Below are 41,547 nucleotides of genomic sequence, written 5' to 3' on the forward strand. Positions count from 1 at the left end.
CCTTTGTATCGCGTAATTCTCGTTGCAGACGTGCGATTTCTTTTGCTTCATCACTTGCGTAATTGCCTGAACCACGAGTAGGAACAGTTCCTTCATGTTCCTTTGCTGATTTCATCCAAGTCTTTAGTGCTGATTCACTAATTCCAAGATTTTCAGCACACTTACGAAGCGCAATCTCAGGATGCTCCAACCGATATCTTACTGCATCTTCCTTAAACTCTTGTGAATACCTTGTACCTCTTGCCATAACCATTCTCCTCTCTTGATCTATGACTATCATATAATATTTATTGAAAATGGTCATGTTTATTTTGTACTATTTATATTCTAACATCAATGAGCTGAAAGTTATATTTGAAAAAATTCAGCAGACGATTACTCAGAATATTGATATTGCTGGTGCTGAAATTAAGGATGTGATTGATCCGCGATTTGTAATCGTGAAAGATGGCGAGTCCGTAACCAATGAAATGATAAAAAATGCCGGAGGTTCAATAAATTTAGGAGATGGTGGAGTGGTTTCCGTAGATGAAAGTACCGGAAACCAAGTTGTAAAATGGACGAATCAAACTATTCCAAATGCTGAAAAAGGTACATGGAGTAGAACCATTACCGTAAGAGCCAAAGACGAATACATCGGTGGCAACAATGTTCCTACCAATGTTTCACCGGATTCCAAGATTACTACAGGATACGGAGAAGCCGTTTTACCACAGCCAAAGGTTAATGTAAAATCGGATTTGTTTGTTAACAATAAAGAAACAACTATTTTCTATGGTGATACTGTCCCGACGACTGAAGACATTATAAATGCGTTGTTTAATAAAAATGCACCGCAGGGACGTGTAAAACAGTTAGATGGCACAGAAAACTTAGTAACCTATACAATAGGAGCTGATGGAAAACCAATTAATCCAGATGAGTTTGAATTAAAATGGTATGAAGATGAGAACTGTACAACAGAAATCTCGAAAGAAAATATGGCGAAAGTTAAACCTGAGCCAGATTCTAAAACGTATTATCTGAAGGTAACTTATGAAAACGACGGGTTAAAAGAAGTTACAGACGAAAATAAAAATAATACTAATGAAAAGATTTCTGGAAATGGTGATGGTACATTGAAAGCTCATAATTCCCAGGATAATAAGGAACGGGAATATGGAGTTTATACTATTCACATTATCGCCGGACAGATTCAGATTACCAAGGAACTGGAATCTATAGCAAAAGAGGCTGTAACGTTTACCTTTGATGTTAAGAAAGGTAAAGACAAGATCGCAACAGCGACGGCTAGAATTGAAGCGGGTCGAGCTGAGGCAACAATAACATTTGCACTTGAGAAAAATGCAGATGCACAGATTAATACAGATATGCCTGCATTGACGAAGTTAGCAAGAGGTGAATACACTGTCTCTGAGGTATCAAATTCAAGCTACACTCTGAAATCCGCAACTGTTGGTGTGGCGACAAATTGTAAATCTGAAGTTACAAACAGTAATGAAATTAAATTTACAATCGGAACAGACACACATAGTACAGAAGTTCTGAAAAATGGAAATGCGGATACAACAAACGGACAAATTGGAGTAGCTGAGTTTACCAATGAGATATCTGTAGCAAATGTAGAACTTGAAAAAGTTGATAAGGCAGATCATAGTATAACTATAAAAGGTGCTAAATTTGCGTTATATGAAGCAGATGGAAACTGGGGCAAGGTTTCTAAGAATCCTGTTGAGGGATATGAAGGAATCGTTTCCGGAAATAATGGAAAAATCGAAATGAAGAATCTTCCAGTTGGTAATTATCTGTTATATGAAACAGAAGCGGCAACCGGTTATACCTGTCCGACAGAGCCATGGAGAATTATAGTTGGAAGTGGCGGAACAGTAACAGTTCAAGACAGTAACGGAAGTGCTATTGCTAGTAAGAGTGGAAGTGAACCGGCAATCTACCAGCTCGAAAACGCGAAGGTATATTCCTTACCAGAATCCGGTGGACCGGGAACATATGGATTTACAATCAGTGGTGTAGCGATTCTTGCAACTGCACTCCTGTTGTTTATAAATAATAAACGAAGGGAGGAAGAAGCAAAGAGATCGTAACACATTAATTGTAAATGGCCGATGAAGGGCGAAAAAGAAAAATGCAGAGAAAGAAAGGAGCAAACCTTATGAAAAATTTATTTAAAAAGATTGGTGCATTATTAGTGGCAGCGATTATGGTACTGTCTATGTGCACAGCGGTATTTGCAGAGGGATCTACTGCAGAAATTAGAATTAAGAATGCAGGAACGAATGCTAGATTTGATTATTTACAGGTTATAGTACCTGATACTCAGAAAGAGACAGGATGGGCATTTGCAACACCTGCTATCGAAGCAAAATATAAAACAGCTTTTACTGAGCAGGATGATCAGACTATTATCAAGAAAATGATTGTATTAGAGAGTGCTAATACAAAATATGAAGGTAAGGTACCGAAAGCAACGACTTCGCAGATTGAAAATGCATTAGAAGCAGTTCTGGGCGATTCCAGTATCATGGATACTGCAACAAAAGCAGCAGCTGCACCGATTACAGTAACGAGTGCTGGTGTGTATGCAATCAAAGGTACAGAAGATGGATATGCATACAGTGCAATGGCTGCATATATTGCATTTGGAGAGTATAATATTACAACAGGTGCTCCGAGCAAGTTAGAAGATAAAGAGATTGAAGCAAAGAAAACACCTACTAAAATTGAAAAAACATCAGATGATTCTGATAAAGTTGTAGAAATTGGACGTCAGGACAGGAACAGTTCCGTATCTTCCGAGTACTCAGGAGAGATTTTATAAAATTAAGGATACAATTGAAGGTGCTAGCTACAATGTAGAAACAGAGGGTGCGCATAAGAATGAGTTAAAGGTAGCAGTAAAAATTGGTGACACTTCTTATGAGAGATATGTAAGTGTAAGTAAAGATGGTAGTTCTTTTGAATTGGATTTGAGTGAATTTGTGACTACTAATGTTAATGCAAATAAGACAATTACTATTACTTATGGAGCTACTGTTACAGACACTAAAGTAGGAAATACAGTTGTAGCAGGAGATGGAAAAAATTGGAGCAAACCAAATTATGGTTCTAAAACAGAAGAGCTTTTCACAGGTCGTATCAGTATAAACAAAACAGGTGAGAGCAACGAGCCTCTTGAAGGTGCCGGATTTAAGGTTTACAAAGAAGAAACTGAAGGTAATGTAACAGTCAAAAGATATGCTAAATTTAATAATAATAAATTAGCAGGTTGGACAACTAATGAAGCAGATGCAACAGAAATTACGACTGATGCTAATGGAACTGCAACCATCTATGGCTTAGATCTTGGAACTTATAAATTTAAAGAGGTTACAGCGCCAAGTGGATATAGTATTAATACTAATGATGTATTTGGAACGATTGCTCTGCGGACAGGCATAGAAAAAGCAAAATCTGAAGATGATATTGTGCCAGGAAATACTTCTATGAGCGATACAAAACTCAACTCCCTTCCATCCACAGGTGGCATGGGAACATACCTCTTCACTATCATCGGTGTTGTAGTTATGGCTGGCGCTGCTGGTGCTTTCTTCATCAGCCGCAGAAAAGGATCTGAGGAGTAATCGTTTGATTGCCGGATCGATTCAATTCAAAAATTATTTATAAGCAACGACAAAGCAAGTATTAAAATAAAGTAGTAAATCTTTTACCGCCCGGCCCCTTCGGGGGCCGGAATGGTAATACAACAGTATGGAGAAACCTATGAGAAAGAATAAGAAGAAAAATTATATTGGACTTGGTTTGCTGTTTCTGATAGGGTTGTCCATACTGCTGTATCCAATGGTCAGTGATGCCTGGAACCGGTATAGGGACAGCCTGCTGATCAGTAATTATAGCAGCAGTGTTTCTTCGGATGATAATTCGGAGAAGATTGACAGCATGTGGAAGGCAGCGCAGGAGTATAATGAACAGATCAAGCAGGAAAGTGTGCCGGATGCTTTTTCCGTGAGGGATGGACAGACGGACAGTACATATGAGTCTCTTCTGAACCTGAATGGTGATGGAATGATGGGGTATGTGGAGATTCCTGTGATCGATGTGAGCATTCCAATCTATCATTACACGACAGATGAGTCTCTGGAGAAGGGTGCCGGTCATTTGTTTGGCAGCAGTCTTCCGGTTGGCGGCAAGAGTACCCATTGTATTTTGTCGGCACACAGAGGACTTCCAAGTGCGAAACTTTTTACAGATCTGAATCTTGTGGAAGAGGGAGATGTTTTTTACCTGCATGTGCTGGGTAAGACGCTTGCCTACGAGGTGGATCAGATTCTTACCGTTCTTCCGGAGCAGACAGAGTCTCTGGGTATCACGGATGGGGATGATTATGTAACGCTGGTTACGTGTACGCCTTATGCGGTGAATACGCACAGACTTCTGGTGAGGGGACACAGAGTTCCGATGAAGGCTGCGAAGGCGGTTCAGAAAACAGAGAAGAAGGTTACCGGAATCACCAATCCGACGCTTCCGATGCTTGCTCTCTGTGTTGTGATCGGAATTGTGATCGCGGTGATCCTGGTTGCCGGTATCAATTCTGCTCAGAACAAAAAACGACGCAGGAAATAGTTTATGGCTAAAAAGAAAAGAAAGAAAAAGAGTAATGTTGTCCTGAACATCATTATTGCCCTGGTGTTTCTGGCGGGGGCGGGTGTGTTCCTTTATCCTACGATCAGTGATATGTGGAACCAGTATCGAAATGCCCAGTTGGTCAGTAAGTACGAGGAAGCGGTAACGGAGCTTTCGGACAACGACTATGACAGGCTGTGGAAAGAGGCGAAGGAGTATAATGCCGAGCATCCGGTGAATGCCATTGTAGATGCTTTTGAGGAAGAGGATACTTATGAGCTGAGTCATCCTTATGACAGGGTTCTGGATCCGAACGGTGATGGTCTGATGGGGAGTATCGAGATCCCGAAGATCAAAGCCAGACTGGCGATCTATCACGGACTGAGCAAAACGGTTCTGGAAAAGGGTGTCGGTCATGTGGAGGGTACCAGCCTTCCTATCGGAGGCAAGAGCACCCATGCGGTTCTGGCGGCGCATCGAGGTCTTCCTAACGCAAAGCTTTTTACAGATCTGGATCAGATGGAAAAGGGAGATATTTTTATCCTGCACATTCTTGGCAAGCATCTGGCCTACAAGGTGGATCAGATCAAGACGGTGCTTCCGGATGAGACCAGTGACCTGGATATTATCGAGGGTGAAGATCATGTGACTCTGATCACGTGTACCCCTTATGGAGTTAACACCCACAGGCTTCTTGTCCGGGGAGTGCGGACGAAATATGTGGTGGAAGATACAAAGAATGACGAAACGATACCGCAGAAGCTTGCTGTTGTGGATCCGAAGAGGGTTCTGGCCGGCGGCGCTGCAGTGCTTGTTGTTCTGATCCTGCTGATTTATCTGATCGTCCGTCATAGGGACAAAAAACGGAAAAAGAAGCAGCTTTCAGAAAGGAAAGAGGAGGCAGAGAGCGATGAAAAATAGAAGAAAGCAAGGGAAAATATTCCGGAGCCTTCTGGCTGTTCTGATGCTGACGGCTATGCTGGTCACGAGTGTTTTGCAGCCGGTTTTCGCCGGGGATTATGTAGCTGGAACAATGGGTAATCTGACGTTGACAGTTCAGCAGGCGGATGAGGAGGGAAACCAGACTCCGTTGCCGAATGTAGGGCTGACAATCTACAAGGTTGGCAGTGTGAATTTTGATGGCAATGTGCATTTCGTGCTGGATGAGGCACTGGCTGCCGCAGCAATCGATTTTGATTCCATCACGACGGCTGACGGCTGGTATGAAGCGGCAGAGAAGCTGGCGGCTATGATCGTCAGCGGAAGCGTGGATGTGTGGGGTATGTCCAAGTCCTCTGATGCAGAGGGAAATATGACTTTCGCTGATCTGGCTGAGGGTATGTACCTGGTGGTGCAGACAGATGGAAACAGCAGTGTTATGGTTTCACCGATGCTGATCTCCGTTCCTTTTGCAGATCAGGAGCAGGGCTGGATGTACGATGTACAGGCTTATCCGAAGTCTGTAAGTAATCCGCAGAAGCATACACAGATCCAGGTTACGAAGAGAATCTATAATGTTGATGAGAACGACAATGTGATTCCTCTGGAAACGAAAGAGGATGTAACTTATAATGTTGGGCTTTACCTTGATCCGGATGGAAATGCCCCTTACGGAGAAATGCAGAAAATCCATATCCAGAATGCTTCCAGTGGTACGGCTACATGGACGGATGTTCCAGATGGCACCTATTATGTATTTGAGCTGGATGAGGATGGAACGCCTCTTCAGCAGAATACGAAGATCGAGGTGGATGATGAGAATCTTTACTACTACAATGTAACGAAGCCGAATGGTGAGAGTGAAGAGAAGTCCAATCAGGTTGTGATCGGTGGAGATAGTGGTGTTACTGAGGCTGCGGCTTATGTAAATAACTATTATACAAAGATTTCCGATATATTCAGCCGTAACGGATTTATCAACATTAAGAAGAATGTGATGATCGATGGTGTTGCTTCTACTGTGGATGATACGTTCTATGCAGGTGTGTTCTCCACTGAGAGTAACGGTGAGCTGACGCTTGAGAAGGTAGTGACTCTGAAACAGAATGATAGTGTTCAGGTAATGTTGGATCTTCCAAAGGATCAGGAGATCAACAGTGTTACGTATACTGTTCTGGAGACGGATAAGGATGGAAATCCGGTTGATGATGATACCTTTAAGTATACAGTTACCGGTCAGGGTGAGGTTACACTGAATAATGATAACCGATATACTGTAACAAAGGAGATCACCAACAGTCTTTCTTCCGAGCCGACACCGATTCCGACTGCTACACCTGGAGCAAATCATGGTGGAAATGATCGGATCACTCCGATCCCGAATAATGGTACAGCGGGCGGAACTGCTCCGAACGATACCAGTGGTACAGCAAGACGTTCTGTAAAGACCGGCGATGATACACCGATCGGCGTATGGGTTGGAATCCTTGCAGCAGCGATCATTGTTGGCGGTGGTGCAGCTTATGGAGTTAAGAGAAAGAAGAAAAAATAAATAACGGATCATTTTGAAGGATGATCGATGGAAGAACCGGGCGATGTGGATGCCCGGTTCTTTTTTTGGAATATTTACGTATTGGGGATGAAAAAGCAGCGGGTGATATTTTTTCTCGAAAATTGCTCTTGACATTTTGGTATGATAAGTATATTGTATGTGTTGCAGCAAATTTCATAAAAGATAGCCTTTTATTCAGAGTGGTGGAGATACAAAGGATCTGTGAAGCCACGGCAACCCCGGAGAATCCAGGAAGGTGCCAACCTGAGCGAGCAATCGAACAATAAGAGGATTGTTTACAGAACTTAAACAGTCCGGATTGTACGGGCTGTTTTTTATGTATATAACCATTGTTTTATTACAAAAGGAGAAGATCATGGAGAAAATTTTATTTACATCTGAATCTGTAACTGAGGGTCATCCTGACAAGGTCTGCGACTCTATTTCCGATGCGATCCTTGATGCTATGATGGCACAGGATCCGATGAGCCGTGTTGCATGTGAGACTGCTACTACAACAGGTCTTGTACTTGTTATGGGCGAGATCACAACCAAGGCTAATGTTGATATCCAGAAGATCGTTCGCGATACTATCCGTGAGATCGGATATGACAATGCGGATTATGGCTTTGACGCAGATACCTGTGCGGTTATCACATCACTTGACAAGCAGTCCACAGATATCGCTATGGGTGTTGACAAGGCTCTTGAGCAGAAAGAGGACGATATGAATGAGGACGAGCTGGATTCCATCGGTGCCGGTGACCAGGGTCTTCAGTTTGGTTATGCTTCCAATGAGACTGAGGAGTATATGCCATATGCCATCAACATGGCTCACAAGCTTGCTCAGCAGCTGACAAAGGTTCGTAAGGACGGCACTCTGAAATATTTAAGACCGGATGGAAAGACTCAGGTTACTGTTGAGTATGATGAGGCCGGCAAGCCGAAGAGAATCGATGCTGTTGTATGCTCTACACAGCATGATCCGGATGTTACTCAGGAGCAGATCCATGAGGATATTAAGAAGTATGTTTTTGATGCGATCATTCCGGCTGATATGGTTGATGCGGATACGAAGTATTTCATCAATCCGACAGGTCGTTTTGTTATCGGTGGACCTCACGGTGACAGTGGTCTGACAGGTCGTAAGATCATCGTTGATACCTACGGCGGAACAGGACGTCACGGCGGCGGTGCTTTCTCCGGTAAGGACTGCACAAAGGTTGACCGTTCTGCTGCTTATGCTGCACGTTATGTTGCAAAGAACATTGTTGCAGCCGGTCTTGCTGACAAGTGTGAGATCCAGCTTTCCTATGCGATCGGTGTTGCGCATCCGACTTCTGTCAGTGTGAATACCTTCGGAACAGGTAAGCTTTCTGAGACTAAGCTTGTTGAGATCGTTCGTGAGAATTTTGATCTTCGTCCGGCTGGTATCATCAAGATGCTTGACCTTCGCCGTCCGATCTACAAGCAGACTGCTGCTTATGGTCATTTCGGCCGTACAGATGTTGATCTTCCATGGGAGCATCTGGACAAGGTTGAGACTCTGAAGAAGTATCTTTGCAACAGCTACGAATAATCGTTTCAGAAGAACAAAGAGTGAAGCCCCCGGTAGTGCCAGTACCGGGGGCTTCTTGCATGGTGAGATGGGGTTTTTTATAGAAAATTTAGAGATAGGGAATATAGTTTATGTTATAATACGTGTATGTGAATGTGTGAATTTATAAAGGACGGAGATACAGATGAAGTTAAAAACACGTATTATTGTGGGCTTCGTTGCGATCATCCTGCTGCCGCTGCTTCTTTTTTCCGCAAGTCTGTACGGGTTCAGCCAGACGCAGGCGAAGCATGTGCAGGAGAGCAGCAGCCAGGCTTCGGATTCCAGCCAGATGGTCTATGATATTTCGCTGCCGCAGTCTTCCAGCAGCCAGGTGAAGCTGATGGCCAAGGATATGATCCTGACCGCAACGATCATCCTTGTTTTTACTGCTTTGTCCGTGGGGCTGTGGATCTACAGGAGTATTGCGGTTCCGCTGGTGAAGCTTAAGAAGGCTACCAAGAACATCAAGGAGGGGAATCTGGATTTTGTGCTGGAGGTTGAGGGGAATGATGAATTTTCCCAGCTTTGCCAGGATTTTGAGGAGATGCGTAAGCGTCTGAAGGAGTCCACGGAAGAGAAGATCCTGATGGATAAGGAGAATAAGGAGCTGATCAGCAATATTTCCCATGATCTGAAGACGCCGATCACTGCGGTGAAGGGTTATGTGGAGGGGATCATGGATGGTGTGGCGGATACGCCGGAGAAGATGGACCGGTATGTGCGTACCATTTATAATAAGACCAATGAGATGGATCATCTGATCAATGAGCTGACCTTTTATTCCAAGATCGATACCAACCGTATTCCGTATACGTTCAGCAAGCTGAATGTGGAGGATTATTTTTCGGATTGTGCGGAGGAGCTTGGGCTTGAGATGGAGACCAGGGGGATCGAGCTTGTGTATGCCAATTATGTGGAGAAGGGTGTGCAGGTTATTGCGGATGGTGAGCAGATCCGCCGTGTGATCCATAATATCGTGAGTAATGCCATTAAGTATATGGAGAAGCCAAGGGGGATCATCCAGCTTCGGGTGAAGGATGTGGGTGATTTTATCCAGGTGGAGATCGAGGATAACGGCAAGGGGATTGCCGCCAAGGATCTGCCGTATATTTTTGACCGTTTTTACCGTACCGATGTTTCCAGGAATTCTTCCAAGGGAGGAAGCGGTATCGGACTTTCCATCGTAAAGAAGATCATGGAGGATCATGGTGGAAAGGTCTGGGCCACAAGCCGGCTGGGGATCGGAACGATCATGTATTTTGTTCTCAGAAAATATCAGGAGGTACCGATGAATGAGTAGGATTTTGATCATAGAGGATGAGGAAGCGATCGCGGATCTGGAGAAGGATTATCTGGAGCTTTCGGGTTTTGAGGTGGAGATCGAGAACCGTGGTGATACGGGGCTTGTACGTGCCATGAAGGAGGAGTTTGATCTGATCATCCTGGATCTGATGCTTCCGGAGGTGGATGGCTTTGATATCTGCAGGCAGGTCCGTGAGGAGAAGAATACGCCGATCATTATGGTTTCTGCCAAGAAGGATGATATCGATAAGATCCGCGGACTGGGTCTTGGTGCGGATGATTATATGACCAAGCCGTTCAGCCCAAGTGAGCTGGTTGCACGTGTGAAGGCGCATATGGAGCGTTATAACCGGCTGGTTGGTTCTAATGTGCATAAGAATGATGTGATCGAGATCCGCGGTATTAAGATCGATAAGACGGCCAGGCGTGTGTGGGTCAATGGTGAGGAGACGACGTTTACTACCAAGGAGTTTGATCTTTTGACTTTTTTGGCTGAGAATCCGAACAGGGTTTTTACAAAGGAGGAGCTTTTCCGGGAGATCTGGGATATGGAGTCTGTGGGTGATATCGCTACGGTTACGGTGCATATCAAGAAGATCCGTGAAAAGATCGAGTTTAATACGGCCAAGCCTCAGTATATTGAGACGATCTGGGGTGTGGGGTACCGGTTTAAGGTGTGAGCCTGTGGGGAAGGCTTCGGATGGAGCTGCTGCAGGTGTATGAGTGCAGATCGGAATGATGGTGTATGATCTGCCGGGTGCTTTTGAGAGGAGTGGAGATATGCCGCTGTTGAGGGAAAGAATTTATACGATAGAGGATATTTATGCTTTGCCGGAGGGTGAAAGAGCGGAACTGATCGATGGACATATTTATTATATGGCGCCGCCGAATACGATGCATCAGAGGATTTCAAGTATTTTGTCCAGAAAGATAGGTAACTATATAGATTCTAACAAGGGCAAATGTGAGGTGTTTGCCGCACCGTTTGCGGTGTATCTGGATGAGAAGACGAATACTTATGTGGAACCGGATGTTTCTGTTATCTGTGATCCGGATAAGCTGGATGACAGGGGATGTAAGGGGGCTCCGGACTGGATCATCGAGATCGTTTCTCCGGCGAGCAGGCGTATGGATTATTATACCAAGCTGTTTAAATACAGGACTGCCGGTGTGAGAGAGTACTGGATCGTGGATCCTGTGAAGAAGCTGGTAATGGTGTATGATTTTGAAAATGAGGATACGGAGCAGTATACATTTCAGGATTCGATCAAGGTGGGAATCTATGAGGAGCTGAGGATCGATTTTGCTGAGATGTGATAAAAATGGAGGGGAATATCGTCTGGTGATAGCCCCTCCTTGTTTTTGGGCAAAAAAAAATAGAACGCCGTCGCAACGCCGTCCTTACAAAAACACAAAGTGTTTTTTGATTCTGAAATTATTATATGTGCGAGATGATATTTTGTCAACCTGTTTACTGCGAAAATTTACCACGGTATACATCTGACTTAGATGCAAAAATCTGAAATATGGATAATCGTCAGTGACAGAAAAATTCGTTTCAGGTATAATGAAACTAACTATGATATTGATATGGGGAAAGTAACAGAGGTGGATTTTTTGAAAGGACGAACTATGGAAGACAGATTATACAAGAAACTGGAAGCGTACGGTAAGAGTGATTTTTATCCGTTTCATATGCCGGGGCATAAGAGGAATCCGCTGGCTGTGGAGGGGGATTTTCCGGTGGAGAGGGATATTACGGAGATTGACGGGTTTGATAACCTGCATCATGCTGAGGATATTTTGAAAAGGGCGCAGGAGGATGTCGCACGGCTTTATGGTGTGCCGGAGAGTTTTTACAGTATTAATGGAAGCTCCGGGGCGATCCTGGCGGCGGTGTCTGCGGCTGTGGATAAGGGGGGACAGATCCTGGTGGCAAGGAACTGCCATAAGGCGGTTTACCATGCGATTTATCTGCGGGAGCTGAGTGCCACGTATATTTATCCACATGAAGATCCGAAATTGGGGATAAACGGAGGGATTTCACCCGGTCGTGTGGAAATGTATCTGGCGGAAAATCCGGAGATCCAGGCGGTGCTGATCACTTCACCGACTTATGACGGCATCGTGTCGGATGTGGCTAGGATCGCGGAGATCGCGCATCGCTATGGTGTGCCGCTGATCGTGGATGAGGCTCACGGGGCGCATTTTCGGTTTTCGGATTATTTTCCGGTGTCTGCGGCGCAGCTTGGTGCGGATGTGGTGATCAACAGTGTGCATAAGACGCTGCCCTGTCTGACCCAGACGGGGGTGATCCACCTGTGCAGTGATCGTGTGAGCCGGGAAAAACTGAAGCGTTTTCTGGGAATCTATCAGAGCAGCAGTCCTTCTTATATTCTTATGGGCAGCATTGATGCGTGCATGGATAAGCTGGAGCGTGAGGGGGATGAGATGTTCCGTGTGTTTACGGAGAATCTGGAAAAAGCACGCAGGCGTCTTTCCGAGTGTAAGTATATCCGGCTGGTAACGCCGCAGGCCTGTGAGTGCCAGAGAGTTTTTGATTTTGACAGATCCAAGATATTGCTTTCTACTGTGAACAGTTCGCTGAACGGCCGGGAGCTGCACAAGATCCTCCGGAGAGAGTTTCATCTGGAAATGGAGATGGAGGCGGAGAATTATGTGCTGGCGCTGGCGGCTGTGGGTGATACGGCGGAGGGTTTTGAGAGGCTTTGTGATGCTATTGAAGAGATCGACCGCCGTGAATCGTTAAAATACAGAGAAGAGGCTGTGGAGAAGGAGCCTTTGAAAAACGGAAAAATGAAGCAGATTATGCGGATCTCCCAGGCTATGGATGCGGAGAGTGAGCGGTGTCCGCTGGATGAGTGTATCGGACGTACGTCCGGGGAGTTTGCGTATCTTTATCCGCCGGGGATCCCGCTGATCGTTCCGGGGGAACAGATTTCTGGACATTTCGTAAAAAATGTGAGAAGATACCTGGAACAGGGCTTTGAGGTCCAGGGTCTGAGCGACCAGACCAGTGAGACGGTGTGCGTTGTGAGAAATGAGATGTAACAGAGGAGACATATGGGAAAGATTTTTTACATTATGGGAAAAAGCTCTTCCGGTAAGGACAGTATTTACAGACAGCTGGAGGGGAATCAGGAGCTGGGGCTTAAGCGGCTTGTGATCTATACTACCCGTCCGATCCGGGATGGAGAGGAGAACGGAAGAGAATATTTTTTTGCAGATGAGAATAAACTGAAGGAGTTCCGAAGAAACGGGAAGCTGATCGAGGCGCGTACTTATCAGACAGTTTACGGGCCGTGGACATATTTTACTGCGGATGACGGGCAGGTGTCTGTGGGTAATGACAGCTATCTGGGGATCGGTACACTGGAGTCTTTTGTGAGGCTCCGGGAGTATTACGGCAATGAAGTGATGTGGCCGGTTTATATAGAGGTGGAAGACGGAGAGCGTCTGGAGCGTGCGCTTGCCAGGGAGAAGACCCAGGAGGTGCCGAAGTACGAGGAGATGTGCAGGCGTTTTCTTGCAGACCAGAATGATTTTTCCGAGGAAAATATTCTTAAAGCAGGTATATGGAAGCGTTTTGAGAATCATAATCTGGATGAATGTGTGAAGGAGATCGTAAATTATATAAAATCTGTACAATAAGGAAAAATAGTTTTTTTTATACAGAAGATTATGTTATAATTAGTTGAAAGATGTCCGCCGGGTATAACGGAGGGCACAAAAGGCAGAAAGAGGTGATTCTTATGGCAGGATTTCATGACATCATCGGCCATGACGATATAATCAGGCATTTGAAGAATGCGATAGAGACAGGGAAGGTATCCCACTCTTATATTTTTACAGGGGAACCGGGATCCGGCAAGAAGCTTCTTGCGGGGACTTTTGCGGCAGCGCTGCAGTGTGAATCGGGAGAGTCTGAACCGTGTATGACTTGTGATTCCTGTAAGAAGGTGATCGGCAAGAATCATCCGGATATCATTACAGTAACTCATGAGAAGCCTGGAAGCATCAGCATTGACGAGGTGCGTGACCAGGTTGTGCGTGATGTGGATATCAAGCCGTACTGCAGTCCGTATAAGATCTATATCATTCCGGATGCGGAGATGATGACGGTGCAGGCGCAGAATGCCATTTTGAAAACTATCGAGGAACCGCCGGAATATGCGGTGATCATGCTGCTGACAAGCAATATCGACAGTCTTCTTCCTACGATCCGTTCCAGATGTGTGCGTCTGGATCTGAAGGTGGTGGATGACAGTCTTGTGAAGGAATATCTGATGGAGCATCTTCAGGTGCCGGATTATCAGGCTGAGATCGATGCGTCTTATGCGCAGGGCAGTATCGGCAAGGCGAAGGAGGCTGCGACTTCTCAGGAGTTTGCAGATATGACTGCCAATGCCCTGAAGATTTTGAAATATGCCAATTCCATGGAGGTTTATGAGCTGACAGAGGCGATCAAGACTTTGACTGCTGATAAGAATAATATCAATGATTATCTGGATATTTTCCAGTTCTGGTTCCGCGATGTTCTGATGTTTAAGGCAACAAGGGAAATTGACAACCTGGTTTTTAAACAGGAGATTAATTTTATCAGAGAGCAGGCCAGCGAGCGTTCTTATGAGAATATCGAAAAAATCCTTGAGGCACTGGAGAAGACGAAGGTGCGTCTCCGTGCCAATGTTAATCTCGAACTTGCCCTGGAGCTCCTGTTCCTGACAATTAGGGAGAAATAGAATGGAAAAGGTAGTTGGAGTCAGATTTCGTAATGTTGGTAAGATTTATTATTTTAATCCTAAGAATTATAAGGTGAAGGTCGGCGATCATGTGATCGTGGAGACTGCCCGTGGTGTGGAGTATGGCCGTGTTGTCCTGGAGCCGCGCAGCGTGAAGGAGGACGAGGTGGTCCATCCGCTGAAGGAGGTTCTCCGTGTTGCAACGAAGGAGGACGAGGATCATGAGGCTGAGAACCGCCAGAAGGAGAAAGAGGCTTTTAAGATCTGTAAGAAGAAGATCCGTGAGCATGAGCTTGATATGAAGCTGATCGATGCGGAGTATACCTTTGATAATAACAAGGTGCTGTTTTATTTTACAGCGGATGGCCGTATTGATTTCCGGCAGCTGGTTAAGGATCTGGCGTCTGTGTTTAAGACCAGGATCGAGCTTCGTCAGATCGGTGTCCGTGATGAGACGAAGATCCTTGGCGGTATTGGTATCTGTGGAAGGACGCTTTGCTGTCATACGTATCTTTCGGAGTTTGCGCCGGTTTCCATCAAGATGGCGAAGGAGCAGAATCTTTCTCTGAACCAGACGAAGATTTCTGGTGTCTGTGGTCGTCTGATGTGCTGTCTGAAGAATGAGCAGGAGACTTATGAGGAGCTGAACCGGAATCTTCCGGGTATCGGTGATATGGTAACGACGCCGCAGGGTGTTTCGGGTACGGTCCAGAGTGTGAATGTTCTCCGGCAGATGGTTAAGATCGTGGTTGAGGTGAATGACGAGAAGGAGATCCAGGAGTTTCCGGTCCGTGATCTGAGGTTCCGCCCTAAGAGAAAAAAGGGTAAGGGTGGTTCTGCTGACCACGAGGAGAAAGAGGTTAAAAAGGGAGATTCGAAGCCGAATGAGAAGTGATCTGGTTTATTGCGGTGAGCGTGTGGATGATCTTCAGAATGGGTTGTTTGTGATCCAGGATCCGAAGAAGTTTTGCTTTGGGATGGATGCGGTTCTGTTGTCTGGCTTTGCCCGGGTGAAGAGGGGTGAGGTTGCGCTGGATATGGGGACCGGTACGGGGATCATTCCGATCTTGCTTTCGGATCGTACGGATGGGGAGCATTTCACGGGGCTGGAGATCCAGCATGAGTGTGCGGAGATGGCTGACCGTAGTGTGAGGTATAATGGTCTTGAGGACAGGGTTCGGATCGTTGAGGGTGATATCAGGGAGGCTGCCGGGATTTTTGGGGCGGCTTCTTTTGATGTGGTGACGTGTAATCCGCCGTATATGATCGGGCAGCATGGGTTGACGAATCCGCATCTTCCGAAGGCGATCGCGAGGCATGAGATTTTGTGTTCGTTTGATGATGTGGCTTGTCAGGCTGCCCGGGTCCTGAAGGACCGGGGGCGGTTTTTTCTGGTGCACAGGCCGTTTCGGTTGGTGGAGCTGATGGCGACTTTGACGAAGTATAAGCTGGAGCCTAAGAGGATGCAGCTGGTGTATCCTTTTATTGATAAGGAGCCGAATATGGTGTTGATCGAGGCTTGTAAGGGCGGGAATTCCAGGATTCGGGTTGAGCGGCCGCTGGTGGTTTATGAGCGGCCTGGGGTTTATACGGAGGATGTTTTGGAGTTGTATCGGATGGTGTGAATGTTGTGATGTTGTGGCTTAGGGTGGCTGCCTGGTTGGTTGTTTGTTTGGTTGGTTGTGAGAGATTGGGTGGCTGCTCGGGAGGGGTTGGGCCATCGGCGCTGCGCTGGATGGCTGAGTGGTAGTGGTGGCTGTGGTACTTCGGTTGGTGAAGGGACGGCGAGGGGAGGCAGGCTGCTGGTGGTGACACGCTGCGCCCCCTGCTCGGCTGCGGCGCCGGTTTGCTGCCATTCGCGCAAACTCGCTTCGCTCAAACAGTGCGCTCGGTGGCAGCAGCTATCCTCACCTCGCTGACGGGGGCTCCGCTAACGTCACCACCAGCAGCCTGCCTCCCCTCGCCTGAGATTCAAAGCGAGAGATCGCAACGCGTAGCGCACTGAGTATCGAAGAATACAGACACCTTGCCAGAAGTGAATCACTGAGAAAGTGAAGAAATGAAATAATATCGGCATAGCGTAGCACATTGAATATCGAAGCATACGGGCACCTTGCCGGAAGTGAACCACTGAGAAAGTGAAGAAATGAAATAATATCGGCACAGCGTAGCATATTGAATATCGAAGCATACGGGCACTTTGCCAGAAGCGAACCACAGAGAAAGTGAAGAAATAAAACAACATCGGCACAGCGTAGTGCGCTGAATACCGAAGCATACAGACACAAGTCAACAAATAAGAACAACGAATCCCTTGCACTACTTAAAAAAAGCCCAAGGGGTGTGCAGAGGGGGCGCGGCTTTGCGGCCCCTTTGCGGTTTTCAAAGTTCCCAAACTTAAACAAACCCCCGCGGTCAAGCGGAATATCCCCCGCGGTCAAGCGAAACAACTCCCCCACGGCCAAGTGGAAAACAACTCCCCGCGGTCAAGCGAGAAAAGAGGAAAATATGAAACAAAACGGAAAACTATACTTATGCGCCACCCCCATAGGAAACCTCGAAGACATCACCCTTCGAGTACTAAGAACCCTTCGGGAAGTGGACTTAATCGCTGCGGAGGATACCCGCAACAGCATAAAACTTCTGAATCATTTTGATATAAAAACCCCCATGACCAGCTACCACGAATACAATAAGATCGATAAGGGCCATGTCCTCGTGGAAAAGCTGCTGGCGGGTACAAACATTGCGTTGATCACAGATGCAGGTACTCCGGGTATCTCAGACCCCGGGGAGGAGCTTGCCGCCATGTGCTATGAAGCCGGAATTGAAGTGACTTCACTTCCGGGTCCTGCTGCCTGCATCACTGCTCTGACTTTGTCAGGCCTGCATACCAGGCGTTTTGCTTTCGAGGCTTTTCTTCCGGCGGATAAGAAAGAACGAAAAACGATCCTGGAGGAGCTTTCCTGTGAAACCAGGACTATTATCCTGTATGAGGCACCTCACAGGCTTGTACGGACTCTTGGTGAGCTCAGAGAGGCGCTTGGTAACCGCCGGATGACTCTTTGCAGAGAGCTGACCAAGAAGCATGAGACGGCATTCCGGACTACGATCGATGATCTGATGGATTTTTATAAAGATGAGAAGCCGCTGGGTGAGTGTGTTCTTGTGATCGAGGGCAGGAGCCGCAGTGAGATGGAGGCGGAGAAGCGTGCTTCCTGGGAGGAGATTTCCATTGCGGAGCATGTGGCGATGTATGAGCAGCAGGGGAATTCCAGGAAGGATGCCATGAAGCTTGCTGCCAAGGATCGTGGTGTTTCCAAGCGGGATATTTATAAGGCGCTTCTGGATGGAGAAGATTCTGCTGAATGATCAGGTGTAATTGTGGTACGGATCGTAGGTAACGTGATCGTGGATGATTGAATAAGCTGCATACTGTGACCAAGGATTTTTGGGAACGTATGTGGCTTTTTTTTGTGGTAATAAAAAGTACTGTGCGGATTTTGTCGAAATGATTTGCTTGCAGTATAGACCATATTGTGCTGTATTTTGAGATTGCATTTAATAAGATACTTTTTTGCCTGTATTTCCTATGATTTTGCGTGGAAATACAGGCTTTTTTGTGCTATAATAAACTCTGTATTCGTATGTAAAAAATATTTATTTTACAGGTATAAATGACACTTCCGGAGCGGGTTTGAGAATTGCTTTCTGCAAAATGAAAATACAGTATTTCCTGAAATTAAAAGATCAGTTTATCTTGCTCAGGATTTGATGTAATGATTTTTGAAGCTGCTATGGTTCTGCAGAAATGAATTTTCAAACACGTCCGGACGACAAGAACAGGAGGAATGACATGGGCGCAGAGAATACAGAATACGGCGCGGATCAGATCCAGATCCTGGAAGGACTGGAAGCCGTACGTAAGAGGCCTGGAATGTATATCGGAAGTACCTCCAGCCGTGGACTTCATCATCTCGTATATGAGATCGTGGATAACGCAGTCGATGAAGCACTGGCTGGTTTTTGTACAGAGATCCATGTAGATATCAATCCGGATAATTCCATTACAGTTACAGATAATGGTCGTGGTATTCCGGTTGGTATCAATCATAAGGCTGGTATTCCGGCAGTTGAGGTTGTATTTACCATTCTTCACGCAGGCGGTAAGTTCGGCGGTGGAGGATATAAGGTTTCCGGTGGTCTTCACGGTGTTGGTGCATCTGTTGTAAATGCACTTTCCGAATGGCTGGAGGTTACCATCTACCGAGAGGGTAAGGAATACAAACAGAGATATGAGCGTGGCAAAACTATGTACCCGCTGAAGGTGGTAGGTGACTGTGATCCGGGGCTTTCCGGTACGAAGGTTTATTTCCTTCCGGACAAGGAGATCTTTGAGGAGACTGTTTATGATTATGATATCCTGAAACAGAGACTTCGTGAGATGGCTTTCCTGACTAAGGGTCTTCGTATCGTTCTGGAGGATAAGAGAGAGGGTCAGGAGCGCGAGAAGGTATTCCACTATGAGGGTGGTATCCGTGAGTTTGTAAGCTACCTGAACAGAAGCAAGGAGGCTCTTTACCCGGAGATCATTTACTGTGAGGGTGAGAAGGACGGCGTGTCTGTAGAGGTTGCGCTGCAGCATAATGACTCCTATACAGAGAACACCTATGGCTTTGTAAACAATATCAATACACCGGAGGGCGGTACACACATTACCGGTTTCCGTAATGCGATCACCAATACATTTAATGATTATGCACGTAAGAACAAGCTTCTCAAGGACAGTGAGCCGAACTTAAGCGGTGATGATATCCGTGAGGGCCTGACTGCGATCGTCAGTGTTAAGATCGAGAATCCGCAGTTTGAGGGTCAGACCAAACAGAAGCTTGGAAACAGTGAGGCAAGAGGTGCGGTAGACAGTGTTGTAAGTAAACAGCTGGAGATTTTCCTGGAGCAGAATCCTGCAGTTGCCAAGGCTACCGTTGAGAAATCTGTTCTTGCACAGAGAGCCAGAGAGGCAGCCAGAAAGGCCCGTGACCTTACAAGAAGAAAATCCGCACTGGACAGCATGTCGCTTCCGGGAAAGCTTGCAGACTGTTCTGACAAGAATCCGGAGAACTGTGAGATCTATATCGTAGAGGGAGATTCCGCGGGCGGTTCTGCCAAGACAGCGAGAAACCGTGCCACACAGGCGATCCTTCCGCTGCGTGGTAAGATCCTGAATGTTGAGAAGGCACGTCTGGATAAAATTTACGGAAACAAAGAGATCAAGGCAATGATCACTGCCTTCGGAACTGGAATCCATGAGGATTTTGATATTTCCAAGCTTCGTTATCACAAGATCATCATTATGACCGATGCCGATGTTGACGGTGCACATATCGCAACACTGCTTCTGACCTTCCTGTATCGTTTCATGCCGGAGCTGATCAAGCAGGGATATGTATACCTGGCGCAGCCTCCTCTCTATAAAGTGGAGAAGAACAAAAAGGTATGGTATGCATATGACGATGATGAGCTGAACAATATCCTTACCGAGATCGGACGTGACGGAAACAATAAGATCCAGCGTTATAAAGGTCTGGGTGAGATGGATGCCGAGCAGCTCTGGGAGACTACTATGGACCCTGAGAAGAGAATCCTTCTCCGTGTGACCATGGACGAAGCTGCCACATCTGAGATCGATCTGACATTTACCACTCTTATGGGAGACAAGGTAGAGCCAAGACGTGAATTTATCGAAGAAAATGCAAGATTCGTTAAGAATCTTGATATCTAGGAGAATAAAGAAGAATGGAAGATAATATTTTTGACAAAGTCCACGAAGTGGATCTGGAAAAAACGATGAAGGAATCTTACATCGACTATGCCATGAGTGTTATCGCCTCACGAGCTTTGCCTGATGTAAGAGACGGTCTGAAGCCGGTACAGCGCCGAGTTCTGTACTCTATGATCGAGCTGAATAATGGTCCTGACAAGCCACACAGAAAATGTGCGCGTATTGTCGGTGATACCATGGGTAAATATCATCCGCACGGTGACAGCTCCATCTATGGTGCGCTGGTCAATATGGCTCAGGAATGGTCCACAAGATATCCGCTGGTTGACGGACATGGAAACTTTGGTTCCGTGGATGGTGACGGTGCGGCTGCCATGCGATATACAGAGGCACGTCTCAGCAAGATATCCATGGAGATGCTTGCTGACATCAACAAGGATACGGTTGATTTTCAGCCGAACTTTGATGAGACAGAGCGTGAGCCGGTTGTGCTTCCGGCACGTTTTCCGAACCTTTTGGTAAACGGTACTACAGGTATTGCGGTAGGTATGGCAACCAATATTCCGCCGCATAACCTTCGTGAAACTATCAATGCAGTTGTTAAGATCATTGATAACATTGTAGAAGAAGACAGAGAAACAGCTATGGAGGAGCTTCTTGAGATCGTAAAGGGACCGGACTTCCCTACAGGAGCGACCATCCTCGGAACGAGAGGGATCGAGGAAGCTTACCGTACCGGACGTGGCAAGATCCGTGTCCGTGCGGTGACGAATATCGAGACTTTGCCAAACGGTAAATCCCGTATCGTGGTTACCGAGCTCCCGTACCTTGTAAACAAGGCACGTCTGATCGAGAAGATCGCAGAGCTTGTCCGTGACAAAAAGATCGACGGGATCACAGACCTGAACGACCATTCCAGCCGTGAGGGTATGCGAATCTGTATTGATCTTCGTAAGGATGCCAATGCCAACGTGATCCTGAATCTGCTCTACAAGCATACACAGCTGCAGGATACTTTTGGTGTGATCATGCTTTCTCTTGTTCCAAATCATGGAAATATGGAACCGAAGGTTCTGAACCTGAAAGAGATGCTGGAGTACTATCTGGAGCATCAGGAGAATGTAGTTCGCAGAAGAACACAGTATGATCTTAATAAGGCACAGGAGAGAGCCCATATTTTGGAGGGTCTTCTGAAGGCACTTGATAATATTGACGAAGTGATCCGCATCATCCGTGGTTCCCGCAACGTACAGATCGCCAAGCAGGAGCTGATCGACCGTTTTGAGCTGACAGATGTGCAGGCACAGGCGATCGTGGATATGCGTCTCCGTGCATTGACAGGTCTGGAAAGAGAGAAGCTGGAGGCTGAGTATGCAGAGCTTATGGAGAAGATCCGCAAGTTCCAGGCAATCCTTGCTGACCGCAAGCTCCTTCTCCGGGTGATCCGTGAGGAGATCCTTGCCATTGCAGAGAAATACGGCGATGACAGAAAGACTTCCATCGGATACGATGTATATGATATCTCTACAGAGGATCTGATCCCGAGAGAAAATACAGTGATCGCAATGACAAAGCTTGGTTATATCAAGCGTATGACCGTTGACAACTTCCGCAGCCAGAACCGTGGCGGCAGAGGAATCAAGGGTATGCAGACGATTGAGGATGACTATATCGAAGAGCTTCTGATGACGACAACGCACCATTATCTCATGTTCTTTACTAATACAGGACGTGTATACAGACTGAAGGCATATGAGATCCCGGAGGCCGGTCGTACAGCTAGAGGAACTGCGATCATCAATCTTCTGCAGCTTGCACCGGGAGAAAAGATCACAGCTGTGATCCCGCTTCGTAAATATGAAGAGGGTCATTATCTGATGATGGCCACCAAGAAAGGCCTTGTGAAGAAAACTCCGATCAAGGATTACGAGAATGTCCGTAAGACAGGTCTTACAGCAATCGTTCTCCGTGATGATGACGAGCTGATCGAGGTTAAGGCTACTGATAATAACAAAGATATTATTCTTGTGACCAGGGACGGACAGTGTATCCGCTTTAAGGAAACGGATGTCCGCAGCACAGGCCGTGCGTCCATGGGAGTAAGAGGTATGAATCTTACTGACGGTGATGAAGTTGTTGCCATGCAGCTGAACACTCAGGGAGATTATCTGCTTGTAGTTTCCGAGAACGGAATGGGCAAACGTACAGCTATGAGTGAGTTCGTTGTCCAGAACCGTGGCGGTAAGGGTGTGAAGTGCTACAAGATCACCGAGAAGACCGGAAATGTTGTTGGCGCCAAGGCTGTCAACGAAGAGAACGAGATCATGATGATCACTACAGAGGGTATCATTATCCGTCTGCAGTGTGCGGATATCTCTGTTCTTGGAAGGATCACCTCCGGTGTGAAGATGATCAATCTTACAGAGGGTGTAACCGTTGCAAGTATCGCCAAGGTAAGAGATAAAGATCCGGAAGCAGATACAACTACCGAAAAAGCTGACGGAGAAACCGGCGATAACGAAGAAGGCTCTGCAGAGGAAGCTGTCACAGGCAGTGAAGAGGAATAAGGTCGAGGATAAGTCATGACGACGACAAAGAAAAAACGCAGAAAAAAATCAGTAAAGAAGCTGAAATACTCTAATAAAAAACTGAATTTTATCCACATTGCGACACTGGCGGGGATCATTCTGATCCTGCTGGTGATCGTTCTGGCGGCCAGGGGTTGCGGAAAGATCAGCCACAGAACTCCGGAGGGGGTTGTGGAAGGCTACATCAAAGCGGCAGCAGCAGGCAAGAATAAAAAGATGCAGAGCTGTTACAGTGCGGATAAGTTATCGGATGAGGCGAAAACAGAGATTTCCTCCACGATAAAATATTTTCAGGCCCATGGAGTAAAGGATGTAAATATCGACAGCTGTGGCTCCATTTCTGAAAACAAAAATTATTCTTATGTTTATATCCGCTATAATCTTGTTCTGGAGAACGAGCAGGAATATCCATGTATCAGTACCTATCTTGTAAAGGTCCAGGACAAAAAGTATTATCTGTATGCGCCTTCTGAGATTTCAGATAAGATCAGCCAGCAGGCTGCCAAGGATTATCAGAAATTTATGACTACGAAAACCTATACAGATTATACAAAGGCTTATGAGGTTTTTCTGAAAAAGAATCCGGGATACGAGGATAAGATCGCAGGGAAACTGAACGGATAAAGCAGAGGCGGGAGGATGTAAGAATGAAGCGGATTTTGCTGATGGTGCTCAGAAATATAGTCTTTGTTCCTTACTGGTGGATCAAGCTTTGCTGGTATGCAGCGCATACAGATGATTATCCGGAAGAGAAGAAATACGCATTCCTGAGACTGGTAGATGAGCATGCCATTGAAGGCGGAAATATCCATATTGATGTGCATGGAGCTGAAAATATCCCAAAAGAAAAGGGATTTATGTTTTTTCCGAATCACCAGGGACTGTTTGATGTGCTGGCGATCATCCGGGCATGCCCGGTTCCTTTTTCGGTAGTTGCCAAGAAGGAAGTTGGAGAGATTCCTTTTCTGAAGCAGGTTTTTGCCTGTATGAAGGCCTTTATCATTGACAGGGAAGACCTGAAGCAGTCCATGCAGGTCATTGTCAATGTAATACGGGAAGTGAAGGCTGGTCGTAATTATCTGATCTTTCCGGAGGGAACCAGAAGTAAAAACGGAAATCATCCGGGGCCGTTCAAGGGCGGCAGCTTCAAGACTGCCACCAAGACGAAATGCCCGATCGTTCCGGTTGCACTGATCGATTCCTTTAAGGCTTTTGATACCGGTTCTACAGAGAGGATCACCGTACAGGTGCATATCCTTCCTCCGATGTATTATGAGGAATACAAAGATATGCATACCACAGAGCTCGCAGAAGAAGTGAAGAGACGGATCGAAAAGGTGATCGAAGAGAATATTATGTAAAAAAGAAAAGACTTTGATGAAGTTGGAACAAAAACATCATCAAGGTCTTTTTTTTTGTTGTATGTTTTGTATAAAAACGAAACGTTTTATTTGTGAATTGTTGAGCATATACAACCAAAAGGTTTGATGATAACATAGAGGCATCCATACAATATAAATAAAAGATGTAAAGAGGACGAACAGATGAAAAAAGAAGAATACCTTTCTCTGATCGATGAGGTGATCGCACAGGGACCATACACGGATACCTGGGATTCTCTCTGTGAGCATCCTACGCCGAAGTGGTATGCAAGAGATAAATTCGGAATTTTTATCCACTGGGGTGTTTACAGTGTTCCGGCTTTTGGAAACGAATGGTATCCCAGAAATATGTATGTGAAAGGCTCTAAGGAGAACCTGCATCATACAGAGAAATACGGAACTCTGGATAAATTCGGCTACAAGGATTTTATTCCTCAGTTTAAGGCTGAGAAGTTTGATCCGAAGGAATGGGCGGCCTTATTTAAAGAGGCGGGGGCGAAATTCGTAGTTCCGGTAGCGGAGCATCACGATGGATTTCAGATGTATGCCAGTGACCTTTGTCGCTGGAACGCTGCTGAGATGGGACCGAAAAGAGATATTCTCGGAGAGCTGAAGACAGAGGTTGAGAAAGAGGGAATGGTTCTCGGTGCTTCTTCTCACAGAGCAGAGCATTACTGGTTCTTTAACGGAGGTCGTCAGATCCCGGAGGCTGATGTCAATGATCCGGAATATGCGGATCTTTATGGGCCGGCAGCAGGAATCACCAGAGATATGAGTGATATTTATGACAATCCTCCGACAGAGGAGCATATGCAGGACTGGCTTGTCCGCACCTGCGAGATCGTGGATAAATATCAGCCATCCATTGTGTATTTTGACTGGTGGATCCAGCAGTATGCATGGAAACCGTATCTTCGTAAATTTGCAGCATATTATTACAACCGTTCTGCACAGTGGGGAAAAGAAACAGCTATTGATGCCAAATTTGACGCATATGTTTACGGCAGCGCAGTCAATGATCTGGAAAGAGGTCAGTTAGACCATATCACGCCGGATCTGTGGCAGAATGATACGTCTGTAGCTAAGAACTCCTGGGGCTATACCATTGGAAATGATTATAAGAAGCCTTCCGATGTAGTGCTGGATCTGATCGATGTAGTCAGTAAAAATGGTGCACTTCTTCTTAATATCGGACCGAAGCCGGATGGAACAATTCCGGAAGAGGATGCATATATCCTGAGAGAAATGGGAAAATGGCTGAAGGTAAATGGAGAGGCAATATACGGAACCAGATACTGGAAGATATTCGGAGAGGGACCGACGGTAGTTCCGGAGGGACATTTCACGGATACCTATGATAAGCACTTTACTTCTGAGGATATCCGTTTTACAAGTAAGAGCAATCATATTTATGCGACTGTTCTGCACTGGCCGGAGGATGGAGAGATCCATATCAAAGCTCTTGGCAATGATATGAAGCTTTTGAAATCCACGATCCGAGATATTGAGATCCTCGGAACAGATCTGCATCCGGCATTTGCGAGAAATAAAGAACTGGATATTTCCTGCGGAAGAGGGGTTATTGAGGCGGGAGATATGCCGGTGGTATTGAAGATCACAGTAGAATAGCTGTTGGGGGAAGCGAGTAAATTATAATGTCTTTTTGAAAGGACAGAAAGGATAAGGTATTTTAATTATGGGAGATGTAAGATTCACAGGAAACTGGAACTCTGTAAATGCACACACAGTTCCAAAATGGTATGAGGATTGTAAATTTGGAATTTTTATCCACTGGGGAATTTATTCCGTGCCGGCGTTTGCACCGCATACATGGGAGCTGGGAGAGGTTGATTCCAAAGAATGGTTTGCGGATAATCCGTATGCAGAATGGTATTACAACTCTCTGAACATTGGAAAAGGCCCTACATATAAGCATCATATAGAAAAATACGGAAAAGATTTCAAATACGAAGATTTTATTCCTATGTGGAAAGCTGAAAACTGGGATCCGAAGCAGTGGGCAGAGATTTTTAAAGAAGCAGGTGCGGAGTATGTTGTTCTGACAACCAAGCATCATGACGGATTCTGCCTGTTCCCAAGTAAATATACACATTTCAATTCCGTAGAAATGGGACCGAAGAGAAATATCACCGGTGAGCTGACAGAAGCTGTCCGTGACGCAGGAATCCGCATGGGCCTGTATTATTCCGGACTGATCGACTGGCAGTATGCAAACGATCCTATTTTTGAAGATGATGATCTGTTTGGAACAGCCAGCCCAACATTTGCATATGCAGATTATTCCTATAATCAGATGACAGAGCTTGTAGATGATTATGCACCGAGTGTGTTCTGGAATGATATCGGATGGCCGACACAGAGTGAAGAGATGATGCCGTATTTCTTAGCACATTATTACAATAAGGTTCCGGAGGGTGTGGTAAATGACCGTTTCAACGGACGTTATCACGATTTCCTTACTAAGGAATATAAATCCGGTTCTGTAAACAGAAATGAGAAATGGGAGATGTGCCGTGGAATGGGCTTATCCTTCGGTTATAATGCCAATGAAGGTGATGACAAGCTGATCTCCGTTCCGGATCTGATCTCACTTCTTGTCGGAACAGTGGCAAATAACGGAAATCTTCTCCTGAACATCGGCCCGAAGGCAGACGGAACTATCCCGGAGGAGCAGGTAAGAAGACTGAAGATCCTGGGTGCATGGCTGAAGGTCAACCATGATGGTATTTACGGAACACGTTGCAGTGACCGCGAATCTGAGCTGCTTGAGAATGGAATCGAGCTTCATTATACACAGAAAGACGGAAATCTGAATGTGTTTGCAGATCATCTGAAGGAAGGCGCAAATGAGTTCCTGATCAAAGGATACCACGGAGCGCTGAGACCATTTGATCCGGCAGTGAAGGTAGAAACTGAAGATACTGCAGAGGGACTTCTTGTGAAAATCCCGGAATATAAAGAGGATATGTATGTGGTTGGGTTAACCAACAGATTCTAAATGATGAACATGAGGACTGGATGTATGCCGGTCCTTTTGTTGCTGCATGGGAGAAGATCGTGGATATCCGATCGATTCTCAGGGAGGGAGCTTTTATGTTTGGGAAAAAAATCGCAATACTGTTATCAACGGCAATGATCCTGACAGGGTCCTGTGTATCTTCTGTGGCTGTACATGCACAGACCGGTTATGCGGCTGAATATGCACAGGAAGCATCGGCAGCAGGCGTGCAGAGCACTGCAAAGCTTGTTGCGAAGGGTTCCTGCGGAAGCAAAGCTGTTTACCGGTTGTACTCCAATGGAAACCTGCAGATACAGGGAAAAGGGGAGGTTAAGGTTACCGATAATTTTTCATACAGATCAGCAATGATAAAAACAGTAACCGTTGCATCTGGGATCACGGGAATCGGTGACAGAACCTTTTCAGGCTGCAGAAATATGAAGAGGATTTCGTTGCCGGGAACTCTGCGGAGTATTGGGGTAAGAGCATTTGGAGATACTGCGATCACCAGGATCAAGCTTCCTGATGGACTGAAAAGCATTGGTGCATATGCTTTTTACCAGAGTAAGCTTACGAGCCTGGATGTACCGAAAACTGTAACAAAAATTGATGAATATGCTTTCAGTTACTGTAACAGTCTGGAATCTGTCAGCATTCCGGGAAGTGTGAAAATATTACCGGAATCGTTATTTGAGGCGGATATGAAGCTGAAAAAGGTTACGCTTGGACAGGGCGTTTCCAGGATAGAAAGAGCGGCCTTTCGGCATTGCGGTTTGACAGGAGTAAGTTTTCCGGACAGTGTCACGGTTATTGGTGAAGGTGCGTTTTCTTTTTGTGCAGATCTCAGAAAGGTGTCGTTGCCGAAGAAGCTTACAGAGATCGGGAACGGTGCATTTAATAATTGTCGAAAACTGGGGAATATTACAGTACCTGCCAGTGTGAAAAAGATCAGAAGCCATGCTTTTTATGATTGTCTGGCTATGAAAAAGATTACGATCCTCAACAGTAAAACAGTGATAGAAAAAGAAGCGATCGGCTATAATTTCAATAGTGGAAAAAATAAAACTTTTGTCATTGCCGGAAAAAAGAGTTCTACTGCTCAGACTTACGCAAAGAAAAATGGATTCCGTTTTTTGAACAATACTGCCGCAGTAAGGACCGCAAAGATGACCGGCGTGCCCAAAACAAAAACCATACTTCGTGGAAAAACATATACGATCCAGGCAGTGACCGTGCCGTATTACAGCGACGAAAAGATTCTTTTCCGTTCCTCGAATCGCAGGATCGCTACGGTAAATTCCAAAGGTGTTGTAAAGGGAATCCGAAAAGGGGCGGCCGTGATCACCGTGCAGAGCGGAGCGAAAAAACTGAACTGTAAGATAACGGTGAAGTAACGATGAAGCAGGCGTACGTAAAATCGCCATAACAGTGAAAGAATACAAAAGAAAATAAAAACAGAAGCCCGGCAGATGAAACATGGAGAGTTTTCACATGTGCAGCTGCCGGGTTTTTTATAAATATAGAAAACCCTTAAAATAAGGAATAAAATAGCTTGTTATACCCTTAAAATAAGGGTATATTAATAAAAAAGGGGGAATCTAAAATGACAGGATATGCTGTGAAACATTCGATACGGGCAGAAGATATACGAATTTTAAGGAAGAAATTGAAGCTTACACAAAAAGATTTTGCAAAGTTAGTAAATGTATCTCAGAAAACAATAGAAAGATGGGAAAGTGAAAATCGGGATATTACAGGACCGGTTACGACATTAGTTCATATTTTAAACGAGTATCCTCAGATTGAGGAAAACCTCCGCGTGCCGGAAAAAGAATATCCGATACGCTTATGGTACATGTTTAAGAGTGAAATATGTACGATTATTGATGTGGATGAGAGAGGCAGAAAAGTAAAAATATATAATTATACAAACAATTTTATTAAAAAAGCATTTGGCCGAAATGAAAAACCAACCTTTGAAGAATACGAGGAATTTCTGGAATCTCGTTGTTTCCCGAGACAACGAGACAAAATAAAATTGGTATTAGAAGATTTGAATCTGCCATTTTATGATCCGTTTATGATCATAGAAAAGACCGAAGGAAGAATGGCAGAGGATGATTTCTGGATCAGGATTGAGAGGTAAAGATGGTACAGCTTTTTGAACAGGATATCAAAACAAATGACAGACAATCGTCAAAAGGAAACCAATTGAAATGGTGCAGGAACAATGTATGGTATAAAGCTGATTATATGGGATATGAGGGATTGGTGGAATATGTTGTTTCACGTTTGTTGGAAAAATCTTCACTGAAACAGGAAGAGTATGTTTTATATAAAACAGAAGAGATTAGTTATAAGAGAAGAAAATATCTGGGATGTAAAAGTGAAAATTTTTTGCCTGAGGGATGGCAGCTTATTACATTAGAAAGACTTTTTTATGGATTTTATAATGAAAGTCTTTATAAAAAATTATTCACGATTCCAGAACATTCGGAAAGACTGGAATTTATAGTAGATCAGACGGAACGCATTACGGGAATTAGCGATTTTGGAAAGTATATGAGTAAGATCCTGGCAATTGATACATTTTTTATGAATGAAGATCGGCATATGCATAATATTGGAGTCTTAATGGACGCAGAAGAAAAATATCATTTATGTCCAATATTTGATAATGGTGCAGGACTGCTATCAGATATACAGATGGATTATCCGATGGAAGAAAACATAAATAATCTGATAGAGGAGGTACGATCAAAAACTCTGTGTGAAGATTTTGATGAGCAAATCGAGATTGCGGAAGAATTGTATGGTCAGCAGATAAGTCTGGAATTTACTAAAAAAGACGTAAAAGAAATATTGGATATGGAAAGTTATTATCCGCAGGAATATAAAGAAAGAGTATTTGAGATTATTATGAGCAGGAGAAGAAAGTACAGATATTTATTTTGAACAACTGCACGTCGTATTTTTGGTATTTTGGTAATAAAGCAGGTACAAAAGGTTTCACATGTGCAGCTGTCGGTTTTTTATAGTAGAAAAAATGTTAAAAAATGTCTGTAAACAGACAAAATATGACAAAAATATTCTAAACAAAGTTTGATTAAATGTGATGGGAAATTTATAATTTTAGTATAAATGTGAATTGGAAAATGGGGGAACGGTCACATCCAAAGGTGTTGTAAAAGGCATCAAAAAAGGAACTGCAACCATTACCGTTCAGAGTGGTTCTAAAAAACTGACCTGTAAGGTAACGGTTAAATAATTCAAAGGATATTAGTAATCAGCATTTGTTATTTACTCATAGTTATATCTTATATGTTTGAGCACGCAAAACAGACTGGAGCTTGATAAGAATATATATCAGGTTCTCAGTCTGTTTTTATATATTGCAGGCAAAAAAAAAGAACACGTTTTCACAAAATAAGATTGACTTTTTTTAAAACTCTCATTATCATATAAAACATATTTAATTACTATGAAATAAGAAATGATAAAAAGTTCTGTTACACAGATGACGTTGAGCAGCGTACAGGACTGGCAGCGGGCAGACTTTTTTCAGAAGGAGGGGACGGGTACATGTCCATCAAGAAGATCGCAGAAAAGGCAGGGGTTTCACCGGCGACGGTTTCCAGAGTTTTGAATAATCCCAATTATAAATGTTCTGTTTCCGGACTCAGGGACAAGATATGGAAAACAGCTATCGAGATGAATTATGTGCCCAACGAGGCGGCCCGGAATCTGAAAAAAGGCGTTTCCGCAAAGCAGGAGAAAACCTGGTACATTAATATCCTGATGACAAGAACCGATTCTTCCACAACGGATCCGTTTTTTGCGGAGCTCCTTCGGGTGATCGAAAGTGAGATCCATGATAAAAACTGCATTCTTTCCAAAGTATGGTATATGTCTGTGTTTTCCGATGACCGGAAGTGCCGAAGAGAGAATCTGGACCGGCTGATCGACGGAATGTATGACGAGGTGGAAGGGAAAAGGGATGGACTGATCATCATCGGCAGATGTAATAAAGAGGCTTTGAAGAAGCTGAATAAGAAGTATAAGAGTGTGGTATCGGTGAACCGGAATTCTACCAATTATGAAGTGGATGAGGTCCTTTGTGATGGGAAAAAGATCGCAGCAGCGGCAGTGGAATATCTGATCTCCCTGGGGCACAAAAATATCGGTTATATTGGCCAGTGTCACAGCGAGGACCGGTATAACGGGTATCTGGAAACACTGAAGAAGCATGATCTGGATGTGATACCGGAGTATGTTATCGAAACAAAGCAGACTGAGGCCGAGGGCTACGAGGCCATGGAAAAGTTCTTTCAGTCGGACGACATGCCAACCGGAATCTACTGTGCCAATGATATTTCGGCAATCGGAATGCTGAAGTGCCTGAATAAATTTCGGAACCGGTATTATATGCCTTCGATCATATCCAGCGATGATATACAGGAGGCACAGTTTACCAGACCGATGCTGACAACGGTGAGCCTGCCCAAGGAGGATATGGGAAAATTTGCATTATACCTGCTGCTGGACCGGCTGAAGGGCGGGCATTCCGGTATTGTGCGAATGGAGCTGGAAGGCAGACTGATGATACGGAACAGCTGCAGCAGTGTGGAGGACAGTATGTGGAGCGATTATTGTATCTGAGGATTGCGGATGCGCAGATATAGTGACAGACAGGATGCGGTTGCGCTATGACCAGAGTATTTCGTGAAAACGTTTTCATATATTCCTATTTAATTAATGGGAATAATATGGTTTAATGTATTCAATTCAAAAAAAATTACAGAACCACAGTAAACGGAAAGAACAGGTATGATTTGACAGCGAAATGAAGCAGTTACATTGTTGGGAAAAAGATTTCTAAATAAAAATGTGGTTGTAAAGGAGTACACAGATCATGAAAAGAAAACGCATTGCAGGTGTCTGTATCACACTGGCAGCAGTGGTACTGGCAGGAACTTTTGCAGTATCGGGAAACAATACAAAGGATAAAAATCATGTGGAGATCATCAATGTGTCCTATGATCCGACCAGAGAATTTTATGAAGCATATAATAAGATTTTTTCAAAATATTGGAAAGAGGAAACAGGTCAGAGTGTGGATGTGATCCAGTCTCATGGCGGTTCCGGAAAGCAGGCTCTTGAGATTTCCAATGGACTTCCTGCGGATGTGGCGACACTTGCACTGGAATATGATATCGATGCGATCCGAAATGCCGGTCTGATCGACAAGGGCTGGATCGATGAATATCCGGATGACAGTGCTCCTTATACTTCCACCATTGTATTTCTTGTTCGGAAGGGAAATCCGAAAAATATCCATGACTGGGATGATCTGACAAAGGATGGTGTGGGGGTGATCACTCCCAATCCGAAAACCTCCGGTGGTGCCCGCTGGAATTACATGGCAGCCTGGGCTTATGCCAATGAGAAATATAACGGCAACGAGACAGAGATGAAAGCCTTTATCAAGAAGCTTTACAAAAATGTCCTGGTTCTGGATTCCGGTGCAAGAGGTGCCACAACCTCTTTCGTGGAAAACGGGCAGGGTGATGTGCTGATCGCCTGGGAAAATGAAGCGTTTCTTTCTGTAAGGGATAATCCGGATGATTACGAGATCGTAACGCCGGGCATCAGTATCCTGGCACAGCCATCCGTTGCTGTTGTAGATGAAAATGTGAAAAAGCATGATAATGCAGAAGCTGCGAAAGCATATCTGAAATATCTGTATTCCGATGAAGCTCAGGAGCTGATCGCGGAGAATTACTATAGGCCGGTTGATCAGACGATCCTGAAAAAGCATGCAGATACTTTTAACCTGAAGGTGAAGCTGACAACGATCAAAGATTTCGGCGGCTGGGATGCAGTTCAGAAAAAGCATTTCGCAGACGGCGGAGTGTTTGATGAGATCTATGAAGAGTAAAAGAGCCTGAGATTTTGTAACAGATCAGAAACTTAGAATAGAAAAGCGGGGAGACAGAAATGAAGAAACAACAGAGTAAACGTGTGATACCAGGCTTTGGACTGACAATGGGAGTGACTTTGGCGATGCTGAGTATCGTAGTTCTGATCCCTCTTGCGTCTTTGGCAGTATACTCGGCGCGGCTGGGTTTTCGGGAATTTATTGAGGTGATCACACGGCCGAGGGTTTTGTCCGGATTCTATGTAAGCTTTATTACTGCATTTGCGGCCACAGTGATCAATGCTATTATGGGACTGGTTCTTGCGTGGGTGCTGGTAAGATATGATTTTCCGGGAAAAAGGATCATGGATGGAATGATCGAGCTGCCTTTCGCACTGCCGACTGCAGTTGCCGGTATCTCACTGACATCCCTGACATCCGATAAAGGTCTGGTGGGAAGCTTTTTTGCAAATTTCGGTATTAAGATCGCATATACCAGGATCGGTATCACGGTGGCATTGATCTTTGTGGGAATCCCTTTTGTAGTCAGGGCCATTCAGCCGGTTCTGGAGAAGCTGGACGGTTCTTATGAGGAGGCGGCTCGTGTCATGGGTGCAAAGCCATTCACCGTTTTTCGCAGGGTTATTCTTCCGGAGCTTCTGCCGGCAATGCTTTCCGGGGCGGGACTTGCCTTCGGACGCTGCCTGGGAGAATACGGAAGTGTTGTTTTTATCGCAGGAAACAAGCCTTATTATACAGAGATCACGCCGCTGATCATCATGTCAAAGCTTCAGGAGTTTGACTATGAAAGCGCAACAGCTATCGCACTGGTTACACTGGCAGTATCATTTCTGATCCTGTTTGGTGTGAATCTGGTGCAGGCAAGAAATACGAAACGTATCAGAGGGAGGGATGCATAATGGATGAAAAAAAGAAGCAGGCTTCCGGGCCGGTGAAATGGATCCTTATCGGGATTTCCGTGATCTTTCTTTTTGTGATGCTGGTACTGCCTCTGGTGGTTGTTGTAACCCAGGCGCTGAGCAAGGGCTGGCAGTGCTATGTGCAGGCGGTGACAGATGAGTACACGCTGAAAGCGCTGGAGCTGACCATTGGGGCGACGGTTGCGGCTGTTGTATGCAACACGATCTTTGGTCTGTGTGCGGCATGGGCAATGACCAGATTTCATTTTCGGGGAAAAAAGCTCCTTACCACTTTGATCGATGTTCCGGTTACAGTATCACCGGTTATCGCAGGTCTTATCTATATCCTGGTTTTTGGAAAGCAGAGTCCTCTTTATTCTGTTCTTGAAAGTGCAGGGATACAGATCGTGTTTGCAGTTCCTGGAATTGTCCTGGCAACGATCTTTGTCACATTTCCATTTGTGTCCAGAGAGATCATACCGGTTCTGGAATCCATAGGGTCCGATGAGGAAGAGGCGGCAGCACTGATGGGAGCAAAAGGCTGGACGATTTTTACCAAGGTGACATTTCCGCATATCAAGTGGGCATTTCTCTATGGTGTTGTGCTGTGTACAGCCAGAGCCATGGGAGAGTTTGGAGCTGTGTCCGTACTGTCCGGACATCTCCGTGGAAAAACAAATACACTTCCGCTTCATGTGGAAATTCTTTATAATGAATTCCAGTATGTTCCGGCATTTGCGGTTTCTTCGATCCTGGTGATCCTGGCGGTGATCCTTCTGATCGCAAGAAATGTTCTGGAGCATAAAGGAAAGGGGGAAAAAGGCGATGTACGTTGAGTTAAAAAATATCAATAAAACATATGGGGATTACAAGGCATCTGACAACGTAAGCTTTGGTATCGAAAAGGGAAAGCTGATCGGTCTCTTAGGACCCAGCGGAAGCGGAAAAACTACGATTCTCCGTATGATCGCCGGTCTGGAGCAGCCGGACAGCGGTGAGATCATCATCGACGGAAGAGTGGTCAATGATGTGCCTGCCAGCGAGCGAGGCATTGGATTTGTGTTCCAGAATTATGCTCTTTTCCGGTATATGACGGTGTATGATAATATTGCATTTGGCCTGAAGGTACAGAAGGCGGACAAGAAGTATATTAAGCAGAGGGTTATGGAACTGGTAGAGCTGATCGGGCTGAAGGGCCTGGAGAAAAGATATCCGAGTCAGCTGTCCGGTGGTCAGAGACAGCGAGTTGCTTTTGCCCGGGCTCTGGCTCCGAATCCGCAGCTTCTCCTTCTGGATGAGCCTTTTGCGGCGATCGATGCAAAGATCCGTACGGAGCTTCGAAGCTGGCTGAAGGACATGATCGAGAAGCTGGGGATCACCAGTATTTTTGTTACCCATGACCAGGATGAGGCTATCGAGGTGGCGGATGAAATTATTATTACCAACCGTGGACGGATCGAGCAGAAGGGAACCCCACTGGAGGTTTATCAGAATCCGGATACTGCGTTTACGGCGGGATTTTTCGGGCAGACTTCTGTGATCGATGATTACCAGGTGTTCAATCACTTCGAGGAAGTTCCAGGAGGCGAAAAAGCCATTGTCCGTCCGGAGTTTGTAAAAGTGACTAAGAAGAACGAGGAACAGAAATATAAAAGCTCCGCAACAGAGGGCGTCGTAGAACGAGTCGCATTCCGCGGCAGCAGCCTGGAACTGAAAGTCCGTGTAGGAAACACCACACTCAGCGCCAGAAGAAGCCTTGACGAAGAACCCGTCCGGGAAGGCGAAGTTGTGGATGTGTTTGTGCAGAGGATTTTTGTAACGAAGGGAAATGAGGCAGTACTGCTACATAATACAGCTATGGTTGAGGATTGGTTAGTGATATAAAAAAATGCCGCGGGAGCGGCATTTTTTTATGAGCAAGTAGCGTTAGCGGATTGCGAATATCATATGATATGGCCGCGGAAGCGGCATTTTTTTATGAGCAAGTAGCGTTAGCGGATTGCGAATATCATATGATATGGCCGCGGAGTGGCATTTTTTTATATATGTGAAATTTTCACACCGTAATATTCTGCAAGAGAATCCACCAGGTCATCACGGATTTTTTTGTGGTCATTGCCATCCAGGGACATGACACAGGATACCATCTGACGTTTTTTATCAACGACGCAGTATTGGCCGTAATTGCCGGACAGGATCAGGGTATCTTCCATAGGTCCCATATATATGAAATATCCATAACCATAGCTCTGGTAATCCGGATGCTCCGTCAGTGGATTGTAAGAATCGATATGTTTCTGACAGGCATCAATCACGAATTTTTTTGGGACGATCTGTTTTCCGTTCAGGGAACCCTCATGCAGAAGCAGATGTCCAAAACGAGCCAATTCATCAATCGTCAGATACAGTCCGTTAGCTGCCATACAATGTCCCTGAGGGCAGAGGGTCCAGTCCGGATTCGGAATGCCAACCGGTTCAAAGAAACGATATCGCAGATAATTCAGCAGACCCGTTCCGGATTTCTCTTCCAGAAGAACAGATAAAATATAGGAACAAAAATTGCTGTACACAAAATGAGTACCGGGTGTATAGGGAAAAGAATCATTCTGAAAGAAATATCTCACCCAGTCCTTTTCTCTGTATCGCTCTGGTCCATCGCAGAAAAAGAGCGGATCTTTCTGACCGGATGACATGGTAAGAAGATCACGGATCTTTATCTTGTACAGATTTTCAGAAGGGTCGGAAGGGAAATATTTTTCAAACCAGGGATAAATGTATTCATCAAGAGTGATCAGTCCTTCACGTTCTGCGATACCTGCGGCCATTGCAACAAAAGGCTTGCTGATAGACCATATATTTAAACGGGTTTTGACCGGAAAAAGTCTGAATTCTTCTTTTAGAAGATCATTTTTATATATCTGTGCGTAGATGATATTGGAATGATGTTGCTTTGATTTCTCAAGAAAAATATCTAAAATTTCCTGCATGATAATCCCCCCCCTGAAATTATTATTCGTAAAAAAGATCAAAGTCTGAATAAAGTTCTTCCAGGTCATGAAGTCGTGTACTGATGGATTTGCACCTGGTTTTGCGGATTTTTGCAACAATACTGTCAAACAGACAATAGAGGCATGAGAAGGAGTTAAATCCCATTTCATTGAGATTGATCTCTGTAATGATAGCGTGGTCTGCCAGCGCCCATGCCGGTGATGAAATGCTGTCTGTGATGGCGAGTATCTTTGCACCATGATTTTTGGCAATCTGTGCATATTTCAGAGACCATTTGGTATAGCGGGCAAAAGAGATCAGAAGAACAACTGTATCCTCGGATGCTTCTGTGAGATATTCGAAATTGGAATCGTAAAATTCGTGAACCACCTTGGTATTTCCAAGAAGCTGATTCAACAGAGTTCCCATCCAGAGAGCGGCACTGTAGGAAGAGCGTGCACCAACAATGAGGCGTTTTTTGGCATTGCTCAGATGGGTAACAATCTGATCCATATCTTCCTGATTCAGATGAGATGCCCAGCTTTCCATGGAATGGAGTTCATTGGCAATGATGTTTTGATAAAAATTTCCGCTATCCAGACGTGAATCGTCTGTTATAACCGTAGGAACGGAAAGAATATCATTCTGTACAGTACGCTGCATTTCAGAAAAACTTTCAAATCCCAGGGAATAGGCAAGGCGTATGATAGTGGTTTCGCTTACGGAAATTTCCTTGCTGAGTTTCGCAAGGGTGGAATAACTGAATGAATCAAGGTGTTGTAATATATATTCGGCGACTTTCTTCTGACCGGCAGAAAGGAAAGATACTTTTTCACGGATCAACTGTTCTATTTTCATGAAAACCTCCTGTATTGTACGATTAGTATAATAAATTATAACAGGTGTAAAGTTTGATCACAATATAATGGAGTAAAAAATTCTTCTTAATATAAAAAAGATGTAAATAATGCACAAATTAAAGTGTGTATTTTTAATAATATTGTCAATAGAAATCTTGAAACCTAGATGCTAATATAGCATTAAATAATTCACATGACGTCAGAAAAAGAATTAATTACACTATTAATATTAAAGTCAATAAAAAAGGGGGGCTTTTATGTCGTCAACAGTAAAGGAAATAAAAGAAAAAACAGGTTACCTGAAACGAAGTGATCTTTATACAATCGGTGTAGGACAGGCGATTGGATCGGGTGTTCTGACACTGATCGGACCGGCAATTCTTTTGACTGGTCAGTCAGCATGGTTGGCATATGTAGCTGCATGTATCTGGGGATTTATGATGATTGCACCAATTCCATGGATCACATCTACACTGAAACTTGGAGGAGGATTTTATTCTCTGGTAGGAGATATGGCCGGCAAACGAGTTGCCGGTATGTATGCAGTAGGATTTTTGCCACAGACGATCAATCTGGCGACTTATGGTGTGGCAATTGGTATGTATGCAAATTCCCTGTGGCCGCAGATTAATGCGAAATGGTTTGGAATTGCAGCCCTGAGTGTGTTCTTTGCCATCAATCTGTGTGGTGTGGATGTAATGGCGAAGGTACAGAAAATTCTGGTTATCCTGCTGTTTGTTGCACTTGGTCTGTTTATTGTTCTGGGATGCCTCCAGCTGAAAAATCCGGTGTTTGAGTTTACAGCACCAGACTTTTTCTCCAATGGTCCATCCGGATTCTTTTCCGCAATCATGCTGTATGTATATTCAACAAACGGATATTCCTGCATTATGAATTATGGTAAACAGGCAAAAGAAGCACATAAAGATATTCCAAAGGCACTTCTGTACTGTATTCCGACACTGATGGTTGTATATGGCGGTGTTGCAATTGTAGCAAGTGGTGTGCTTCCTCTGGATCAGGTAGCCGGACAGCCGCTTACCCTGGTTGCAAAAAATATTTTAAATCCGGCACTTTTCACAGTATTTATGATTGGTGGTCCGGTACTTGCACTGTCTTCATCCATTAATTCAACAATTTCCAATAACTGTATTCCGGTTGCACAGTCCTGTAAAGATGGATGGCTTCCGAAATCATGGGCAGCTCAGAACAGAAGAGGGGCTTACTGGAAACTGATGACATTTACTTATCTTATGGGAATATTACCTGTGTTACTGGACTTTTCTATCAGTGATGTTGTAAATAATATTATGCTTCTGGCATCAGCACTGGCATTTCTGCAGATTTATGCTTATTTCCAGCTTCCGAAAAAACATGCAGAAGCATGGGAAAAATCACCAATGCATATTTCTAACGGAAAATATTATTTCCTCTGCTGTTTGAGCCTGTTTGCATATATCTGCATTTTTATCAATTCTTGCAGAAGCCTGAAACTTCCGGTAGTAATCATCAGTCTGATAGCCATTGTAGTATGCATGGCTTACGGATGGTTTAGAAGTGTAAGTCCTGATGTAAAGATGGAAACAAGTGTGTGGGAGGATTAATGTTTATGAATAAAGACCAGAACCTGATCAATGAATTTGCTATCAAAACTTTAAAAGAAAATCTCAATGTTATGTATGCGCAGATATGGCGTGAAGGACAGTTAACGGCAGAATATAAAAGAATGCCGGTCAAGACACGCCTTAACACCTGGTCTGCCTGCAAGGGTGTTGTGTCCTGTGCGGCAGGAATCGCACTTGATGAAGGGCTGATTCGACTTGATGAGAAGATTGTGGATATTTTTCCAGAGTATGCACCGGAGAATCCGGAAGGATATCTGGGGGATGTAACGCTGGAAAATATGCTGACAATGACTACAGGTTTGGAAAGCTCTCTGTTTTTCTGTGACTGGCCGGAGCGTTACACAACTCCGGACTGGATCCGATATTTTTTTGAGAATGCGAAGGTGATAAAAAAACCGGGAACAGAATGGCTGTACAGCAATTTTAATACTTATATGATCAGCTGCGCGATTGAAAAACGTGCGGGAGTTAATCTTCTGGAATATTTGAGAAATCGCTTTTTTGAGCCGCTGGGAATTGGAAATCCAGACTGGACTTTGTGTCCGAAAGGGCATGTGCATGCGGCTAATGGACTTTATGTGAATATTGATGAGTTTACCCGGTATGGACAGATGATTCTTCACAAGGGAAATTATAATGGAAAACAGCTGGTGCCAGAGTCGTACATGAAGATGGCAACGTCCAATCTGGTGGATAATTCAGTGGCAGGAAGTCCGGGAAATCTTTATTCCGGTTTTGGATATGGATATCAGTTTGTCATGAATCCGGAAGCCGGTTCCTATCGATCCGATGGAAATTATGGTCAGTTCTGCCTGGCATTTCCGGATAAAGATGTAGTAGTAACTGTGATGTCACTGGAGGGGGATTTCCAGAAAATAGGAAATCATCTATGGACGACAGTGATTCCGGAATTATAAGAATTCTGTCTGGCAAATCAGACAGTGTAAGAGGGCTTAAATCTTTCTGGCTTGACATTGGTCAGAAACCGTTTTATACTCCTGTCTTTGACAGTTGCTAAACAAAAAAATCGCTGTACCTTTTGATTTTACTGGGGTTCGGCGATTTTTTTGTGTCGTTTTGGAATATAGTATTTTATCCAATGCGTCGTAAAATCCCCTGCTTCAACTATGGGGATATAAGACGCGTCCATCGAATTTATGCAAGTAATGGAATATGGACAAAATAGTAATTGTATTAACTAATGAACTATAGTATAATACAAATATGAACACAACATATAAATCAAACAACAATGTCGTCTATTCCTGTAAATACCATGTAGTATGGTGTCCAAAGTATAGACGAAAAGTATTAATTAATGGTGTGGACGTCCGGCTGAAGGAGCTGCTCACAGAGTATGCTGCAAATCTTTCTGTAGACATCCTGGAAATGGAGATCATGCCAGACCATGTTCATATGCTTTTGGAAGTAGATCCTCAGTTTGGCATCCACAAAGCTGTAAAGTCATTTAAAGGCTATACGTCCAGAATTTTAAGACAGGAATTTCCCTATCTTAAAACGAAAATGCCGACTCTCTGGACAAACAGCTATTTTGTATCGACGGTGGGCGGTGCTCCGCTGGAAACAGTAAAACAGTATATTGAAAACCAGAAAACATCGCAGAGACAAAAGGATAAGATGGGATAATGCAAAAAGGAATTAAATTCAGGAT

The 41,547-nt window shown here is 44.6% G+C and carries 36 protein-coding genes and 1 riboswitch; of the genes, 33 read left to right on the forward strand and 3 right to left on the reverse strand.

Translation table 11 applies throughout. The annotated features are described in order from the left end of the window. The coding region (locus BLP57_RS13465; RefSeq protein WP_092072393.1) for a transposase at nucleotides 1-247 on the reverse strand (247 nt) is incomplete at its 3' end. A 64-nt stretch (nucleotides 248-311) separates the two neighbouring features. Here BLP57_RS13465 and BLP57_RS13470 point away from each other — a divergent pair. The 30 genes from BLP57_RS13470 to BLP57_RS13615 all read left to right on the forward strand — a co-directional run bounded on the left by BLP57_RS13470 (nucleotide 312) and on the right by BLP57_RS13615 (nucleotide 36,286). Then, nucleotides 312-2,102 carry a SpaA isopeptide-forming pilin-related protein gene (locus BLP57_RS13470; RefSeq protein ID WP_139148850.1) on the forward strand — a complete coding sequence of 597 codons (1,791 nt, stop codon included), beginning with the start codon at nucleotides 312-314 and terminating at the stop codon, nucleotides 2,100-2,102. 68 nt (nucleotides 2,103-2,170) lie between these two features. Then, complete coding sequence (locus tag BLP57_RS13475; protein WP_139148851.1) at nucleotides 2,171-2,836, forward strand: hypothetical protein; 666 nt, start codon at nucleotides 2,171-2,173, stop codon at nucleotides 2,834-2,836. Beyond that, on the forward strand, nucleotides 2,778-3,638 hold the full coding sequence (locus BLP57_RS13480; RefSeq protein ID WP_092072402.1) for a SpaA isopeptide-forming pilin-related protein: 861 nt from the start codon (nucleotides 2,778-2,780) through the stop codon (nucleotides 3,636-3,638). Before BLP57_RS13475 ends, BLP57_RS13480 begins: the two co-directional genes overlap by 59 nt. A gap of 139 nt (nucleotides 3,639-3,777) precedes the next feature. Further along, complete coding sequence (locus BLP57_RS13485; protein ID WP_044960868.1) at nucleotides 3,778-4,638, forward strand: class C sortase; 861 nt, start codon at nucleotides 3,778-3,780, stop codon at nucleotides 4,636-4,638. 3 nt (nucleotides 4,639-4,641) lie between these two features. Next, nucleotides 4,642-5,559 carry a class C sortase gene (locus BLP57_RS13490; protein WP_092072405.1) on the forward strand — a complete coding sequence of 306 codons (918 nt, stop codon included), beginning with the start codon at nucleotides 4,642-4,644 and terminating at the stop codon, nucleotides 5,557-5,559. Then, the gene (locus BLP57_RS13495) at nucleotides 5,549-7,129 is read left to right on the forward strand and encodes a pilin N-terminal domain-containing protein (RefSeq protein WP_092072408.1); all 1,581 of its coding nucleotides are present in this window, start codon (nucleotides 5,549-5,551) and stop codon (nucleotides 7,127-7,129) included. The genes BLP57_RS13490 and BLP57_RS13495 overlap by 11 nt, the downstream gene beginning before the upstream one ends. A 188-nt stretch (nucleotides 7,130-7,317) precedes the next feature. Beyond that, a riboswitch (SAM riboswitch) is annotated at nucleotides 7,318-7,419 on the forward strand. Between the two features lie 86 nt (nucleotides 7,420-7,505). Continuing rightward, a complete protein-coding gene (metK, locus tag BLP57_RS13500; RefSeq protein ID WP_022427323.1) occupies nucleotides 7,506-8,708 on the forward strand; it encodes a methionine adenosyltransferase in 1,203 nt (400 codons plus the stop codon). Nucleotides 8,709-8,871: 163 nt separating this feature from the next. Next, nucleotides 8,872-10,029 carry a sensor histidine kinase gene (locus BLP57_RS13505; protein ID WP_059086499.1) on the forward strand — a complete coding sequence of 386 codons (1,158 nt, stop codon included), beginning with the start codon at nucleotides 8,872-8,874 and terminating at the stop codon, nucleotides 10,027-10,029. Then, nucleotides 10,022-10,711 carry a response regulator transcription factor gene (locus BLP57_RS13510; RefSeq protein WP_015526575.1) on the forward strand — a complete coding sequence of 230 codons (690 nt, stop codon included), beginning with the start codon at nucleotides 10,022-10,024 and terminating at the stop codon, nucleotides 10,709-10,711. Before BLP57_RS13505 ends, BLP57_RS13510 begins: the two co-directional genes overlap by 8 nt. Before the next feature lie 100 nt (nucleotides 10,712-10,811). Then, complete coding sequence (locus BLP57_RS13515) at nucleotides 10,812-11,348, forward strand: Uma2 family endonuclease (protein ID WP_022426158.1); 537 nt, start codon at nucleotides 10,812-10,814, stop codon at nucleotides 11,346-11,348. A gap of 315 nt (nucleotides 11,349-11,663) precedes the next feature. Then, nucleotides 11,664-13,103 carry an aminotransferase class I/II-fold pyridoxal phosphate-dependent enzyme gene (locus BLP57_RS13520; RefSeq protein WP_092072453.1) on the forward strand — a complete coding sequence of 480 codons (1,440 nt, stop codon included), beginning with the start codon at nucleotides 11,664-11,666 and terminating at the stop codon, nucleotides 13,101-13,103. A 12-nt stretch (nucleotides 13,104-13,115) separates the two neighbouring features. Continuing rightward, on the forward strand, nucleotides 13,116-13,703 hold the full coding sequence (locus BLP57_RS13525) for a guanylate kinase (RefSeq protein ID WP_092072411.1): 588 nt from the start codon (nucleotides 13,116-13,118) through the stop codon (nucleotides 13,701-13,703). A 101-nt stretch (nucleotides 13,704-13,804) separates the two neighbouring features. Further along, on the forward strand, nucleotides 13,805-14,794 hold the full coding sequence (gene holB, locus BLP57_RS13530) for a DNA polymerase III subunit delta' (RefSeq protein WP_015526578.1): 990 nt from the start codon (nucleotides 13,805-13,807) through the stop codon (nucleotides 14,792-14,794). A 1-nt stretch (nucleotide 14,795) separates the two neighbouring features. After that, on the forward strand, nucleotides 14,796-15,689 hold the full coding sequence (locus tag BLP57_RS13535; protein ID WP_015526579.1) for a PSP1 domain-containing protein: 894 nt from the start codon (nucleotides 14,796-14,798) through the stop codon (nucleotides 15,687-15,689). Further along, nucleotides 15,679-16,419 carry a tRNA1(Val) (adenine(37)-N6)-methyltransferase gene (locus BLP57_RS13540; protein ID WP_059086497.1) on the forward strand — a complete coding sequence of 247 codons (741 nt, stop codon included), beginning with the start codon at nucleotides 15,679-15,681 and terminating at the stop codon, nucleotides 16,417-16,419. The genes BLP57_RS13535 and BLP57_RS13540 overlap by 11 nt, the downstream gene beginning before the upstream one ends. 883 nt (nucleotides 16,420-17,302) lie before the next feature. Next, complete coding sequence (gene rsmI, locus BLP57_RS13545; protein ID WP_092072414.1) at nucleotides 17,303-18,166, forward strand: 16S rRNA (cytidine(1402)-2'-O)-methyltransferase; 864 nt, start codon at nucleotides 17,303-17,305, stop codon at nucleotides 18,164-18,166. A gap of 484 nt (nucleotides 18,167-18,650) precedes the next feature. Next, the gene (gyrB, locus tag BLP57_RS13550) at nucleotides 18,651-20,576 is read left to right on the forward strand and encodes a DNA topoisomerase (ATP-hydrolyzing) subunit B (protein WP_015526581.1); all 1,926 of its coding nucleotides are present in this window, start codon (nucleotides 18,651-18,653) and stop codon (nucleotides 20,574-20,576) included. A 14-nt stretch (nucleotides 20,577-20,590) separates the two neighbouring features. After that, complete coding sequence (gene gyrA, locus BLP57_RS13555; RefSeq protein ID WP_092072417.1) at nucleotides 20,591-23,143, forward strand: DNA gyrase subunit A; 2,553 nt, start codon at nucleotides 20,591-20,593, stop codon at nucleotides 23,141-23,143. Nucleotides 23,144-23,158: 15 nt separating this feature from the next. Then, nucleotides 23,159-23,788 carry a hypothetical protein gene (locus BLP57_RS13560; protein ID WP_242872632.1) on the forward strand — a complete coding sequence of 210 codons (630 nt, stop codon included), beginning with the start codon at nucleotides 23,159-23,161 and terminating at the stop codon, nucleotides 23,786-23,788. Between the two features lie 23 nt (nucleotides 23,789-23,811). Continuing rightward, complete coding sequence (locus BLP57_RS13565; protein ID WP_021651689.1) at nucleotides 23,812-24,525, forward strand: lysophospholipid acyltransferase family protein; 714 nt, start codon at nucleotides 23,812-23,814, stop codon at nucleotides 24,523-24,525. A 183-nt stretch (nucleotides 24,526-24,708) separates the two neighbouring features. Next, entirely contained in the window at nucleotides 24,709-26,175 is a 1,467-nt protein-coding gene (locus BLP57_RS13570; protein ID WP_092072420.1) for an alpha-L-fucosidase, read from the forward strand. A 67-nt stretch (nucleotides 26,176-26,242) separates the two neighbouring features. Beyond that, on the forward strand, nucleotides 26,243-27,565 hold the full coding sequence (locus BLP57_RS13575; protein WP_092072423.1) for an alpha-L-fucosidase: 1,323 nt from the start codon (nucleotides 26,243-26,245) through the stop codon (nucleotides 27,563-27,565). A 95-nt stretch (nucleotides 27,566-27,660) separates the two neighbouring features. Continuing rightward, the gene (locus tag BLP57_RS13580) at nucleotides 27,661-28,959 is read left to right on the forward strand and encodes a leucine-rich repeat protein (protein WP_175442989.1); all 1,299 of its coding nucleotides are present in this window, start codon (nucleotides 27,661-27,663) and stop codon (nucleotides 28,957-28,959) included. 209 nt (nucleotides 28,960-29,168) lie between these two features. Then, nucleotides 29,169-29,711, forward strand: coding sequence for a helix-turn-helix domain-containing protein (locus tag BLP57_RS13585; protein WP_015526587.1), 543 nt, complete (start codon nucleotides 29,169-29,171; stop codon nucleotides 29,709-29,711). Nucleotides 29,712-29,713: 2 nt separating this feature from the next. Continuing rightward, nucleotides 29,714-30,520: a hypothetical protein gene (locus BLP57_RS13590; protein WP_092072429.1), complete on the forward strand. Its 807-nt coding sequence runs from the start codon at nucleotides 29,714-29,716 to the stop codon at nucleotides 30,518-30,520. A gap of 627 nt (nucleotides 30,521-31,147) precedes the next feature. Further along, nucleotides 31,148-32,224, forward strand: coding sequence for a LacI family DNA-binding transcriptional regulator (locus BLP57_RS13595; protein ID WP_059086950.1), 1,077 nt, complete (start codon nucleotides 31,148-31,150; stop codon nucleotides 32,222-32,224). Nucleotides 32,225-32,477: 253 nt separating this feature from the next. Then, the gene (locus tag BLP57_RS13600) at nucleotides 32,478-33,503 is read left to right on the forward strand and encodes a sulfate ABC transporter substrate-binding protein (protein ID WP_242872633.1); all 1,026 of its coding nucleotides are present in this window, start codon (nucleotides 32,478-32,480) and stop codon (nucleotides 33,501-33,503) included. A gap of 59 nt (nucleotides 33,504-33,562) precedes the next feature. Next, complete coding sequence (gene cysT, locus BLP57_RS13605) at nucleotides 33,563-34,402, forward strand: sulfate ABC transporter permease subunit CysT (RefSeq protein ID WP_059086488.1); 840 nt, start codon at nucleotides 33,563-33,565, stop codon at nucleotides 34,400-34,402. Then, nucleotides 34,402-35,238 carry a sulfate ABC transporter permease subunit CysW gene (gene cysW, locus BLP57_RS13610; protein WP_092072435.1) on the forward strand — a complete coding sequence of 279 codons (837 nt, stop codon included), beginning with the start codon at nucleotides 34,402-34,404 and terminating at the stop codon, nucleotides 35,236-35,238. The genes cysT and cysW overlap by 1 nt, the downstream gene beginning before the upstream one ends. Next, nucleotides 35,228-36,286, forward strand: a complete 1,059-nt coding sequence (locus tag BLP57_RS13615; RefSeq protein ID WP_092072438.1) for a sulfate/molybdate ABC transporter ATP-binding protein — start codon at nucleotides 35,228-35,230, stop codon at nucleotides 36,284-36,286. Before cysW ends, BLP57_RS13615 begins: the two co-directional genes overlap by 11 nt. Nucleotides 36,287-36,441: 155 nt before the next feature. On the opposite strand, the gene BLP57_RS13620 is transcribed toward BLP57_RS13615, so the two are convergent. Further along, nucleotides 36,442-37,389 carry a serine hydrolase domain-containing protein gene (locus BLP57_RS13620; RefSeq protein ID WP_015526597.1) on the reverse strand — a complete coding sequence of 316 codons (948 nt, stop codon included), beginning with the start codon at nucleotides 37,387-37,389 and terminating at the stop codon, nucleotides 36,442-36,444. A gap of 22 nt (nucleotides 37,390-37,411) precedes the next feature. Continuing rightward, entirely contained in the window at nucleotides 37,412-38,248 is an 837-nt protein-coding gene (locus BLP57_RS13625) for a MurR/RpiR family transcriptional regulator (protein WP_092072444.1), read from the reverse strand. 259 nt (nucleotides 38,249-38,507) lie between these two features. Between BLP57_RS13625 and BLP57_RS13630 the strand changes: the two genes are divergently transcribed. From BLP57_RS13630 to tnpA, 3 genes are all read left to right on the forward strand, one after another. Continuing rightward, complete coding sequence (locus tag BLP57_RS13630) at nucleotides 38,508-39,854, forward strand: APC family permease (protein ID WP_021653084.1); 1,347 nt, start codon at nucleotides 38,508-38,510, stop codon at nucleotides 39,852-39,854. 5 nt (nucleotides 39,855-39,859) lie between these two features. Further along, nucleotides 39,860-40,792, forward strand: a complete 933-nt coding sequence (locus BLP57_RS13635) for a serine hydrolase domain-containing protein (RefSeq protein WP_015526600.1) — start codon at nucleotides 39,860-39,862, stop codon at nucleotides 40,790-40,792. Between the two features lie 307 nt (nucleotides 40,793-41,099). Then, the gene (tnpA, locus tag BLP57_RS13640) at nucleotides 41,100-41,522 is read left to right on the forward strand and encodes an IS200/IS605 family transposase (protein WP_059086115.1); all 423 of its coding nucleotides are present in this window, start codon (nucleotides 41,100-41,102) and stop codon (nucleotides 41,520-41,522) included. The last annotated feature ends 25 nt before the right edge of the window (nucleotides 41,523-41,547 follow it).

It is taken from the genome of Blautia sp. SF-50 (assembly GCF_900101315.1).
GTDB lineage: Bacteria > Bacillota > Clostridia > Lachnospirales > Lachnospiraceae > Blautia_A > Blautia_A fusiformis.

What these genes read in the sequence shown, in the direction of transcription:
- rsmI (WP_092072414.1), top strand. Translation starts at nt 17,303, where the DNA reads ATGAAACAAAACGGAAAACTATACTTATGCGCCACCCCCATAGGAAAC.
- BLP57_RS13525 (WP_092072411.1), top strand. Translation starts at nt 13,116, where the DNA reads ATGGGAAAGATTTTTTACATTATGGGAAAAAGCTCTTCCGGTAAGGAC.
- holB (WP_015526578.1), top strand. Translation starts at nt 13,805, where the DNA reads ATGGCAGGATTTCATGACATCATCGGCCATGACGATATAATCAGGCAT.
- cysW (WP_092072435.1), top strand. Translation starts at nt 34,402, where the DNA reads ATGGATGAAAAAAAGAAGCAGGCTTCCGGGCCGGTGAAATGGATCCTT.
- BLP57_RS13540 (WP_059086497.1), top strand. Translation starts at nt 15,679, where the DNA reads ATGAGAAGTGATCTGGTTTATTGCGGTGAGCGTGTGGATGATCTTCAG.
- metK (WP_022427323.1), top strand. Translation starts at nt 7,506, where the DNA reads ATGGAGAAAATTTTATTTACATCTGAATCTGTAACTGAGGGTCATCCT.
- BLP57_RS13485 (WP_044960868.1), top strand. Translation starts at nt 3,778, where the DNA reads ATGAGAAAGAATAAGAAGAAAAATTATATTGGACTTGGTTTGCTGTTT.
- BLP57_RS13520 (WP_092072453.1), top strand. Translation starts at nt 11,664, where the DNA reads ATGGAAGACAGATTATACAAGAAACTGGAAGCGTACGGTAAGAGTGAT.
- BLP57_RS13570 (WP_092072420.1), top strand. Translation starts at nt 24,709, where the DNA reads ATGAAAAAAGAAGAATACCTTTCTCTGATCGATGAGGTGATCGCACAG.
- BLP57_RS13600 (WP_242872633.1), top strand. Translation starts at nt 32,478, where the DNA reads ATGAAAAGAAAACGCATTGCAGGTGTCTGTATCACACTGGCAGCAGTG.
- BLP57_RS13635 (WP_015526600.1), top strand. Translation starts at nt 39,860, where the DNA reads ATGAATAAAGACCAGAACCTGATCAATGAATTTGCTATCAAAACTTTA.
- BLP57_RS13510 (WP_015526575.1), top strand. Translation starts at nt 10,022, where the DNA reads ATGAGTAGGATTTTGATCATAGAGGATGAGGAAGCGATCGCGGATCTG.
- BLP57_RS13620 (WP_015526597.1), bottom strand. Translation starts at nt 37,389, where the DNA reads ATGCAGGAAATTTTAGATATTTTTCTTGAGAAATCAAAGCAACATCAT.
- BLP57_RS13580 (WP_175442989.1), top strand. Translation starts at nt 27,661, where the DNA reads ATGTTTGGGAAAAAAATCGCAATACTGTTATCAACGGCAATGATCCTG.
- BLP57_RS13490 (WP_092072405.1), top strand. Translation starts at nt 4,642, where the DNA reads ATGGCTAAAAAGAAAAGAAAGAAAAAGAGTAATGTTGTCCTGAACATC.
- BLP57_RS13515 (WP_022426158.1), top strand. Translation starts at nt 10,812, where the DNA reads ATGCCGCTGTTGAGGGAAAGAATTTATACGATAGAGGATATTTATGCT.
- BLP57_RS13585 (WP_015526587.1), top strand. Translation starts at nt 29,169, where the DNA reads ATGACAGGATATGCTGTGAAACATTCGATACGGGCAGAAGATATACGA.
- BLP57_RS13615 (WP_092072438.1), top strand. Translation starts at nt 35,228, where the DNA reads ATGTACGTTGAGTTAAAAAATATCAATAAAACATATGGGGATTACAAG.
- BLP57_RS13475 (WP_139148851.1), top strand. Translation starts at nt 2,171, where the DNA reads ATGAAAAATTTATTTAAAAAGATTGGTGCATTATTAGTGGCAGCGATT.
- tnpA (WP_059086115.1), top strand. Translation starts at nt 41,100, where the DNA reads ATGAACACAACATATAAATCAAACAACAATGTCGTCTATTCCTGTAAA.
- cysT (WP_059086488.1), top strand. Translation starts at nt 33,563, where the DNA reads ATGAAGAAACAACAGAGTAAACGTGTGATACCAGGCTTTGGACTGACA.
- BLP57_RS13505 (WP_059086499.1), top strand. Translation starts at nt 8,872, where the DNA reads ATGAAGTTAAAAACACGTATTATTGTGGGCTTCGTTGCGATCATCCTG.
- BLP57_RS13630 (WP_021653084.1), top strand. Translation starts at nt 38,508, where the DNA reads ATGTCGTCAACAGTAAAGGAAATAAAAGAAAAAACAGGTTACCTGAAA.
- BLP57_RS13565 (WP_021651689.1), top strand. Translation starts at nt 23,812, where the DNA reads ATGAAGCGGATTTTGCTGATGGTGCTCAGAAATATAGTCTTTGTTCCT.
- BLP57_RS13535 (WP_015526579.1), top strand. Translation starts at nt 14,796, where the DNA reads ATGGAAAAGGTAGTTGGAGTCAGATTTCGTAATGTTGGTAAGATTTAT.
- BLP57_RS13495 (WP_092072408.1), top strand. Translation starts at nt 5,549, where the DNA reads ATGAAAAATAGAAGAAAGCAAGGGAAAATATTCCGGAGCCTTCTGGCT.
- gyrA (WP_092072417.1), top strand. Translation starts at nt 20,591, where the DNA reads ATGGAAGATAATATTTTTGACAAAGTCCACGAAGTGGATCTGGAAAAA.
- BLP57_RS13575 (WP_092072423.1), top strand. Translation starts at nt 26,243, where the DNA reads ATGGGAGATGTAAGATTCACAGGAAACTGGAACTCTGTAAATGCACAC.
- BLP57_RS13560 (WP_242872632.1), top strand. Translation starts at nt 23,159, where the DNA reads ATGACGACGACAAAGAAAAAACGCAGAAAAAAATCAGTAAAGAAGCTG.
- gyrB (WP_015526581.1), top strand. Translation starts at nt 18,651, where the DNA reads ATGGGCGCAGAGAATACAGAATACGGCGCGGATCAGATCCAGATCCTG.
- BLP57_RS13590 (WP_092072429.1), top strand. Translation starts at nt 29,714, where the DNA reads ATGGTACAGCTTTTTGAACAGGATATCAAAACAAATGACAGACAATCG.
- BLP57_RS13595 (WP_059086950.1), top strand. Translation starts at nt 31,148, where the DNA reads ATGTCCATCAAGAAGATCGCAGAAAAGGCAGGGGTTTCACCGGCGACG.
- BLP57_RS13625 (WP_092072444.1), bottom strand. Translation starts at nt 38,248, where the DNA reads ATGAAAATAGAACAGTTGATCCGTGAAAAAGTATCTTTCCTTTCTGCC.